At 35.6% G+C, this 57,671-nt stretch carries 47 protein-coding genes and 2 pseudogenes (2 of these 49 cut by a window edge); 34 read left to right on the forward strand and 15 right to left on the reverse strand.

Annotation, left to right across the window (positions count from 1 at the left end; genetic code table 11):
• The 6 genes from Y7E_RS0103340 to Y7E_RS0103370 form a co-directional block, all read left to right on the forward strand.
• Window positions 1-49, forward strand: the end of a protein-coding gene (locus tag Y7E_RS0103340; protein WP_017149897.1) for a helical membrane plugin domain-containing protein. 434 nt of this gene lie to the left of the window's left edge; only the last 49 of its 483 coding nucleotides appear in the window; its start codon lies off the left edge, out of view; the stop codon is at window positions 47-49.
• 202 nt (window positions 50-251) lie between these two features.
• Window positions 252-2,123, forward strand: a complete 1,872-nt coding sequence (locus Y7E_RS0103345) for a glycerophosphoryl diester phosphodiesterase membrane domain-containing protein (RefSeq protein WP_017149898.1) — start codon at window positions 252-254, stop codon at window positions 2,121-2,123.
• 564 nt (window positions 2,124-2,687) lie between these two features.
• Window positions 2,688-3,821, forward strand: a complete 1,134-nt coding sequence (gene ald, locus Y7E_RS0103355; protein ID WP_017149901.1) for an alanine dehydrogenase — start codon at window positions 2,688-2,690, stop codon at window positions 3,819-3,821.
• Between the two features lie 104 nt (window positions 3,822-3,925).
• Window positions 3,926-5,341 carry an amino acid permease gene (locus tag Y7E_RS0103360; RefSeq protein ID WP_017149902.1) on the forward strand — a complete coding sequence of 472 codons (1,416 nt, stop codon included), beginning with the start codon at window positions 3,926-3,928 and terminating at the stop codon, window positions 5,339-5,341.
• A gap of 402 nt (window positions 5,342-5,743) precedes the next feature.
• On the forward strand, window positions 5,744-6,121 hold the full coding sequence (locus Y7E_RS0103365; RefSeq protein ID WP_017149903.1) for an ArsR/SmtB family transcription factor: 378 nt from the start codon (window positions 5,744-5,746) through the stop codon (window positions 6,119-6,121).
• Window positions 6,122-6,148: 27 nt separating this feature from the next.
• On the forward strand, window positions 6,149-8,515 hold the full coding sequence (locus Y7E_RS0103370) for a heavy metal translocating P-type ATPase (protein WP_017149904.1): 2,367 nt from the start codon (window positions 6,149-6,151) through the stop codon (window positions 8,513-8,515).
• Window positions 8,516-8,544: 29 nt separating this feature from the next.
• On the opposite strand, the gene Y7E_RS0103375 is transcribed toward Y7E_RS0103370, so the two are convergent.
• A complete protein-coding gene (locus tag Y7E_RS0103375; RefSeq protein ID WP_017149905.1) occupies window positions 8,545-10,008 on the reverse strand; it encodes a nicotinate phosphoribosyltransferase in 1,464 nt (487 codons plus the stop codon).
• 309 nt (window positions 10,009-10,317) lie between these two features.
• Here Y7E_RS0103375 and Y7E_RS0103380 point away from each other — a divergent pair, with 309 nt between their 5' ends.
• Both Y7E_RS0103380 and Y7E_RS0103390 read left to right on the forward strand, forming a co-directional pair.
• Window positions 10,318-11,595 (forward strand): helix-turn-helix transcriptional regulator, encoded by a 1,278-nt coding sequence (locus Y7E_RS0103380; protein WP_017149906.1) that lies wholly within the window; start codon window positions 10,318-10,320, stop codon window positions 11,593-11,595.
• 327 nt (window positions 11,596-11,922) lie between these two features.
• The gene (locus Y7E_RS0103390; RefSeq protein ID WP_017149908.1) at window positions 11,923-13,623 is read left to right on the forward strand and encodes a M4 family metallopeptidase; all 1,701 of its coding nucleotides are present in this window, start codon (window positions 11,923-11,925) and stop codon (window positions 13,621-13,623) included.
• A 50-nt stretch (window positions 13,624-13,673) separates the two neighbouring features.
• Here the strand turns inward: Y7E_RS0103390 and Y7E_RS0103395 are convergent, their stop codons facing one another.
• Complete coding sequence (locus Y7E_RS0103395; RefSeq protein WP_017149909.1) at window positions 13,674-14,222, reverse strand: TVP38/TMEM64 family protein; 549 nt, start codon at window positions 14,220-14,222, stop codon at window positions 13,674-13,676.
• Between the two features lie 154 nt (window positions 14,223-14,376).
• On the opposite strand from Y7E_RS0103395, the gene Y7E_RS0103400 reads away from it, so the two are divergent.
• From Y7E_RS0103400 to Y7E_RS0103420, 5 genes are all read left to right on the forward strand, one after another.
• The gene (locus Y7E_RS0103400; protein WP_017149910.1) at window positions 14,377-14,679 is read left to right on the forward strand and encodes a metal-sensing transcriptional repressor; all 303 of its coding nucleotides are present in this window, start codon (window positions 14,377-14,379) and stop codon (window positions 14,677-14,679) included.
• Between the two features lie 16 nt (window positions 14,680-14,695).
• Window positions 14,696-17,086 (forward strand): heavy metal translocating P-type ATPase, encoded by a 2,391-nt coding sequence (locus Y7E_RS0103405; protein WP_017149911.1) that lies wholly within the window; start codon window positions 14,696-14,698, stop codon window positions 17,084-17,086.
• An 83-nt stretch (window positions 17,087-17,169) separates the two neighbouring features.
• Complete coding sequence (gene copZ, locus Y7E_RS0103410) at window positions 17,170-17,373, forward strand: copper chaperone CopZ (RefSeq protein WP_017149912.1); 204 nt, start codon at window positions 17,170-17,172, stop codon at window positions 17,371-17,373.
• Window positions 17,374-17,520: 147 nt separating this feature from the next.
• On the forward strand, window positions 17,521-18,039 hold the full coding sequence (locus Y7E_RS0103415) for an RNase A-like domain-containing lipoprotein (RefSeq protein WP_017149913.1): 519 nt from the start codon (window positions 17,521-17,523) through the stop codon (window positions 18,037-18,039).
• A gap of 66 nt (window positions 18,040-18,105) precedes the next feature.
• Entirely contained in the window at window positions 18,106-18,378 is a 273-nt protein-coding gene (locus tag Y7E_RS0103420; RefSeq protein WP_017149914.1) for a hypothetical protein, read from the forward strand.
• 4 nt (window positions 18,379-18,382) lie between these two features.
• Here the strand turns inward: Y7E_RS0103420 and Y7E_RS0103425 are convergent, their stop codons facing one another.
• The 3 genes from Y7E_RS0103425 to Y7E_RS0103435 all read right to left on the reverse strand — a co-directional run bounded on the left by Y7E_RS0103425 (window position 18,383) and on the right by Y7E_RS0103435 (window position 22,268).
• The gene (locus Y7E_RS0103425; RefSeq protein ID WP_017149915.1) at window positions 18,383-19,636 is read right to left on the reverse strand and encodes a VanW family protein; all 1,254 of its coding nucleotides are present in this window, start codon (window positions 19,634-19,636) and stop codon (window positions 18,383-18,385) included.
• 246 nt (window positions 19,637-19,882) lie between these two features.
• Window positions 19,883-20,896, reverse strand: a complete 1,014-nt coding sequence (locus Y7E_RS0103430; protein ID WP_017149916.1) for an LCP family glycopolymer transferase — start codon at window positions 20,894-20,896, stop codon at window positions 19,883-19,885.
• A 193-nt stretch (window positions 20,897-21,089) separates the two neighbouring features.
• Window positions 21,090-22,268: a NupC/NupG family nucleoside CNT transporter gene (locus Y7E_RS0103435; RefSeq protein WP_017149917.1), complete on the reverse strand. Its 1,179-nt coding sequence runs from the start codon at window positions 22,266-22,268 to the stop codon at window positions 21,090-21,092.
• Window positions 22,269-22,360: 92 nt separating this feature from the next.
• Between Y7E_RS0103435 and gloA2 the strand changes: the two genes are divergently transcribed.
• The 3 genes from gloA2 (at window position 22,361) to aspA (ending at window position 25,880) form a co-directional block, all read left to right on the forward strand.
• Window positions 22,361-22,747 (forward strand): SMU1112c/YaeR family gloxylase I-like metalloprotein, encoded by a 387-nt coding sequence (gene gloA2 / locus Y7E_RS0103440; RefSeq protein WP_017149918.1) that lies wholly within the window; start codon window positions 22,361-22,363, stop codon window positions 22,745-22,747.
• A gap of 182 nt (window positions 22,748-22,929) precedes the next feature.
• Entirely contained in the window at window positions 22,930-24,225 is a 1,296-nt protein-coding gene (locus Y7E_RS0103445) for a hemolysin family protein (RefSeq protein ID WP_374192029.1), read from the forward strand.
• 221 nt (window positions 24,226-24,446) lie between these two features.
• Window positions 24,447-25,880: an aspartate ammonia-lyase gene (gene aspA / locus Y7E_RS0103455; protein WP_017149921.1), complete on the forward strand. Its 1,434-nt coding sequence runs from the start codon at window positions 24,447-24,449 to the stop codon at window positions 25,878-25,880.
• A 115-nt stretch (window positions 25,881-25,995) separates the two neighbouring features.
• Here aspA and Y7E_RS0103465 read toward each other — a convergent pair whose 3' ends face one another.
• The gene (locus Y7E_RS0103465; RefSeq protein WP_017149922.1) at window positions 25,996-27,618 is read right to left on the reverse strand and encodes a lactate permease LctP family transporter; all 1,623 of its coding nucleotides are present in this window, start codon (window positions 27,616-27,618) and stop codon (window positions 25,996-25,998) included.
• Window positions 27,619-27,903: 285 nt separating this feature from the next.
• On the opposite strand from Y7E_RS0103465, the pseudogene Y7E_RS0103470 reads away from it, so the two are divergent.
• The 6 genes and pseudogenes from Y7E_RS0103470 to Y7E_RS0103495 form a co-directional block, all read left to right on the forward strand.
• A pseudogene (locus Y7E_RS0103470) lies at window positions 27,904-28,521 on the forward strand (IS200/IS605 family accessory protein TnpB-related protein); the annotation flags it as partial.
• A 630-nt stretch (window positions 28,522-29,151) separates the two neighbouring features.
• Complete coding sequence (locus tag Y7E_RS0103475; RefSeq protein WP_003195107.1) at window positions 29,152-29,439, forward strand: ArsR/SmtB family transcription factor; 288 nt, start codon at window positions 29,152-29,154, stop codon at window positions 29,437-29,439.
• Window positions 29,440-29,555: 116 nt separating this feature from the next.
• Window positions 29,556-29,735: an acid-soluble spore protein H gene (locus Y7E_RS0103480; RefSeq protein WP_017149925.1), complete on the forward strand. Its 180-nt coding sequence runs from the start codon at window positions 29,556-29,558 to the stop codon at window positions 29,733-29,735.
• A gap of 220 nt (window positions 29,736-29,955) precedes the next feature.
• The gene (locus Y7E_RS0103485; protein ID WP_017149926.1) at window positions 29,956-31,323 is read left to right on the forward strand and encodes an APC family permease; all 1,368 of its coding nucleotides are present in this window, start codon (window positions 29,956-29,958) and stop codon (window positions 31,321-31,323) included.
• 10 nt (window positions 31,324-31,333) lie between these two features.
• A complete protein-coding gene (locus tag Y7E_RS0103490; protein ID WP_017149927.1) occupies window positions 31,334-32,938 on the forward strand; it encodes an amidohydrolase in 1,605 nt (534 codons plus the stop codon).
• A gap of 19 nt (window positions 32,939-32,957) precedes the next feature.
• Complete coding sequence (locus tag Y7E_RS0103495) at window positions 32,958-33,824, forward strand: carbon-nitrogen hydrolase (protein ID WP_017149928.1); 867 nt, start codon at window positions 32,958-32,960, stop codon at window positions 33,822-33,824.
• A gap of 45 nt (window positions 33,825-33,869) precedes the next feature.
• On the opposite strand, the gene Y7E_RS0103500 is transcribed toward Y7E_RS0103495, so the two are convergent.
• Together Y7E_RS0103500 and Y7E_RS0103505 are read right to left on the reverse strand one after the other, a co-directional pair.
• Window positions 33,870-35,261: a peptide MFS transporter gene (locus Y7E_RS0103500; RefSeq protein ID WP_017149929.1), complete on the reverse strand. Its 1,392-nt coding sequence runs from the start codon at window positions 35,259-35,261 to the stop codon at window positions 33,870-33,872.
• A 379-nt stretch (window positions 35,262-35,640) separates the two neighbouring features.
• The gene (locus tag Y7E_RS0103505; protein ID WP_017149930.1) at window positions 35,641-36,606 is read right to left on the reverse strand and encodes an ABC transporter substrate-binding protein; all 966 of its coding nucleotides are present in this window, start codon (window positions 36,604-36,606) and stop codon (window positions 35,641-35,643) included.
• A gap of 173 nt (window positions 36,607-36,779) precedes the next feature.
• Here Y7E_RS0103505 and Y7E_RS0103510 point away from each other — a divergent pair, with 173 nt between their 5' ends.
• Genes Y7E_RS0103510 through Y7E_RS0103520 form a run of 3 tightly spaced genes read left to right on the forward strand, consistent with a single transcriptional unit; the run spans window position 36,780 to window position 39,721 of the window.
• The gene (locus tag Y7E_RS0103510) at window positions 36,780-37,784 is read left to right on the forward strand and encodes a FecCD family ABC transporter permease (RefSeq protein WP_017149931.1); all 1,005 of its coding nucleotides are present in this window, start codon (window positions 36,780-36,782) and stop codon (window positions 37,782-37,784) included.
• Window positions 37,781-38,839 (forward strand): FecCD family ABC transporter permease, encoded by a 1,059-nt coding sequence (locus Y7E_RS0103515; protein ID WP_017149932.1) that lies wholly within the window; start codon window positions 37,781-37,783, stop codon window positions 38,837-38,839. Before Y7E_RS0103510 ends, Y7E_RS0103515 begins: the two co-directional genes overlap by 4 nt.
• A gap of 54 nt (window positions 38,840-38,893) precedes the next feature.
• Complete coding sequence (locus Y7E_RS0103520; RefSeq protein WP_026049073.1) at window positions 38,894-39,721, forward strand: ABC transporter ATP-binding protein; 828 nt, start codon at window positions 38,894-38,896, stop codon at window positions 39,719-39,721.
• 332 nt (window positions 39,722-40,053) lie between these two features.
• Here Y7E_RS0103520 and Y7E_RS31345 read toward each other — a convergent pair.
• A pseudogene (locus tag Y7E_RS31345) lies at window positions 40,054-40,253 on the reverse strand (SAM-dependent methyltransferase); the annotation flags it as partial.
• A 213-nt stretch (window positions 40,254-40,466) separates the two neighbouring features.
• On the opposite strand from Y7E_RS31345, the gene Y7E_RS0103525 reads away from it, so the two are divergent.
• Window positions 40,467-41,657: a glycine C-acetyltransferase gene (locus Y7E_RS0103525; RefSeq protein ID WP_017149934.1), complete on the forward strand. Its 1,191-nt coding sequence runs from the start codon at window positions 40,467-40,469 to the stop codon at window positions 41,655-41,657.
• A gap of 35 nt (window positions 41,658-41,692) precedes the next feature.
• Window positions 41,693-42,667, forward strand: a complete 975-nt coding sequence (locus tag Y7E_RS0103530) for an L-threonine 3-dehydrogenase (protein ID WP_026049074.1) — start codon at window positions 41,693-41,695, stop codon at window positions 42,665-42,667.
• A gap of 71 nt (window positions 42,668-42,738) precedes the next feature.
• On the opposite strand, the gene Y7E_RS0103535 is transcribed toward Y7E_RS0103530, so the two are convergent.
• A complete protein-coding gene (locus Y7E_RS0103535; RefSeq protein WP_017149936.1) occupies window positions 42,739-43,008 on the reverse strand; it encodes a hypothetical protein in 270 nt (89 codons plus the stop codon).
• A 199-nt stretch (window positions 43,009-43,207) separates the two neighbouring features.
• Between Y7E_RS0103535 and Y7E_RS0103540 the strand changes: the two genes are divergently transcribed.
• Window positions 43,208-43,630 carry an NUDIX hydrolase gene (locus Y7E_RS0103540; RefSeq protein WP_017149937.1) on the forward strand — a complete coding sequence of 141 codons (423 nt, stop codon included), beginning with the start codon at window positions 43,208-43,210 and terminating at the stop codon, window positions 43,628-43,630.
• 89 nt (window positions 43,631-43,719) lie between these two features.
• Here the strand turns inward: Y7E_RS0103540 and Y7E_RS0103545 are convergent, their stop codons facing one another.
• The 3 genes from Y7E_RS0103545 to Y7E_RS0103555 all read right to left on the reverse strand — a co-directional run bounded on the left by Y7E_RS0103545 (window position 43,720) and on the right by Y7E_RS0103555 (window position 48,189).
• Window positions 43,720-45,600 carry a vWA domain-containing protein gene (locus tag Y7E_RS0103545; RefSeq protein WP_017149938.1) on the reverse strand — a complete coding sequence of 627 codons (1,881 nt, stop codon included), beginning with the start codon at window positions 45,598-45,600 and terminating at the stop codon, window positions 43,720-43,722.
• A 3-nt stretch (window positions 45,601-45,603) separates the two neighbouring features.
• On the reverse strand, window positions 45,604-46,497 hold the full coding sequence (locus Y7E_RS0103550) for an ATP-binding protein (protein WP_017149939.1): 894 nt from the start codon (window positions 46,495-46,497) through the stop codon (window positions 45,604-45,606).
• Between the two features lie 162 nt (window positions 46,498-46,659).
• Window positions 46,660-48,189 (reverse strand): cardiolipin synthase, encoded by a 1,530-nt coding sequence (locus tag Y7E_RS0103555; RefSeq protein ID WP_017149940.1) that lies wholly within the window; start codon window positions 48,187-48,189, stop codon window positions 46,660-46,662.
• Window positions 48,190-48,469: 280 nt separating this feature from the next.
• On the opposite strand from Y7E_RS0103555, the gene Y7E_RS0103560 reads away from it, so the two are divergent.
• Together Y7E_RS0103560 and Y7E_RS0103565 are read left to right on the forward strand one after the other, a co-directional pair.
• Entirely contained in the window at window positions 48,470-48,814 is a 345-nt protein-coding gene (locus tag Y7E_RS0103560; protein WP_017149941.1) for a hypothetical protein, read from the forward strand.
• Window positions 48,815-48,970: 156 nt separating this feature from the next.
• Entirely contained in the window at window positions 48,971-49,732 is a 762-nt protein-coding gene (locus tag Y7E_RS0103565) for a C39 family peptidase (protein ID WP_017149942.1), read from the forward strand.
• A gap of 17 nt (window positions 49,733-49,749) precedes the next feature.
• Here the strand turns inward: Y7E_RS0103565 and Y7E_RS0103570 are convergent, their stop codons facing one another.
• Complete coding sequence (locus Y7E_RS0103570) at window positions 49,750-50,637, reverse strand: LysR family transcriptional regulator (RefSeq protein ID WP_017149943.1); 888 nt, start codon at window positions 50,635-50,637, stop codon at window positions 49,750-49,752.
• Window positions 50,638-50,757: 120 nt separating this feature from the next.
• Between Y7E_RS0103570 and Y7E_RS0103575 the strand changes: the two genes are divergently transcribed.
• Window positions 50,758-51,960 (forward strand): MFS transporter, encoded by a 1,203-nt coding sequence (locus Y7E_RS0103575; protein ID WP_017149944.1) that lies wholly within the window; start codon window positions 50,758-50,760, stop codon window positions 51,958-51,960.
• Window positions 51,961-52,025: 65 nt separating this feature from the next.
• Here the strand turns inward: Y7E_RS0103575 and Y7E_RS0103580 are convergent, their stop codons facing one another.
• Window positions 52,026-53,450 carry an amino acid permease gene (locus Y7E_RS0103580; protein WP_017149945.1) on the reverse strand — a complete coding sequence of 475 codons (1,425 nt, stop codon included), beginning with the start codon at window positions 53,448-53,450 and terminating at the stop codon, window positions 52,026-52,028.
• A 625-nt stretch (window positions 53,451-54,075) separates the two neighbouring features.
• Between Y7E_RS0103580 and treR the strand changes: the two genes are divergently transcribed.
• The 3 genes from treR to treC form a co-directional block, all read left to right on the forward strand.
• On the forward strand, window positions 54,076-54,786 hold the full coding sequence (treR, locus tag Y7E_RS0103585) for a trehalose operon repressor (RefSeq protein WP_026049075.1): 711 nt from the start codon (window positions 54,076-54,078) through the stop codon (window positions 54,784-54,786).
• A gap of 146 nt (window positions 54,787-54,932) precedes the next feature.
• Entirely contained in the window at window positions 54,933-56,360 is a 1,428-nt protein-coding gene (treP, locus tag Y7E_RS0103590; RefSeq protein WP_017149947.1) for a PTS system trehalose-specific EIIBC component, read from the forward strand.
• 13 nt (window positions 56,361-56,373) lie between these two features.
• A protein-coding gene (gene treC / locus Y7E_RS0103595) for an alpha,alpha-phosphotrehalase (RefSeq protein ID WP_017149948.1) crosses the window boundary here: on the forward strand, window positions 56,374-57,671 show its 5' portion. Its footprint extends 364 nt past the window's final position; the window shows 1,298 of its 1,662 coding nt (coding positions 1-1,298); the start codon lies at window positions 56,374-56,376; its stop codon lies beyond the right edge, outside the window.

Consider the following 57,671-nt stretch of genomic DNA (forward strand, 5'->3'; position numbering starts at 1 on the left):
TGGCTTTAGCTTTTTAAAAGCATTTGGACAAGGATTAGAGAAAAAATAATGGAATTTTAATCAGTGGGGGTTTTACTACCCGTAAATAGTGTGGTAAAAATGAGAAAGAGTGATGGGGAGATACCCGTCACTCTTTTTGGGATGTATAAGAGTGTTCATGTTAAGTAGAATATATTATTATAAAAAAGGATGGATGTGAAATGGAAGTATGGAATCCATTTCAAATATAGTTTTAGAAGTTGGAGGAATTTATGCTACACCGTAAAAGACTATCTATAGCAGGAGTCATGAGACATTCCTTTCAGACAGTACAATTTGCTTTTTGGAATGTACTGGTGTTTCAGCTCGTTTATAAGTTAATAGCGGCTATTGTATTTATACCGCTATTCGGTATGATTTTTAATAAATTATTATACTGGGGTGGCTATGCAAATGCGACAAATGATGAATTGCTAGCTTTTTTGAAAACACCGTATGGCATCGCAGCTATTTTAATTTTATCGATATTGGCACTTTTTCTTATTTTTACGGAGTTCGCGGTGCTTATTATTATTTCGTATTTTGCACATAAAAGGCAAAAGGTGAGATTGCGTCCGATTTTGTATAAAACAGTAACGTACTTACCTTCTCTGTTTACATATTGCTTACCTGGATTTGTTTTGTATGCGGTTGTATTGTTACCGCTTTTAAGCATGGGGTATAGATCTGCATTAATCCCAGAAATTCAAATTCCAAATTTTATTACAGGGGAATTGTTTAAAACGACAATGGGACAAGTAGGTTACTATACTTTCTTCGCTGTAGTTGTATATTTGAATCTTCGGTGGATTTTCACTTTACCTATTATTGTTTTAGAAGAAAAACCATTTCGTACGGCTGCACGTAAAAGTGCAAATTTGGTAAAAGAAAATTTCTTTAAAGTGTTGCTTTTTTTAGTCGGCTTTTTTATATCAATAGGAATCGTGTTTATTTTATTTATGGGTGTGTACTTATTGTTTTTATGGGGTGTGTATGAATTTACGAATCCAAAAGGAACATTTGCCCTATTAGCAGAATCTACTCTATCTGTATTTTTGACGAGTACATTATATTTATTTAGTTTTATTGTGACTCCGTTTTATATTATGGCATTGACAAGACTATATTTACAAAAGGTTTCAGTCGAAGATGTTTTATTAGAAGAAGGCTTAGATTATTCCAAAACAAAAGCAGATAAATGTTTCTTTAAAAAGCATCGTTTGAAATTTATAGGTGTTTACATTGTTGGTGTGTTCACAGTTGGTATGGTGGTTGCGTTCATTGTAACGTTTATTTCGAATTCATATAAAGAGCCAGTTATTATGGCGCATCGTGGATATGTTTCCAAAGGAGTAGAGAATACGAAAGAGGCTGTACAAGGTGCGATTGATGCAAAAGCAGATTATGCTGAAATTGATGTGTTGCAAACAAAAGATGGTGAATTGGCAGTAATACATGATTTAAAATTAAAGCGTCTTGCTGATGCGAATGTACAAGTATCAGATTTGACGATGGATGAGCTTCAAAAACTGACTCTTAGTCAAGATGGATTCACGGGAAAAATTAGTACCCTTGATGAAATTATTAAGCTTGCGAAAAATAAGATAAAACTTAATATAGAAGTGAAGCTGCATGGAAATGAAAAAGGGTTTGTAAAGAAAGTATTAAAAACGATTAAGGACAATGACTTTGAAAAGCAATGTGTAATTCAAACATTACACTATCCGCTCATTAAAGAATTTAAGCGTGCAAATCCAGACATAAAGGTAGGATATATATTATATGCAAGCAGGGCAAATTTAAAATATGTTCAAGCCGATTTCTATGTGGCAGAAGAATATATGTTAAATAAACGCTTAGTAAAAGCAGCACGAAAGTTAGACAAACCAATTTATGTATGGACTGTAAATGATATGGAAAGCTTAAAGAAATATTATAAGCTCAATGTCGATGGGGTTATTACAGACTATCCTGAGGATGCACAAGAAACGATTAAGATGATGAAAGAGCAAGAAGAAAGTGAAACGGATATGTTTGATAAGATTACAGAGACAACGGAAGATTTATTTTCTAAATTATTTATAAGTTATCCAGCTGCCGGTTAAATATCGGTGGCTGTTTTTTTACTATATAAGTACAAATTGAAAAAACTGATATAAAATCTAATCTTTAGGTGGGAGAGAGCATCCGGCCATGCATAGAAGCGGTCAGATCCTTTTCCTGCCCTATGCCAAGTTAAAACAAAGAGAGAAAACGAGTGCAGGTCCCCTTTTGTTCTTTATAGCAGCGACTTATATGCCTGCAAATCAAAATGGATTTATATAAAAAGAATATAGTTCTAAAATATTATAGGGAATAGGAAGTGTATATGTATGCGTTTTGGGTGGATTTCCCACATTGTTATATTATTGTCAAATAATAAATGGTTAATGTGTAGTTTTCATGGTTATAATAAAAATAGAATGATAGATAATAAAAAAACACAACCACCCCTTATAAAATAAAGTTCTCTATATTTACACTATTCCAAATATATAAACTTTTTTAATTTGGTATGTTAGCGTTTTCATAACTTTGAAGTTATGCTAGAATAAGGACATAAGTTATTAATTATTATAAAAAGAAAAAAGAATTCCTTTTTTCTGTTAATTATAAGGGGGCATTTCATTATGCTTATTGGGGTACCAACAGAAATTAAAAACAACGAAAACCGTGTGGCAATGACACCAGCTGGTGTTGTACATTTAGTTCGTAACAACCACGAAGTATTTATTCAAAAGGGTGCAGGTTTAGGATCTGGCTTTACAGATGCTGAGTATGTTGAAGCAGGAGCAAAAATTGTTGATACAGCTGAAGAAGCTTGGAACATGGACATGGTAATGAAAGTTAAGGAACCAATTGAAAGCGAATACAAACACTTCAGCGAAGGTTTAATTCTATTCACATATTTACACTTAGCTCCAGAACCAGAATTAACAAAAGCATTAATTGAAAAGAAAGTTGTTTCTATCGCTTATGAAACAGTACAATTAGAAAACCGTTCTTTACCATTACTTGCACCTATGAGTGAAGTAGCTGGTCGTATGGCAGCACAAATCGGTGCGCAATTCCTTGAGAAAAACAAAGGCGGTAAAGGTATCTTATTAGCAGGCGTTCCAGGGGTAAAACGTGGTAAAGTAACAATTATCGGTGGTGGACAAGCTGGTACAAATGCTGCTAAAATTGCAGTTGGACTAGGTGCGGATGTAACAATCATCGACTTAAGTGCAGAACGTCTTCGTCAATTAGATGACATTTTCGGTAACCAAGTGAAAACTTTAATGTCTAACCCATACAATATTGCAGAAGCTGTAAAAGAATCTGATCTTGTAATCGGTGCGGTATTAATTCCAGGTGCAAAAGCGCCAAAACTTGTAACAGAAGAAATGATTAAATCAATGGAACCAGGTTCTGTTGTAGTTGATATCGCAATTGACCAAGGTGGTATTTTCGAAACAACTGACCGCATTACAACTCATGATAACCCAACTTATGAAAAACACGGCGTTGTTCATTATGCAGTTGCAAACATGCCTGGTGCGGTTCCACGTACATCAACTCTTGCATTAACAAACGTAACAGTACCATATGCAGTGCAAATTGCAAACAAAGGTTACAAACAAGCTTGCCTAGGCAATTCTGCATTATTAAAAGGTATTAACACATTAGACGGTTATGTAACATTCGAAGCAGTTGCAGAAGCTCACGGTGTAGAATACAAAGGTGCAAAAGAATTATTAGAAGCAGAAACTGTATCTTGCTAATTGAAGCATAATACAAAATAAAAATCGAACAATATTTAATACAACATGATAAGAGCTAAGAGAGAAGACCTCTTAGCTCTTCTTAGTAAAAGGGGGCATACATCGTGGCCAACCTATTTAAAAAGAAATCCGTTACGCAATTGTTAGGGGAAAGTAAAAGTAAGACTTTGTCTAAAACTTTAGGGGCATTCGACCTAACAATGCTAGGGATTGGTGCGATAATCGGTACAGGAGTTCTTGTATTAACTGGATTAGTAGCAGCAAGAGATGCTGGTCCAGCAGTTATTTTCTCATTTATGATTGCAGCAATTGTTTGTGGATTTGCGGCATTATGTTACGCAGAAGTTGCTTCGACACTTCCCGTCTCAGGTAGTGTATACACATATTCTTATGCAACAATTGGTGAGTTTGTAGCCCATTTAATGGGATGGACGTTACTATCGGTATACGTTGTAACAACGGCAGCAGTAGCTGGTGGATGGACAGGCTATTTCCATAAATTGGTGAGTGGATTTGGGTTAGAAATTCCAAAGGCACTGTTAACGATTCCATCACAAGGTGGTATTGTGAACTTGCCAGCAGTGATTATTACACTAGTGTTAACATTGCTATTATCGCGTGGTACGAAAGAGAGTAAACGTGTGAATAATGCAATGGTATTAATCAAAATTGGTATTGTTGTCCTATTCCTTGCGGTCGGTGTATTCTATGTGAAACCAGAAAACTGGATTCCATTTGCACCATATGGCTTAAGTGGAGTCTTTGCTGGAGGAGCAGCTGTATTCTTTGCTTTCTTAGGTTTCGATGCATTAGCAACTTCAGCAGAAGAAGTGAAAAATCCACAGCGTGATTTACCAATTGGTATTATTGCCTCATTAATCATTTGTACAATCATTTATGTTGCAGTTTGTCTTGTGATGACGGGTATGGTTTCCTATAAGGAATTAGATGTACCTGAAGCAATGGCTTATGTATTAGAAGTTGTTGGACAAGATAAAGTGGCTGGTGTAATTGCTGTCGGAGCCGTAATTGGTATTATGGCTGTAATTTTTGCTTATATTTACGCAACAACACGTGTATTCTTTGCAATGAGTCGTGACGGTTTATTGCCAGAATCTTTTGCGAAAATTAACAAGAAGACAGAAGCACCAACGTTCTCAACTTGGTTAACAGGAATTGGTAGTGCTTTAATTGCTGGATTTATCGATTTAAAAGAATTGTCAAATTTAGCGAATATTGGAGCGTTACTAACATTTGCGATGGTTGGTGTATCGGTTATCATCCTTCGTAAAACACATCCGAAATTACAGCGCGGATTTATGGTGCCACTTGTACCAATTTTACCGATCATTTCAATCGTATGTTGTCTATTCTTAATGGTAAACTTACCGTTAACAACATGGATGTACTTCGGTGCTTGGTTAGCAATTGGAGTAGTTGTATACTTTGTTTATTCGAAAAAACACAGTCATCTAAAAGAAGATGGAAGTTCGCAAGATAGCTTGGAAGAAGCTAATTAAGGGGATATAATGAATTGTAAGCCTTGTGCGCCTAGGGAGCGCACAAGGCTTTTTCTTTTGCGCAGAGGAGGAAAAATTAGCATTGTATAGAATTTGTATGTTGAAATATTTAAAGGGGTGAAACAATGGTCGTAAAAAATGAATTAAAAATCGTTGTTGATGCAGTGAGAACTGAATAAATTAAAAAGGGGTATATGAAAGGGTGAAAACCTTCGTATATCTCTTTTTTGTATGAAGAATATAGCGGATGTGGAGAATAAGTTATATGTTTTTTAAATGTGAATAAAATGTTCGGAAAATTTAGTGCGGATTTTATTGACACATATGAATGGGTGCTCATATAATAAAAGTATAAGATATATGAATGATTGTTCATATGTTCAAATAAAGAGGTGAGCTATAATGGCTGAAAATAAAGTAGAAGCATGCCAAGAAGCATGTTCTCAAACAATTATCCATGAAGAAGTTGTTGATCAAGTAAAACAAACAATTCCAGATGACGAAAGTTTAAGCAAAGTAGCAGAGTTATTTAAAGTATTAGGTGATCGTACGCGTACACGTATTTTACACGCACTATTTGAAGCGGAAATGTGTGTATGTGACTTAGCTTATTTACTCGGTATGACACAATCCTCTATTTCACATCAGCTTCGTGTATTAAAACAAGCAAAACTTGTGAAAAACCGTAAAGAGGGAAAGGTTGTTTATTATTCATTAGCTGACCATCACGTAATTCATATCTTTGAGCAAGCATTTGAACATGTAAATGAGGAAGAATAGAAAAGAAAAGCGCAAGGAGGGAGAACGATGGCAGAAGCACTAGTGAAACGGAAACTTGTGTTAGAAGGATTAGATTGTGCGAACTGTGCGATAAAAATTGAAAAAGGCGTTGGGGGATTAGAGGGTGTCTCCTCTTGTTCTGTGAACTTCGCAACAAAGACAATGACTTTAGAAACAGAGAAAAATCGAGAGAATAACGTTGTTACTGAAGCGAAACAACTTGTTACGAAATTAGAACCGCACATTCAAGTAAAGGATGAACAAAAAACAAAAGTTGCAAAAGAAGTATTTGTATTAGAAGGGCTAGATTGTGCAAATTGTGCAATGAAGATTGAAACAAAGGTAAAAGAGATGCCTACAATTTCAAATGCGACTGTTGATTTTGTATCGAAGAAATTAAAAATAGAAGTTGCAAATAAAAAAGAGCTTGAAATGACAGTACAAGATATGAAAAATATTGTTCATAAGTTAGAGCCAGATGTAAAAGTTGTTCGTGAAGAAAAAATAGGTCATGATCATGGGCATAGCCACGACCATGGCGAAGGAAATGTGAAGAAAATGCTGTGGCGCTTAGCGATTGGTGGGGTTTTAACAGGAATTGCTGTACTTGCAGGATTACCGCAAATGATGACAATTCCACTTTTCGTTATCGCATATTTACTAATTGGTGGAGATATTGTTTGGCGAGCTGTGAGAAACATAACACGCGGCCAAGTATTTGATGAAAACTTTTTAATGGCGATTGCCACACTTGGAGCATTTGCGATTGGGGAGTATCCAGAAGCTGTTGCGGTTATGCTCTTTTACCAAGTAGGTGAATTATTCCAAAGCATTGCTGTAAATCGTTCTCGAAAATCAATTACTTCATTAATGGATATTCGTCCTGATTATGCAAACGTTAAAGTTGGCAACGAAACAAAACAAATTTCACCGGAAGATGTGAAAATTGGAGACTATATCATTGTTAAACCAGGTGAGAAAGTACCGTTAGATGGGAAAGTAGTGGAAGGAACATCAATGGTAGATACTTCAGCATTAACTGGTGAATCTGTACCTCGTGAAGTAGAAGTTGGGAATGATGTATTAAGTGGTTTTGTGAACCAAAATGGTGTGTTAACAATTGAGGTAACAAAAGAATTTGGTGAATCAACTGTATCGAAAATTTTAGATTTAGTACAAAATGCAAGTAGCCGAAAAGCGCCAACAGAAAACTTTATTACAAAATTTGCGCGCTACTACACTCCAGTCGTCGTTATTACAGCAGCAGTATTAGCGTTTATTCCTCCTCTTATTTTAGAAGGTGCTACATTCTCAGATTGGATTTATCGTGCATTAGTGTTCCTTGTTATTTCTTGTCCATGTGCGTTAGTGGTATCTATTCCACTTGGATTCTTTGGTGGTATTGGTGGAGCATCTAAAAGCGGTATTTTAATCAAAGGAAGTAACTATTTAGAAGCGCTGAATGATGTGAAACATATCGTATTTGATAAAACAGGAACATTAACAAAAGGTGTATTCAAGGTAACGAAAATGGAGCCAAACGGTACAACTACAAAAGAAGAACTTCTTGAATATGCTGCGTTTGCAGAAGTTTATTCAAATCATCCAATCGCACAATCTATTCGAAGTTCATATGGAAAATCAATTGATGAAAATATAATTGAGGACTACAGTGAAATTTCTGGTCATGGTACAGTTGTAAAAGTGCAAGGTAAAGAAATTTTTGCAGGCAATGCAAAATTAATGAGAAAAGAAAATATTGCATTCGAACAGCCTCAAACAGTAGGCACTCTTGTTCACGTTGCTGTAGATGGTGCATATGCAGGTTATATCGTTATTTCTGATGAAGTGAAAGAGGATTCAAAACAAGCGATTCAAAAATTAAAAGAACTTGGTATTAAGAAAACAGTCATGTTAACAGGTGATGCAAAATTAGTTGGAGAAGCGGTTGGTAAAGAACTTGGTTTAGATGAAGTTCATGCTGAATTATTGCCACAGCAAAAAGTAGAAGAAATCGAAAAAATTGATGGGGCAAAACAAGCAAAAGAAAAAATTGCATTCGTTGGTGATGGAATTAATGATACACCAGTATTAGCAAGAGCTGATGTTGGGATTGCAATGGGTGGCTTAGGATCTGATGCAGCGATTGAAGCGGCGGATATTGTAATCATGACAGACGAACCTTCTAAAATCGCAACAGCTGTTAAAATTGCCAAACGTACACGCAATATTGTATGGCAAAATATTATCTTTGCACTTGGTGTAAAAGGACTTGTCCTACTCCTTGGTGCATTTGGGATTGCAACAATGTGGGAAGCGGTTTTCTCAGATGTTGGTGTTACACTACTTGCTGTATTGAATGCGATGCGTGTGCTTAGAGTGAAAGACTTATAAGATAAAAAGAGAAGCGAAGGCTTCTCTTTTTATTTTTGAATACGATTTGCAATTTGCTCTCGTACATTTTGAATATAATTCATTTTATGATCCCAGCACTCTTGGCTTAAATCGACTGGGTATTCTTCAGGATTAAGAGTCCGTTTATATTCTTCCCAAAATACATTTAAACTATCATATGCATACTGCTGGATATTTTTTATTTCAGGCAGTTTATATGTGCGTTTACCTTTTACAAAAATATTATGGTGTAGTTCTTTTGCTTCGAAATTTGTCACAAATTTACTGATGTACGTATGGACAGGATGAAACATTTTTAAACGTTCTTCCTGCTGTGGTACTTCAGCTTCTAGCGCAATATAATCCCCTTCGGAGTGTCCGTTGACGCGATTAATAATGCGATATACACGTTTTAATCCTGGTGTTGTAATCTTTTCAGGATTAGAAGAAATTTTGATTGTATCGTTTAGCGTCCCATTTTCATCTTCAATCGCAACTAACTTATAAACAGCCCCTAATGCAGGTTGTTCAAAGGAAGTGATGAGTTTTGTGCCAACGCCCCATACATCAATTTTTGCTCCTTGGGATTTTAAGTGCATAATTGTATATTCATCCAAATCGCTAGAAGCGATAATTTTTGTATTTGTAAATCCAGCTGTATCAAGTAGTTTTCGTGCTTCTTTTGATAAATAAGCCATATCGCCGCTATCAAGACGAATACCATAAAAATCAATACGGTCGCCGAATTCTTTAGCAACTCGAATCGCATTTGGTACACCGGATTTTAACGTATCATATGTATCAACGAGAAAAACGCATTTTTGATGCGTTTCAGCGTACTTTTTAAATGCAACATACTCATCACGGTAAGCTTGGACAAAGGAATGAGCATGTGTGCCAGCGACAGGAATACCAAAGCGTTTTCCAGCACGGACGTTGCTAGTAGAAGAAAATCCACCAATAAAGGCTGCGCGTGTACCCCAAAGGGCAGCATCAAATTCATGAGCGCGGCGTGTACCAAATTCTAATAGTTCGTCATTGTTCGCTGCATGTTTCATGCGAGCTGCTTTTGTAGCGATTAATGTTTGGTAATTCACAATGTTTAACAAGGCGGTTTCAATAATTTGAGCTTCACCAAGCGGTGCGTCAACGCGTAATAGTGGTTCGTTATTAAAAACGACTTCTCCTTCTTGCATACTGCGAATTGTTCCAGTAAACTTCATATTTTGTAAATAATGCAGAAACTCTTCTTCAAATTGTAGTTCTTTTAAATAAGTGATATCACTTTCGGTAAAACGAAAATTCTCTATGTATTCAATAATTTTTTCAAGACCAGCAAAAATGGCATAACCATTTTCAAATGGAAGCTTTCGGAAATATAAATCAAAAACAGAGCGGCGATTATGAATCCCGTCTTTCCAATACGTATAAGCCATGTTAATTTGATATAAATCTGTATGTAAGGCGTAACTATCGTCTTTATAATGATTCATTGCGAAAACACCTCCGTAATTTTGTTATAGTATAACAATTTTTACTAGTTTATGCCAAAGAAGATTATCTTAGTAAGAAGAGGATTTTCTTTTGTTTACTATATTGGAAAGATCAATACCGATAGTTGATAGCTATTGATTGAGAAAAACTAGTTCAGAAGCCTTTTCTAACATAAAAATTAATTATTAAGATGGAAATAAAACCATTTTTTGTGAAATTCTTTAGAAAATTTACATTTATTAATTTATATTTTTCTGATTTTTATGTATTATTAGAGTAGTGAGGGTAAATGAGAATGGAGGAGGACAATGCAACAAACATTAGAGAAAATTGGAAAACAAGTTTTTTATAAACGACTACAGCAAAAAATGACACAAGAAGAATTATGTCAGGGCATTTGTTCCGTCTCATATTTAAGTAAAATCGAAAATGGAAAGATAGAAGCATCAGAGGAAATTTTGCAGCTGCTCTGTGCGAGGTTAGAGATTGCTGTGTCGGATTTACGAGATGTGGAAGCGGAAGTGAAAGAGAAATTAGATGAGTGGTTAAATGCATTGGTTCATTTGGATAAGCAACAGGTAGAACGTATATATAATGAGCTGCAAGCTGAAATGAAGCATGTTTTAGACTTTGAAATCATAAATTATTATAAACTTCTTTATACGCGGTATTTAATTATGAAACGGGATTTTCCAGCTCTTAAAGAGGAGTTAGATAAGCTAAAGAAGATGTATAAGAAGTATTCTCCGTTTCAGAAGTTGTTGTATATGTATAGTAAAGCGTTATCATATTGTTTACAGTATAAGTTTAAAGATGGTTTAGATTACTTGCTTAAAACTGAGGCGATGGCAAAAGAGTTGAGCTATTATGAAACGGGAATTCATTATAATATAGCGCTCGCATACAGTCACTTAGAAATCCCGCACCTTGCACTTCATTTTGCAAATGTTGCACTAGAAGGATTTCGAAATGAGTATAAATTCCGTTATGTAATTAATTGTCAAATTATTATTGCGTTAAGTTATTCAGAGAAGGGGCAGTATGAAGAAGCTTTAAAGATGTATAAAAGTATACTAAGAGAATCAGATTCTTTTGCTGAAAAAGATTCAATTCTAGCTATTGCGTTAAGTAATATTGGAAATATTTATTATAAAAAAAATCAATATGCAGAAGCAAAAGAATATTACTCAAAAAGTTTACAATATCAAAAACAAGAGAATTTAAATTATATTGATACGTTATATGAGATGGCGTTGCAATGTATTAATCTTGGACAATTAGATGAGGCTAAAGAGTGGATTGATAAAGGGATTGTAGCTGCTAGACAGGAGGAGAGATTTAATACGAAATTGTATTTACTTCTCATGCTCAGATATAGGTATTTTGAAGAAACAAAAGCATATAAAGTATTTCTAGAAACAGAAGCAATTCCATTTTTTAAAATTGCAGGAAATAAAAAAGAATTAAAGAAAGCTTATATGGAACTTGCTGAATACTTTGAAGAGTTGTCAGATCTAAAGGAAAGTAATCGGTATTATAAACTTGTTATTGAAGTACTAGAAGATTATAAGGAGGAATACGAATGAGAAAAGTATTGACTGGATTGTTAGTATTGGGGTTAGTGTTTACTGCGATAGGTGGAGCAGGTGGTGCTCAGCAATATACAAGTAAACCTGATATTTATTGATATTTATAGCGCAAAAAATAAATTAGCTTAAAGAGTAAATATAGAACAAATATTGAGAAAGGCCCTTTCCGAAACGGAAAGGGCCTTTCTCAATATTTGTTCTCCAAAATTCTCCAAAACTTGAGAAAAGAATTAATTGAATTTTTAGTATATAAATAGTGGAAATCTAATGCTAATATAAAACTACTCTTTTTCAAAAAAATTTTTTATTAGGGGGAAGGTTATTATGAAAAAGAAGAGTTTAGCATTTGTATTAGCGGCAGGAATGGCAGTTACAACATTTGGAGGGACAAGCTCTGCATTTGCAGATTCAAAGAATGTGCTCTCTACGAAAAAGTATAACGAGGCAGTGCAGTCACCTGAGTTTATCTCTGGAGATTTAACTGGAGCAACTGGAAAGAAAGCAGAATCTGTTGTATTTGATTATTTAAATGCAGCAAAAGGAGAGTATAAGTTAGGGGAAAAGAGTGCAGAGGATTCTTTCAAAGTGAAACAAGTGAAAAAAGATTCTGTAACTGATGCAACAGTGGTACGTATGCAACAAATGTACGAAGGTACACCAGTATGGGGGTCTACTCAACTAGCCCATGTTAGTAAAGATGGTTCATTGAAAGTGTTATCTGGAACAGTTGTACCTGATTTAGATAAAAAGGAAAAATTAAAAAATAAAAATAAGATTGAAGGTAAAAAAGCAATTGAAATTGCACAGCAAGATTTAGGAATAACGCCAAAATATGAGGTAGAGCCATCAGCGGATTTATATGTATACCAAAATGGCGAAGACACAACTTACGCATATGTTGTGAAATTAAACTTCTTAGAGCCAAAACCAGGAAACTATTATTATTTCATTGAAGCTGATAGTGGCAAGGTGTTAAATAAATTCAACACGATTGATCATGTGACAGGTGAAGATAAAGTACCGCTTAATCAAGAAGCTGTAAAGCAAGAAGGAAAGGCAGTTGTAAAACCTGTAACGGGAACAAATAAAGTTGGAACAGGTAAGGGTGTACTAGGAGATACGAAATCTATTAATACAACGTTATCTGGATCATCTTATTACTTACAAGACAATACGCGAGGAGCAACAATTTTCACATATGATGCGAAAAATCGTTCTACATTACCAGGAACTTTATGGGTAGATACAGATAATGTTTTCAACGCATCTTATGATGCAGCAGCAGTAGATGCTCATTATTATGCAGGTAAAACATATGATTATTATAAAAACACGTTTAACCGGAATTCTATTAATGATGCAGGAGCGCCGTTAAAATCTACAGTCCACTATGGAAGTAATTATAATAACGCATTCTGGAATGGCTCGCAAATGGTATATGGAGATGGAGATGGTTATACATTTACTTCATTATCAGGTGGAATCGATGTAATTGGGCATGAATTAACACATGCGGTTACAGAATATAGTTCAAATCTTATTTATCAAAATGAGTCAGGTGCATTAAATGAAGCGATTTCTGATGTTTTTGGTACTTTAGTAGAGTACTATGATAATCGTAATCCGGATTGGGAAGTTGGAGAGGATATTTATACACCTGGTCAATCGGGAGATGCTCTTCGCTCTATGAGTGATCCAACGAAATATGGTGACCCAGATCATTATTCTAAGCGTTACACAGGTTCAGGTGATAATGGTGGTGTTCATACGAACAGCGGTATTATTAACAAAGCAGCATACTTATTAGCAAATGGTGGCACGCATTATGGCGTAACAGTGAATGGTATTGGTAAGGATAAAGTAGGTGCAATCTATTATCGTGCAAATACACAATACTTCACTGAATCTACTACATTTAGTCAAGCTCGTGCTGGCTTAGTACAAGCTGCGGCAGATTTATATGGCGCAAACTCTGCTGAAGTTACAGCAGTGAAGCAATCCTATGATGCAGTTGGTGTGAAATAGGATTTCAATCCCCTTTAGAGAAAATAAAAAAGGAGCAATTTGCTCCTTTTTTATTTCTTCTTCCACTTCTTCCATATATACAATACCCCAATACAACCAGCAATCGTTATAATCCACTTTGCTTCACTTGTTCCATTCATAACATGATATGCAGAATATACTTCGATAAGCATTGCCGGTATTTTTCCTATTGTACTTGCAATACTGAAAGAGAATAACGACATTTTGCCTAAAGCCGCAAATAAGGTAATGATGCTTGATGGAATAAATGGAACAAGTCGAAATGATAGAACGAGTAAAAATGCCTCTTTACCTCGTACATAAAGAAGACGTTCTACTTTTGGGTAGTTGTTTATTTTATTGTGAGCAAATTTTTGGAAACCTAGTCGATAGAAATAAAATGAAACAATTGCACCTAATGCTTCACCTGTAATCGATATGATCGTTCCGTCTGTTAAGCCGAAAAGCTGTATATTGATCGCGGTTAAAAATATGCTTGGAATAAAACCAGCTAAGCTAATGATGATATTAAATAGAATGCTCAGCGGAATTGCAGTTGTGTAATGCTCTGTAAGTAAATCGCGAATCATTTCTTGCATGCAGTTATGTCCTTTAGCTTTTTTTAGCATTACACCATATTTAGGGAATATAGGCAAGAGTGGATTTATATAAAAAATATAAATTTTTGGCAGTAAAAACTTGTAATTTTATACCCCTTACAGGTATAATGTATACAAAGAAGGGGGTATATTTATGGATCATTGCTCAAATCAAGAAAAAATGGTTCCGCGAACGGATGAAGAAATTGAGAAAGTTGTAAAACGTTTGAAAAGAATCGAAGGACAGGTCCGTGGTATACAAAAGATGATTGAAGAGAATCGCTATTGTGTTGATGTGCTTATTCAAATTTCTGCGGTGCAAGCAGCATTAAATAAAGTTGGTTTTTCATTGTTGGAGCGTCATACAAATCATTGTGTAGCGAAAGCGATTCAAGAAGGGAATGGAGATGCATCTATTCAAGAATTGATGCAAGTCATCAAGCAGTTCTCAAAATAGAAGGGAGATGAACTGTATGAGTAAAACAAAACAAATAACAGTTGGTATTGATGGAATGACATGTTCAGCTTGTTCTGCGCGGATAGAAAAGGTGTTAAATAAACTAGATGGTGTGGAAGCAAATGTGAATTTAGCGATGGAACAAGCGACTGTTCAATATGATGAAGATGAACAAACTATAGAGACGATCACAAATCGTATTGAGAAATTAGGATATGAAGTTCGAACAAAAAAAATAAATTTAGATATTGAAGGAATGACATGCGCTGCATGTTCAAATCGGATTGAAAAAGTAATAGGTAAAATAGAAGGAATAGAAAGTATTAATGTTAATCTGGCGATGAATACTGCGACAATCGTATATAAAGATGGGCTTATTACAATAGAAGCCATTTTAGAAAAAATAACGAAATTAGGCTATAAAGGTAAACTGCAAGAAGAATCTGGTCCTAATAAAAAAGAAGAACAATTAAAAGGAAAACGAAGACAGCTGTTCCTTTCTATGTTGTTATCATTGCCACTTCTTTATACAATGGTAGCGCATATGCCTTTTGAGACAGGAATACCGATGCCGCACTTTTTAATGAATCCATGGGTACAATTATTATTTGCAACACCGGTGCAATTCTATATAGGTTCTCAGTTTTATGTTGGGGCATATCGTTCATTACGAAACAAGAGCGCAAATATGGATGTGCTTGTTGTACTTGGTACATCAGCAGCGTATTTTTATAGCTTATATGAAGGTTTGAAAACACTACAAAATCCATCATATTCACCGCAGCTTTATTTTGAAACGAGTGCAGTGCTCATCACACTAATTCTTGTTGGGAAATATTTTGAAGCGGTTGCGAAAGGAAGAACAACGGAAGCGATTTCAAAATTACTGAGTCTACAAGCAAAAGAGGCATTAGTCATTCGCGATGGACGTGAAATGTTAATTCCAATCGAAAGTGTTGCTATTGGTGATACCATTGTTGTAAAACCAGGTGGAAAGATACCTGTAGATGGTATTGTTTTATCGGGTACTTCGTCAGTTGATGAGGCGATGATTACAGGTGAATCTATCCCAGTTGAAAAGCAATCTGGAGATGCTTTAATCGGAGCAACGATTAATAAAAATGGTACATTAACAATGCGTGCTGAAAAAATTGGAAAAGATACAGCGCTCGCTAGTATTATTAAAATTGTAGAAGAAGCTCAAGGATCAAAAGCGCCAATTCAGCGTATGGCAGATACAATTTCTGGAATATTTGTTCCGATTGTTGTAGCAGTTGCTGCAATCGCGTTTTTCGTTTGGTATTTTGCAATTACTCCGCAAAATTTACCGCAATCTCTTGAAGTTGCTATAGCGGTATTAGTAATCGCTTGTCCTTGTGCACTTGGTCTTGCAACGCCAACTTCTATTATGGTTGGAACTGGAAAAGGGGCAGAGAAAGGAATTCTTTTTAAAGGCGGAGAGTATTTAGAAGCAACGCATAAAATTAACGCTGTTTTATTAGATAAAACAGGCACTGTTACAAAAGGAAAACCAGAAGTGACAGATGTAATGAACTTGCAAGATGATATGTTAACACTTGCTGCTTCTGCAGAAAATGTTTCGGAACACCCATTAGCATCCGCTATTGTAGAATATGGAAAACAAAAAGAAATTACATTATTACCTGTAGAAGACTTTCGTGCAGTACCTGGACATGGGATTGAGGCCATGATAGAAGGTAAGTCAGTTATTATTGGAACACGAAAATTAATGAGTGAACATGGTGTTAATATAGCTGAGTATGAAGAAGTGATGACTAAGCAAGAAGCTGATGGAAAGACTGTTATGCTGGTAGCAATTTCAAATCAATTTGCAGGAATGATTTCTGTTGCAGATACGATAAAAGAAAGTTCAAAAGAAGCCATCCATACGATGCAATCTGCTGGAATTGATGTTTATATGGTAACAGGAGACAATAAACGAACTGCTGAAGCAATTGCAAAACAGGTTGGCATCAGCCGTGTATATGCAGAAGTATTGCCGGAGAAAAAAGCAAATATTGTAGAACAATTAAAGCAAAAAGGGAAGCGAGTAGCAATGGTTGGTGATGGTATTAATGATGCTCCAGCATTAGCGAAAGCGGATATAGGGATGGCGATTGGAACAGGTGCAGATGTAGCAATTGAAGCAGCAGATGTTACCCTAGTTGGTGGGGATTTAGGTCATATTCCACAAGCAATTGATTTAAGTCAAAAAACAATGAAAAACATTCGTCAAAATTTATTTTGGGCATTATTCTATAATGCGATTGGTATACCGATCGCAGCAATTGGTTTATTAGAGCCGTGGGTCGCTGGAGCAGCGATGGCATTTAGTTCTGTGTCTGTTGTAACAAATGCTCTTCGTTTGAAGCGTGTTAAAATATAAGTTGAGGATAGGTTTTTATGAGGGGTACAGCTTATGATAAGTTGTACTCCCGTCAAATAATTATAATTTGGGAGGAATTAGAAATGACTGTAACATTAAATGTACAAGGAATGACTTGTAATCATTGTAAAATGGCGGTGACAAATGCACTACAAGAATTAGCGGGTGTAAAGAATGTAGAGGTTGAATTACAAGCGGGTACAGTAGCAGTTGAATATGATGAAGCGAAAGTAAATGTAGAACAATTAAAAGATGTCATTGAGGAGCAAGGTTACGATATTGTATAGGATATAACTTTCAGTCGTAAGGATTTACGGCTTCTATACTAAAGAAATAAGAAAAAGCGTGTAGAATTTTAGTATTCTACACGCTTTTTTCTATCCAAAATTGACTTTTAATGAAGTTCCGATAATAATCATGAAAGAGGTGATATGATGAAACAATTAAGTAGTATTTTCCTTAGCATGTTACTTGCAATGGTTCTAATTTTAAGTGGATGTGCAGGAAAAGAACAGAAAAAAGCGGATCCGAAAGAGAATAATTCAGCATCAATAGAGAAAATTAATGATAATATTTTAGATGAAATGGAAGGACCACCGAAAAATGGTCATACGATAGAACGTCATGTCGGGAAGACAGAAGATCAGCTAAAGAAACGATTACGTACAGATAAAGTATCGGCTGCAAGTACATACTACGATAAAGAAACAGCAACAAAAGCTGTTAAAGATAGTTTAAAGCAACATGAGCAGGAAATTGAGAAGTGGTTAAAGAATTCCAAAGAAAATCGTCTCGTGTTAAATACGAAGCATTCATTTCCTGTTGGGAAAACAGTATTAAAGAAAGATATGAGTGTAAAAGATAAGCTGATGAATACAGTTACAGTTTTAGCGAGAGATAAATCAGGATCATTAGGATTTAAGATTATTACTTCTTATCCATCAGATAAGTGAAACTTTAATCAGTAGGGGGATTGTTACCTGCAAATAGCGGGATAAATAGGAAAGGAGAGAAATAGCATGTATCCAACGCTACAATATTTTCTAAAATCATACTGTACGTTAAGTGTGTATGAAGAAGAAATAGTAGATGTAATGACGGATTTTTTAGAGCAAGAGGAACAGGAAACAATTGAAAAGTTAAAAAGCGAGTTATTATATATAAAGCAGACAGAAGCATGGGAAGATGGTTGTTTATTAGCAGCCAAACAAGGAAATCGTATATGGTCATTAGAAGAGACGAGAGAACATATAGAGACATTTGTACATTTATTGCAAAACAAAAAGGCGTGAAGCATCACGCCTTTTTGTATACACTTTTTGAAATTTGGCCATTTGAGATGACCTGACCGTTTTGTGTTACTTTTTTATATGTGACAGCCGTAATTTTATTTCCAGTAGTACTAATTACTTTTGATGAAACTTCTACGTTCTTGCCAGTAGGTGTACCGAAAATACGTGTAGTTATGCTACTGCCATTAGAAAATGCTTGAATATAAATATGCTTGCCGGTATTATTTTTGAATTTTAAATCTGGTCCATAATCTGCTACAGCAGCATCTTGACCAAGTGGTAAGTAGTGAACAGGCATAGAATGGTTACTACGAGCAACAACTCCTAAATCAGCGCGTAATGCTGCCCCATATAGAGTACTACTAACTTGGCAAACGCCACCTCCAGCACTTTGTACAACTTTTCCTTGTAAAAAAACAGCAGCGGATTTATAACCATGGGCTGCATCTGTAATACCAACACGTCCGTTAAAACTAAATGTTTCGTCAGGCGCTACAATTGCGCCACTTAAAGTATTCGCAGATTTGTTTACATTAAAGGATTGACTGCCGTTTCGACCAGTCATAGGAGTAGAGTATTCAGCGATAACCTCTGTAATTCCCATGTTTTGAATATCTTCTGTAGAGCGTTCTGGCTTTATGGAGGCAATTGGGAGCTGAATGTCTTGTGTACCAGTAGTAATTGCTTGTGTTGTTAGTTCTTTTAATTTCTCTTTATCAACTTTTTCGCCATTTTGACTTGAACTAATATTTACTGTTGTTCCAGTAACACTTAATTCAGCATTTACAGGTTCCTTTAAAGTTTCGTTGTATTTTTCTTTCATAAAAGCTTCATAAGCTGTTGTATTCAGGTATGGCGTTAATTTATATTCACGTTTAAGCTCGCCGTTTTCAGCTTGTTTGCGTATTTTATAGCGATCCATAATGTTTCCTTTTTGTTCTTTAAAGATTTTTTCGACAATGTCTTTTTCTTTATATTCAATCCCTAGGTCTTTCCACGTATAAGTTTGTGTATTACCCTGGAATGCATAGTTAAGAGATTTTTTATTGGATTCATCAATTTTTTTTTGAATAATTTCTTGGACATCTTTTTTACTTTTACCATCAAGAGAAGTGCCTTCAAATGTAGTATGTGGCAATACATTTGTATCGAGCTGTTTATTTAATTTAGAAACGTATTGATAACCAACAATCCCACCTGCACATAGTAATATTCCACCAGTGACAGCAGAACTAATAAGTAATTTACGTAGCTTCATTTACTTCCCCCCAAAAAGTTAATATATAAGGTTATATGTATTCGTTTTTTATGTATGAATGATAAAAATAGTATTATGTATGTACTAGTATACTATTATTTCCCTTACAGGTGTAATATTTTTATAAAAAACGTTACAATCCTGTAACATTTGTCTCTTTTTGTCATTATTTGCGTAAGAAAATGGAAGTATTTTGTTGAAAATTATAATAAAAAGGCTGCTGGAAAAGTCCTAGCAGCCTTTTTATTATAATTTTTTATGTTCAGTTTTATTCGTAACACCGAGATGTTCTTTTAATGTTTTGGATACGTCCTGTACACTCTTTTCATCAGGAATGTAGTAGTAGATGCCACCGATATATTTGTCGCTACCTTTTACTTGGAGTTTATCCATCTTTAAGTCGGATCCCATTGTGTTCTTAGTAATTGTCATCATGTCATCAAATGTTAAGTTTGTTTTTAAATCATGCTCAACAGCATCTAATAAACCACCAATTTTATTAATGGAATTTATAGATAGTGCTTTTTGAGCAATTGCTTCTAAAACAAGCTGTTGACGCTGACCGCGCATATAATCGCTATCGATATGACGAGTCCTTGCTAAAGCAAGTGCTTCTTCACCATTTAGATGCTGACGCCCCTTTTTAAGATGGATTGCGCCTGCTTCATCTTTACTATTTTGCTCTGTAAATTCAACAGGAACGTCTACAGTAATGCCACCAAGAGAATCGACAATTTTTATAAAGGATTTAAAGTTAAATTTCACATAGTAGTCAACAGGAACATTTAAAAAGTTCTCAACTGTATCAATTGTACTATCTACGCCTCCAAATACGTGAGCGTGCGTGATTTTATCTTGTTTATCGCGTGATTTAATATACACACGTGAGTCACGTGGTATGCTAACAAGCTTTACTGATTTATCATTTTTATTGATTGTAGCAAGCAACAATGCATCTGTACGCGTTGCTTTACCATAAGATTTTTCGCGAAGATCACTTTCATCAACCCCCATAATAAGGACAGAAACATTATCGGTCATTGGCTTAACGGCTTTTTCTCGTTTATCAGATTTATCGCCTCTATCTAGTTTAGAATAGGCATTATTTATAATTGATTTTGCTTTACTGTATATGTGGAAAGAATAGCTTCCACCACCAATCGTTACAATGAGTAGCGGAATGAGAACAAACCATAGTAGGCGTCTTTTCTTAAATCGCCTCTTGGAGGTTCTATCAGTGTTTTCTAAATCTGAGTTCATTATTTAGTTCTCCTTTAGATCATTCAATTTGTATATTCTTTTATAATGTGTAAATGAGACACATAAAAGATATTGTACGCTAAATAGATATTGTTGTACATGTATAAAAAATAGATGTCTCGATTATTTATGAGACATCTATTCGTATTGTATACAAAAAGATTGAATAAGAAAAGGATTAAATTTTACCTCTTTATAGCATAATGCTTACAATAATTGCAGATAAAATGCTGACGAGTGTTGCACCGTATAACAGTTTTAAACCGAAGCGAGCAACGACATTACCTTGTTCTTCATTTAACCCTTTAACGGCACCGGAAATAATTCCGATAGAAGAGAAGTTAGCAAAGGATACAAGAAAAACGGAAATAATGCCCACTGTACGAGGAGAGAGGGTATTTGCAAGTTTGCTGAGATCCATCATGGCAACGAATTCATTCGTTACAAGCTTTGTAGCCATAATGCTTCCTGCTGTGACAATTTCTTTACTTGGCACACCGATAAGGAAAGCGATAGGAGAGAAAACATAACCAAGTAACTGTTGAAATGTAATTCCAAAAATAAGATGGAATAAATCATTAATACAGCTAATTAAGGCAACAAATCCAATTAACATGGCACCGACCACAATAGCAACGCGAAATCCATCTAGAATGTATTCTCCAAGCATCTCAAAAAAGGTCTGTTTTTCGCCTTTAATTTCTAAAATGTCTTCTTCTTCTTTCACTTCATATGGATTAATAATAAGTACAATAATAAAACCACTGAATAAATTTAAGACAAGAGCGGTTACTACATATTTTGGCTCAATCATTGTCATATAAGCACCGACGATTGACATCGATACGGTCGACATGGCGGAGGCGCATAGTGTATAGAGACGATGTTTTGGAATTTGCGCAAGCTGTTTTTTTACGGTAATGAATACTTCTGATTGGCCTACAATGGCAGAAGCAACAGCATTATAAGATTCCAGTTTTCCAAGTCCATTGATTTTACTGAGGAAAAACCCAATCCAACGAATACAAAATGGTAATATCTTGAAATGTTGTAAAATACCAATTAAGACAGAAATGAAGACAATTGGCAAGAGTACATTTAAGAAGAATGGCATTTCCCCTTTATTGGCAATACCACCAAATACGAAATTTACCCCAGACGCAGCATAATCCAATAATTTTGTAAATAAATTTGAAATCATAGTTACAAGCACAAGACCAATTGCGGTATTTAATAGTAAATAGGTTAAAATTATCTGTATAATAAGCATGATGAGAATGGGTTTGAATTTAATATGCTTTTTATTATTACTTGCAATGTAGGCAAGAAAGAAAACAAAAACAAGACCGAGAAAAAAAGTAACAAATCGCATAATTAGCCCCCTAAAAGAGATATTCTATTACATAGGTTTTTCATTTCAAAGAAGAATATGCACGTTTAGTAAAGAGAGGAATGAAGTAGGGAATGTATATATTTAGAATTCATCATATTGCAATTATTTGTTCTGATTATAAAATATCCAGAGATTTTTATACAAGAATTTTAGGTTTTAAAGTATTAAATGAAGTGTACAGAGAAGAGAGGGATTCCTATAAATTAGATTTATGTGTAGGAGGACAGTATCAAATTGAGTTATTTTCGTTTCCAAATCCTCCAGATCGGCCAAGTTTCCCTGAAGCAGCTGGCCTTAGACATTTAGCATTTGCAGTTACAGATATACAGGAGGCAGTTAGGCATCTAAATCAATGCGGAGTAGAGACAGAATCAATACGTGTTGATGAAATAACGGGAAAACAGTTTGTATTTTTCCAAGATCCCGATTGTTTACCGTTAGAGTTATATGAAGGTTAAAAATTGGGGAATTTTATATAGGTTTGCTTTTTGACAAATGAAGAGAATAAGAACAAAGTGAAACTTCCATTAGTCTTTTTCTAAATCAGTTTTTGTATTTTGGAAAAAACTTCTTTTGAAAAGGAGGTGTAACTTTAGCTAAGAAAAGCTAAAGGTGTTCTTTGGAATTTGTTAAATTAATGATGGTGGCTCTTCTTATTGCGTTAACAGGTTTTTTTGTGGCAGTTGAATTTGCAATTATAAAAGTGCGTAGCAGTCGTATTGATCAGCTTGTAGGGGAAGGAAAAAGAGAGGCATTGGCAGCTAGGAAAGTAATTTCAAATTTAGACGAATACTTATCAGCATGTCAGCTTGGAATTACAATTACAGCTCTAGGACTAGGTTGGCTAGGTGAGCCAACTATAAAACATGTATTAGAGCCGTTATTTTTAAGGCTAGCACTTTCACCAGCGGTTGCAAGTACGGTCTCTTTTATTATTGCATTTGCCGTTATTACATTTTTGCATGTTGTAATTGGGGAATTGGCACCAAAAACACTTGCCATTCAAAAAGCGGAGCAAGTAAGTTTGTTACTATCTCGGCCGCTCATTTATTTTTACCGTATTATGTATCCATTTATTTGGGCTCTAAATGGATCGGCTCGCCTCGTGACTGGTATATTTGGATTACACCCCGCTTCTGAGCATGAAGTTGCACATTCAGAAGAGGAATTAAGACTTATTTTATCGGAGAGTTATGAAAGTGGAGAAATTAATCAGGCGGAATTTAAATATGTAAATAATATTTTTGAATTTGATAATCGGTTAGCAAAAGAAATTATGGTCCCGCGTACTGAAATAGTCGGTTTATATGAAGATGAACCGTTCGAGACACATATTAAAGTGATTGGACAAGAAAAGTATACAAGGTATCCTGTATTTGGAGAGGATAAAGATGAGATTATTGGGATGGTTAATGTAAAAGACTTATTTATTCGCTATATGGATGGTGGACGAAATGAAGAATGCTCTATCAAACCATATACAAGACCTGTCATTGAAGTATTAGAAAATATTCCAATTCATGATTTGTTACTGCAAATGCAAAAAAGACGAATTCCTCTTGCTGTTTTATATGATGAATATGGAGGAACAGCAGGGATTGTGACACTTGAAGATATTTTGGAGGAAATTGTTGGTGAAATCCGGGATGAATATGATGAAGATGAACATCCGCCTATCGAACATGTAAGCGAAACATATAAAATTGTAGATGGAAAAGTACTCATTAGTGAAGTAAATGATTTGCTTGGTGTGCATCTATTTGCTGACGATGTAGATACAATTGGTGGCTGGATCATGATGCAAAAACAGACAATTACTGAAGGCGATGTCATTGAGACAAATGGCTGGATTTTTAAAGTTCTTGAAAAAGATATGCATCAAATTAAGCGAGTAGAAATAAAGAAATTTGAGGCGGAAGATACAGCAATTGCTTGATCTTTATAAATCAGTGGGAAGGGGGAATTCCCACTGATTTAATTTTCAATGTAGAAGTATGATTGAGGAATTAATTTTGCAGAAAAACAGTATTATTTGCGCTTTCAAAAAAGGTGCTATAGTGAAGGAAGATATGGGAATATATATCTGACAAAAATCATATTTTCATAGAAAATGTTTTTAGGTCATCGATTAGAATGAAAAGTACAGGTGATGAAAAAATGATAGCAACCAAAGATATACGTATTGAAAAAGATTTTCTAGGGGAAAAGGCAGTACCAAATACAGCTTACTACGGTGTTCAAACATTACGAGCTGTAGAAAATTTTCCGATTACAGGATATCGTATTCATACGTCATTAATTACAGCAATGGCAATGGTCAAAAAAGCTGCAGCACTTGCCAATATGGAGACAGGTTATTTGCAAGCAAGTATTGGGGAAGAAATTGTAAAATCGGCTCAGGAAATTATTGATGGAAAGTTTCATGAGCAGTTTATTGTTGATCCAATTCAAGGCGGGGCAGGAACGTCTATTAATATGAATACAAATGAGGTTATTGCAAACCGTGCCCTTGAGAGAATGGGTTATGAAAAAGGAAGCTATGCAACGATTAGTCCAAATACACATGTGAACATGGCGCAATCAACAAATGATGCGTTTCCGACAGGAATTCATATTGCGGTGCTTATGATGTTAGAAAAACTTCTTATTACAATGGATGCACTTCATGGTGCATTTATTGATAAAGCAAAAGAATTTGATCATGTGATAAAAATGGGGCGTACGCATTTGCAGGATGCAGTTCCAATTCGACTTGGTCAAGAATTTGAAGCGTACAGCCGTGTGCTTGGGCGCGATATAAAACGCATTAGGCAGTCTCGTCAACATTTGTATGAAGTGAATATGGGTGCAACAGCTGTTGGAACAGGATTAAATGCAAATCCGACTTATATCGAGCAGGTTGTGAAGTATTTACGCAGTATTAGTGGATTTCCACTGGTTGGCGCGGAACATTTAGTGGATGCAACGCAAAATACAGATGCGTATACAGAAGTATCAGCAGCACTAAAAGTATGTATGATGAATATGTCTAAAATTGCAAATGACTTGCGTATTATGGCATCTGGTCCACGTGTCGGATTAGCTGAAATTCAATTACCAGCTCGTCAACCAGGATCATCTATTATGCCAGGAAAAGTAAATCCAGTTATGGCAGAAGTGATTAACCAAGTTGCCTTCCAAGTTATTGGAAATGACCATACTATATGTTTAGCATCAGAAGCAGGACAATTAGAACTAAATGTAATGGAGCCGGTGTTAGTATTTAATTTAATTCAATCCATTAGTATTATGAATAATGCATTCCGTGTATTTCGTGAGTATTGTATTAAGGATATTACTGCAAATGAAGCGTTGTTAAAACAATATGTTGAGAAAAGCGTTGGGATTATTACGGCAGTGAATCCTCATATTGGATATGAGACAGCATCTCGAATTGCTCGTGAAGCAATTGCGACAGGCAAATCTGTTCGTGAGCTTTGCTTAGAGCATGGTGTGTTAACAGAAGAAGAGCTCGATATTATTTTGGATCCATATGAAATGACGCATCCTGAAATAGCTGGAGCATCGTTATTAAAAAATAAACAATCCTGATACATGTATATCAGGATTGTTTTCCTTTTATTCGTAATGAATAAAAGGAAAACTTTCATTGAAAAAGAGAAAAAAGCTGAAAACGATTCCTTGCAGAAGGGATCGTTTTCAGCTTTTAAAAGATATTAAATATAGAAGTTAATTGAAGTAGGCTAATTATTGCTAAGAAAATTAAGCTATATTTCATTGCTGTTTTAAATAGAGCAGATTCTTTACCAACTAGTCCAACGGCTGCACAAGCAACTGCTACTGATTGTGGTGAAACCATTTTTGCCATTGTACCACCGACTACGTTTAATGCAACCAGTGTAGATGGAACGATATCTAATTGAGCTGCAGTTACTGCTTGAAGCGGTGCGAATAAAGAACCACTTGATACTACTGAACCAGTTAAGAATACGCCGATCCAACCTAGGATTGGAGATAAGATTGGGAAAGCATCACCAGTAGATGATAAAGCTAGTCCAAGAGTAGAAGACATACCAGAATAGTTTGTTACATATGCTAATGCAATTACACTACAAATTGTATAAATTGGCGCTTTCAATTCTTTTAATGTTTCAATAGTTAGTTCTTTAACTAATTGCCCTTTTGCACGATATACAAGTAAAGATACGATAATTGCTAGCACAATCGCAGTAGTTGTAGATGAAAATACATCTAGCTTGAAGAGCGCTGCAAATGGTGTGTCCGCATTTACAATAGGTGTTGTTTTAATTACTTGATTGTGTAAACCAGGAATTTGGATGTTCCACACTAAGCTTCCTAATGCACCGTCTGGAGCAAATAAGCCTTTGATCACTTTTAAATTGAAAATTGTTACAAATGCAGTTAGAAAAGCAAATGGTGACCAAGCATATAGAATTTGTTTCATTGTGTAACCATGCTTTTCCACTTGTTGATCTGTAGCTTGAGCTGAAGATTTTGGTTGCCATACACGTAAGAATAAAGCTAATGCTACCATGCTGACAACAGCTGCGAAAATATCAGTCAATTCAGCACCAAGGAAATATGTTACAACAAATTGTGTAATGGCAAATGAACCACCACTTACAAGGATACCTTGCCAAGTTTCTTTAATCCCTTTAAAACCGTCTACCATTGCAACAAGTAAGAATGGTAATGCAAAGCTAATGAAAGGTAATAACGTTACAGTTTGCCGCCCAACAATTAATGCATCCATCTGTGTTAATTGAGCAGGTACTGTAACTGGAATACCCATTGCTCCCATTGCTCCACCAGCAATATTTGCAACTAAGCAAATACCTGCTGCTTTTAATGGATTAAAGCCCATACCTACAAGTAATGCTGCTGTAATTGCAACCGGTACGCCAAAACCAGCTGCACCTTCTAAGAAAGCACCGAAAGAATAAGCGATTAACAAGACTTGAAGACGACGGTCGCTTGTAATACTAGAAATACTATCACGAATAACATTAAATTGTTCAGTTTTTACTGTTAATTTATAAAGAAAAATTGCTGCAATAACGATTGTACAAATTGGATAAAACCCGGCTGCTACTCCAAATGCAGCGGATGATACTGCCATAGTTGCAGGCATCTTGTAAACAAATATGGAAAGAATGATTGCTAAAATTACGCTATAAAGCCCTGATAAATATCCTTTAACTTTAAATACTGTTAAACAAAGAACGAAGAATAAAATTGGAAGAGCGGCAACAAGTGCTGATAACCAAATGTTGTTTAACGGATCATAAATTTGTGTCCAAGTACTCATAATAATGACAACTCCTATCTATAATATGTGAAGATATTCACATTAATTTGTGAAACAATTCACAATCAACTTACATTGCTAAGTATATTCCTGTTCAACACTATTGTCAACGTAGAAAAGTATAATTATTCTATAATAGTGCTAACTGTAAAAAATCCGCTACATTTTGTTCATAAACTAGACAAAAAATAAAAACCCGTATGCTGCAAAGTATACGGGTTTTTATAAGTTATCCATGTATTCCTTCATATTTTCATATGTCATAGGCCCTACATGTTTAAAATGAATTACACTTTGGATGGAAATTATAAAGGGAGTGGTTCCTTCCGTTTTTCAGTTATAGGTAAATCTGCTGGACAAATCACAAAGATAATCGAAGCGGAAGTGATTCGCTTAGTTAATTTAGCAGAGCGGTATAACAAGCCGATTGTAATCGAGAAGTTAGATACCGCACAATCGAAGGCAGGTGATCGGTACGGAAATAAGCGAGTGAATCGAATGAAGAGTCTGTTCGTTTATCAGAAGATGACAAATGCGAGTCTGGGTCGTGCGGATAAAAGGGGCGTGGCTGTCTTTCAAGTCAATCCAGCTTACACTTCTATCTCAGGGAAGATGAAATATATGCGGAAACTTGGGGTTTCAATCCATCAATCAGCGGCCTTTACAATTGGTCGTCGTGGATTAGGATACAAAGAGAAAGTGCCTCAGGTGCTTCAGTCTTATATTCCAAAGAAAGATGCACATCACTGGAGCCATTGGCATCAATTAAACAATCGATTGGATATTCGTACGTATCATTTCTATCAGTTATATCATGTAAATCAGCCGAAAGAGGCATTACAAATCGAGCGATTAGACTTATTTGAGAGCGAAAAGAAAAAACTGGAAAAACTGTTTGCATAATGAAAAAAGATTCCCTTGTCCCAGTCTCTTACGCTTGTCACCAGAGCAGATAACAGGTCTAGGAACTGGATGCATGGCATGGTGTTCTTCGCCTCGATATAGGAAGAAAGTAGCTGTACCTTTTCTGCTTTCCTCGGGAGATAGAAAGAGGTCGTCTTGCCTAAGGACACTACCGAATTTCTATATCGTTGTATCCTCTTTGTTGAACGAGAGGAAGTGTTTTTGTTAGGGCGGAAACAGTATAATCCCCCATCTCAAGCTCATATAGAGGTAGGTGGGGGTAGTTCAATGGTCAAATAACTTAAAAAGATTACATTTGCATATCATTTCAGAACAGTATTTTACAATATCATTACAAGAAGTAGTGTAAGTAAAAAAATATAACAAAAAGGTTGAGAAAACAGCATTTAGAAGCAAAGTATTCCCATCTGTATGTTTTGCTTTTTCACTAAGCCGTGTAGTATAATATTCAAAATCAACAGGGATTTTTGCCCTTAATTGTATGTTGATAAAAGGAGGAAATAATTTTTTTATTTTAGGTTGATAAAGTTGTGTCGTAACAGGAAATATAAAAACAAATATATAAATAAATAAAAAAGAAAATAAAAACGAAAAAATGAGGGGAACTTTATGAATCAAAATCAATTTGATTGTCGTATTTCAGAAGAGGATGTACAAATGCTACGAGCGTTAGCTCACCCACTCCGCCTTCGCCTTGTAATGGAGCTTATGGGACGCGGAACTTGTAACGTAACGCAATTGCAAGAAGTATTAGAAATTCCGCAATCTACTGTTTCACAGCATTTAACGAAATTAAAGCAGAATAAAGTTGTTCGTTTTGAAAGACGTGGCTTAGAAGTATATTATCAAGTGCATAATGAGAAGGTAAGTGAAGTTGTAAAGACATTATTTTCGTAAAATTTGAATATTATGGAAAAAGACGTATAGAAATATACGTCTTTTTTTATGGAATATATTCCATAAAGATATGAAAAGATAAAAAGGAGTGTAATAAGTAGAAGGAGAGATACTGAATGGATGTAAAGCGTGTGAAACAAATTTTGTCATCTTCGAGTAGAATCGAGGTAACTTATCATGGTGTGCCAGTATGGATTGAAAGTTGTGATGAGGGAAGTGGAATCGCAAATGTACATGATGTGAAAACACCACATGAAACAGTGCAAGTAGAAGTTACAGCGTTAGAAGAGCAATAAAAAGCGAAAGTTAGCTTTCAGGAGCTAACTTTCGCTTTTTATTTATAGAAATAGAAGGAAATATGCAATAATTCATAGTTTATGCATATTGGTATATTTTTGTGGATACCAACTTTTGGTTTTTTCATCGAAAAGCTTGAAAAAAACAGTTTTTTCTATGTAACGACAAATTGGAACATGATTTGCATAGAGTAAGTAACAATAAGAAGGAGGTTGAAAAGTGAAGAATGAAATGAAGCTAAAGCGTTCGTTGAATTTTTTTCAGTTAGTATTACTAGGTTTAGCTTACATGGCGCCATTAACCGTATTTACTACGTTTGGAGTTGTAGAATCTTTATCAAAAGGTGTAATACCAACGGCGTATATACTTGCGCTATGTGCCATGTTGTTTACGGCATATAGTTACGGACAAATGACAAAGGCCTATCCGATTTCTGGATCTGCTTACACGTATACGCAAAAATCTTTGAGCCCAGGGCTGGGTTTTATGGTTGGTTGGATAATTTTAATGGATTATTTGTTTATTCCCATGATTAACTTCCTCATAATAGCACTTTATTTATCCGAATATTTCCCGTCTATTCCTTCTAGTATATGGATTGTTGCCATGATTGTAATTGTTACTGTAATCAATATTGTAGGGACAAAATTAACGATTACAATGAATATGATTTTTTTAGGATTCCAGTATTTCGTATTGCTTTTGTTCTGCATCTTATGTGTAACCTCCCTCCTCAATGGGAATGGAGAAGGAACTATACTTTCATTAAAACCATTCATAAATTCTGACTCATCAATTTTAGCTGCATTTTCTGGCGCAGCAGTTCTTTGTTTATCTTTCTTAGGCTTTGATGCATTAACAACCTTCGCGGAAGAAACGATCAATCCAACAAAAACTATCCCAAAAGCAATATTCTTTGTAATTGCTTGTTCTGGTAGTTGTTATATTCTTGTTTCTTATTTGGCACACTTAATTCATCCGGATTATTCATCTTTTAAAAGTCTAGATACAGCAGCTGCTGAAATTGCTAGAATGATAGGCGGAAATTTATTTAATGCTATATTTCTTGCAGGAATGATAGTAACTTCTTTTACTTCAGCTTTGACTTCTCATGCTAGTGTTTCACGTATTTTATATGCAATGGGAAGGGATTCGGTATTGCCAAAAACATTCTTTTCCTATATACATCCACGCTTTCAAACACCTATCAAAAATATTATTTTAGTGAGTATTTTTGCTCTAGCTGCACTATTTACTGATCTTGTTACAATCACTTCTTTCATTAATTTTGGTGCACTAATTGCCTTTACATTTGTAAACATCTCAGTTATTGCTCATTACTTTGTTAAAGGACGTCAGAGATCTTTAAAATCTACAATTTTATATTTTGTGATTCCGTTAATTGGTGCGAGTATAACGATCAAGTTATGGAGCGATTTGGATAAGATGTCTATGGTACTAGGAGGAATATGGGCTCTTGTTGGGATTGTTTACTTACTCTATATTACGAAATTATTCCGTGTTCAACCACCACAAATGAATTTTGATGAATCACAGAAAGAAGATGGACAAGAATTATCGATTTAGGAGGAGAATGATGACGAAAAAAGCAGATGTTATTTTAAGTAGTAATGCTGTGTTTACAGGAACGAAAGAAACCTTTATCTCAGCTTCTGTTGTGGTTAAAAATAATAAAATTATTGCTCTTGTTCAAAAAGATAAAATTCAAGATTATGTTGATTCTCACACAATGATATATGATTTTGGAAATCAGCTTATTATGCCTGGATTTCATGACTTTCATATTCACCTTATGCTAGGGAGCTTAGTGAATGAGGGGGTACAACTTATTCATGCACGCTCAGCTAAAGAAGTTGCAAGGCTTGTAAAGAAACACGCTGATACAAATAGAAATGCACCTTGTGTGGTTGGAAGTAGTTGGGAGCAGAATTTGTGGGAAGCTCAGGAAGAACCCCATCGAAATATATTAGACGAATTCATTGCAGACAGGCCGGTGTTTTTATATCATGCTGAATTTCATTGTGCGTGGCTAAACAGTAAGGCCTTAGAAATGGCGGGGATTCATAGAGGAACGAAAAATCCACCCTATGGAGAAATTGTGAAAGATCAGAATGGCGAGCCAACAGGAATCTTAAAGGAAAATGCAGTAGGATTAGCGACAAATGTATTACAGTTTAATCCTGAGCGGAATAGAGTATTGCTTCAGAGTTTTTTAATGGAAGCTGCAAAATATGGTGTAACCTCTGTACATGATTTATTGAGAATACCTGAAATGGGTGTAGAAGAAGCGGAGCTATATGATGAATTCGAGAAGGAAGGTAAGTTAACAACAAGGGTCCATTTTGTGGCTCCTCTGAATGGAGATTTAAAATTAGCAAAACGTTTAAGTGAAAGGTATCGCTCTAATATGGTTCAATTTTGTGGGTTTAAACAATTTATAGATGGTGTTACAACAAGCTATACAGCGTACTTACTAGAACCATACTGTACTCACACGACAAATGGTTATACAACTTATCCTCCAGAAATAATAAAAAAATGGACAGTCGACGCGGATAAAGAAGGGTTTCGTGTAAGGTTTCATGCGATTGGGGATGGGGCAGTACGTTTAGCGCTAGACGCTTTTGAAGAGGCACAAATACAAAATGGTAAAAGGGATGCAAGGCATGCAATTGAGCATGTTGAAATGATTCACCCAAGCGATATTGAGAGGTTTCAAAAGTTAGGTGTACTGGCGTCTATTCAGCCTGAACATATTAATCTTACTAGTAGAGAAGTATATAAGAAGTTAATTGGATCAGAAAGAATGGAGCACAATTATTTAATTAAAACGTTAATGGATTCAGGTGCAACGCTTGCATTTGGAAGTGATTATCCTGTAGTTACATTAAATCCGTTACCGGAAATTTATAGGGCAGTAACAAGGTTAGATGATGAAGGCGTAGAGTGGAATTTACAGGAAAGAGTTTCTTTACGGGCATATACATATGCTCCTGCATATGCTTCATTTCGTGAAGATGAACTAGGAACAATAGAAGTAGGAAAGTTAGCTGATATAGTCGTATTGGATCGTAACTTGTTTGATGTACCTGTGACAGAAATTAAAGAAGCGGCAGTTACTTTCACAATGGTAGATGGGAATGTTGTATTCCAAGCTGAAAAGCAAAGTGTCAAAAATTAATAGCAGGAGGGAAAAGAGAATGAGCACGATTACAATAGGGTTAGTTCAATTAGCATGTAGTGAGAATATCAAAATAAATATAGAAAAAACGATTGAAAAAGTAAGAGAAGCAGCGAATAAGGGTGCTAAGATTATTTGTTTACAAGAGCTTTATCATGCCGAGTACTTTGCTCAAAATGTCTCTGTTTATAATTATGAATTAGCTATTTCTTTTAAGCATGGTGCATTACAAATGATGCAACAATTAGCGAAAGAATTGTGTGTAGTCTTAATCGTTCCTTTTTATGAATGGGCAGCAAAGGGGATTTATTTTAACAGTGCAGCAGTTTTTGATGCTGATGGTAAGTATTTGGGAACAACACGTAAAAATCATATTCCGGATGGTCCAAATTATCATGAAAAATATTATTTCACACCAGGGAATACTGGCTATCCAGTATATGATACGACATATGGGAGGATAGGAGTTGGTATATGTTGGGATGAGTGGTTTCCTGAAGTAGCGAGAATTTTGACATTAAAAGGTGCAGAAATATTATTTTATCCTTCAGCGATCGGTTCAGAGCCCGATTATCCAGAGCTTGCTACAAAGCAAGCTTGGACAAAAGCTATTTCAGCTCATGGTATTCATAATGGTGTGTTTGTGGCCGCTGTAAACCGTGTAGGACAAGAAAAGGATATGACATTTTATGGAGGTAGCTTTATTAGTAATCCAATGGGAGAAATTATCTGTTCTTTAGAAGAAGAAGAGGGAGTGTTAATTCAAACAATTGATACGAAGGAAATTGAAAATGTTCGTAACCTTCTTCAATTTTTAAGAGATCGCCGTACTGATACGTATTTGCCATTGTTAGAAAAAGAAGCGCTAAAATCAGTGGAATTATAAAATAAAAAGAGACTCTTATAGCAGAGTCTCTTTTTATTGATTTTCTTATTCCATCATACGTGCAATTTTTTTAGAGAACATAAGAAGTACTAAGCCAAGTACAATTACAATAATACCGATGCTTGCAAACACTTCTAAATATCCTAAAGATTGTGTGAAAGCAGCTAATGCACCAGCAAGGTAGTTTGCCATACCAGAACCTGCTAACCATACTCCCATTAATAGAGATGCTAATTTTACAGGAGCTATCGCACTTACCATTGATAGACCGATTGGTGATAAGAATAATTCACCAATTGTATGGAACATATATGTGAAGACGATGAATAATAAGTTTGCTTTAGTAGCAATATTGGCTTCGTCGCTTCCAGTTTTCAGAACAGCTAAAGTTAAAACAAGGTAACCTATACCTAGTAAAATCATACCAAGCGCCATTTTTGTCGGAACTTTTAAATCTCCACGTTTTGACTTAGAAAGTTTCATCCATAACAGAGATACAAATGGAGCTAATAGTACGATAAATGCCGGGTTAACAGATTGGAACCAAGATGTTGGAACTTCCCATCCGAAGATTGTACGATCAACAAATGTGTTTGTATATAGTGTTAAAGAGCTACCAGCTTGTTCAAAACCTGCCCAGAAGAAAACAACGAAGCAAGTTAAAATAACGATTGCCCAAGTACGGTTCTTTTCTTGTTTTGTTAAAGGTTTTTTCTCAATTACTGGTGCATTTTTATCTTTTGATTTTTTACCTACAATTGTTGTTCCTGCTTTACCAAGGTAACGAGGAGCTAATAGGTTAAAGAAAATTTGTCCAATAATCATACCGATACAAGCTGCAAGGAACCCGTATTTATAACCCATAACCATAACGCCATCAACGCTTGTTTTAAAGAAATCTTCTGCTAGGAAACCACAAATAAGTGGTGCAAAGAAAGCCCCTACGTTGATACCCATATAAAAGATTGTGAAGGCACTGTCACGGCGTGAATCATTTTCGCCATATAGTTCACCTAGCAATGTTGAAATATTTGGTTTGAAGAATCCATTACCAATAACTAATAATCCTAATCCTAAAAAGAGACCAGTTTTTGTATTCATTGAAAAGAGTACAAAGTTACCAAGTGCCATAATAATACCACCAAGGGTAATTGCATGACGTCTTGTAATAAAGTGGTCAGTTAACCATCCACCAATAATCGGTGTGAAATATACTAAAGCTGTGAAAATTCCGTATAATTGCACTGCAAAAGCTTTATCGAATCCAAGGCCTCCGCTTACAACAGTTGTTGTTAAATAAAGAACTAAAAGACCACGCATTCCGTAATAACTAAATCTTTCCCACATTTCTGTTAAGAACAACAAGTATAATCCAGGTGGATGTTTTTTTGGTGATTGTTGCTCTCCAGCTTTGTCTAATTTTAAAGCTGCATCCATATTGCTTCCCCCTAATCCTGTATAACGGATATTTATGTAATCATTTTAATTTACAAAATATTTAGAAGTCAATAGAATTATATGGAAATAGAAAGAAAATTTCTTAAATAATCTATTGAATCTTAACCGTTACTGTATTTTTCCCTGAAAATTAGATAATAAGCGTTTTCAAATGTAGTATTTGAATTTCAAAAGAAGATAAAATAATGATAAATCAGAAAATTTAGATTAAAATAACTATTCTGATATAAAGAAAATATATTTTATTTACTTTTATAATATAACATATTGGGAATAAAAATACAAAACGAAATAATGTGACACTTCCGTGAAAACGAAATAAAACAGCTCCCAAAAGGGGAGCTGTTTTAGAAAAATATTATTTTGCAAAGCGTTTTTCAATGTCATCTAGCATTAAGTTTGCAGCCATTACACCGCCAGCTGTATTCCAAATTACATCGTCAACTTTGTATACTTTACCATTCTTGGAAGCATTTAAGTTTTTGAATAGAGGATCATTGATATATTCTTTCTCTAATTCAGAACCTTTTTTCTCATTTCCTTGATTGTAAGTGAAGTAGAAGATGATATCGCCATCCATTGCAGGAATGCGTTCTTTAGACACGTTGCGTTCTGCAAAGTCATTTTTGTTTTGATCACCAGGACGTTTGAAACCAAGTTCTTTTAAAATAACACCAGAGAATGTATCTCCGTGATAAATACGAACATCGCCAGGCATAAAGCGCACCATAGAAATTTCTTGATTTACTTTATCTCCAAGTTTGCCTTTTAAGTCTTTGATACGTTTGTCGTAATCAGCTAATACCTTTTGACCTTCTTTTTCTTTATTTACTGCTTTTGCATAAAGTTTAAAGTTATCTTTCCATTCACCGCGTAATGTTTCTGAGAAAACAGTAGGAGCAATGCCATTTAATTGCTCGTATATTTTTTCGTGACGCAGTTTGTTACCAATGATTAAGTCAGGTTTTAAAGAAGCAATTGCTTCTACATTGGGTTGAAGCTCAGTACCGACAGTTTTTACATCTTTCAGTTTATCCTTCGTATGTGGATACCATGGGTTACCGGTAGGTGATTCAGCAGCACCGACTGGTGTTACACCAAGGGTAAGTAAAGCTTCTGTTCCTTCATTTGTTAAAATAACAACACGCTTTGGATTAGCAGGAACTTCCGTTTTACCCATTGCATGTTCTACAGAAATCATTTCTTTCTTTTCTTCTTTTTTAGGCTCCGCTTTGTTATCAGATTTCCCACATGCCCCTAATAGAAGTGAAAATGATAACACGAATACAAATAATACAAATGATTTTTGTTTGATGAAATTCATTATGTATCCCCCTTAAAAATTGAGAATAATTTTCATTATCGAATTGATATTACGACCTTGCAACTATATTGTCAATAGTAATAATTGACAATAATAATTGTTATCATTGACAATGTAAATTAAGTTGCAATACACTAACAATGTATCATTATACATTGAAGGAGAAACGCTGCATGTTATTAAAAACAAATCGAGCAAAATGCGTTGGATTATTTGTTGGAATCATTGCAGTTATTACTTGTATTTGGGGAAGTATTATTTTGGGATATACAAATACAAGTGGGAAATTAGCACTTGATGCTTTTTTTCATTTTAATGGTTCGAATGAACATATTATTATTCAAAACGTACGGTTACCGCGTGCGCTTATTGCCGCTAGTGTCGGTGCAAGTTTAGCCATCGCTGGTTGCTTAATGCAAACTTTAACTAAGAATCCACTTGCTGCTCCGGATTTTATCGGATTAAACTCAGGTGCTGCCTTTTTCATTGTTGTAGCAATTGTTGTTTTTTCGATAACATCTTTATCAGCGTTTACGTGGATTGCTTTTTTAGGTACAGCAGTTGCTGCGGCACTCGTATTTGCATCTAGTTCTTTAGGAAAAGAAGGGACAACTCCACTTAAGTTAACATTAGCAGGGGTAGCGATAAGTGCCTTATTTTCTTCTTTAACGCAAGGATTACTTGTATTAAATGAGAAAGCGTTAGAAGAAGTATTATTTTGGCTTGCTGGTTCTGTACAAGGTAGAAAGTTAGAAATATTGCAATCTGTATTCCCTTATTTATTAATAGGGTGGATAGCATCTCTTATGATGGCAGGAAAAGTAAATACATTAATGATGGGAGAAGATGTTGCGAAAGGGTTGGGGCAACGAACTGTTTGGATGAAATCATTGGTACTACTCATTATTGTTTTACTGTCTGGCGGCTCAGTTGCTGTTGCAGGTCCAATTGGTTTTATTGGAATTATTACTCCTCATTTTGCAAGAGCTCTTGTCGGTGTAGATCATCGTTGGAGAGTTCCATATAGTGGGTTGTTAGGTGCCATTTTGTTATTACTTGCAGATATTGCTGCAAGATATGTCATTATGCCACAAGAAGTTCCAGTAGGGGTTATGACAGCATTTATTGGTGCACCATTCTTTATTTATATTGCACGTAAGAGAGGGCTTAGCAAATGAAGAAGTATATTCCGTTTCGTATAGGAAAAGACGGCCTCTCGTTTTTAATGTATAAACGAGCTTGTCTCGTCTTGTTAGGTTTATTAATTGTTTTAATCGGATTATTTTTTGCAAGTGCAGGTATGGGGGAGATGAAAGTGTCTCCATATGATGTATGGCAAGCAATTACCGGAAACGGTGATGCAATGTCTAATATGGTTGTAAATAAGTTTCGTATGCCACGTATTTTAATTGCAATTCTTGTAGGAATAGCTCTTGCTGTAGCTGGATGTATTTTACAAGGACTCGTTAGAAACCCGCTTGCTTCTCCTGATATCATTGGGATTACGGGTGGTGCAAGTGTAGCAGTTGTACTATTTCTTGCTTTATTTAGTGATAAAAATAATGCATTAACAGTAAGCATTCATTATATGCCGCTAGCGGCCTTTATTGGGGCAACTATCGTTGCAATTTTTGTATATTTATTTGCATGGAGAAATGATGGATTATCGGCGATTAGTCTTGTTTTAATTGGTGTTGGATTTTGGGCACTAACGAAGGCTGCGACAACATTGTTTATGCTGTTAGCACCAATCTATCAAGCGAGCCAAGCAAATGTGTGGATTACTGGTACTGTTTACGGATCTTCTTGGCAAAATGTAGGAGTGTTAGCACCTTGGGTTCTAATTTTAACAGTGATTGCGTTTGTCGCTGCAAGGCATTTAAATGCACAAGAACTTGGTGATGATATTGCTACCGGACTTGGTATTCGCTTAACGAAATCTAGATTTTTCCTATTGCTCCTTAGTACAGCGTTAATTGGAGGAGCGGTTGCTTTTGCAGGTGGAATTGGCTTTGTTGGTTTAATGGCACCGCATATTTCAAGAAGATTAGTTGGTTCTTTATATGGGGCATTACTTCCAGTGGCTGCTATTGTTGGTGCAATTTTAGTACTTGCTGCCGATTTAATTGGCCGTACAGTCTTTGCTCCGCTTGAAGTTCCAGCAGGTGTATTTACATCAGCAATCGGTGCTCCGTATTTTATTTATTTACTTTATAAAAGTCGAAATTCATAAAGGTAAAGCGTACATAGATGGTTTTCTATCTATTAAAAAACGGAGTAAAGGGAGATGAACATGCAAAAAGCATTAGAGACAAAATCGTTAACATTGTCTTATGGTGAAACAATTATTATTGATGAATTAAATTTAGAGATCCCAAAAGGGAAAATTACGATTTTTATCGGTTCTAACGGCTGCGGAAAATCAACTTTATTACGTTCCCTTGCTCGTTTATTAAAACCGACATCGGGTGATATTTTATTAGATGATAAAGCGATTCAAAATATGCAAACAAAGCAAATTGCCCGTCAAATGGCAATTTTACCACAAGGACCTCAAGCTCCGGAAGGACTGACTGTACTACAACTTGTGAAACAAGGACGTTATCCATACCAAACATGGCTGAAACAATGGTCAGAAAAAGATGAAGAAATGGTACAAAAAGCGCTTGCGGCAACGGGTATGACGGAATTTGCTGAGCGTGATGTTCATGCTCTTTCAGGTGGACAACGTCAGCGTGCTTGGATTGCAATGACACTAGCGCAAGATACAGATATTATACTGTTAGATGAGCCAACAACATACTTGGATATGACACATCAAATTGAAGTACTAGATTTATTATTTGAATTAAATGAAACAGAGCAAAGAACAATCGTTATGGTGCTACATGATTTAAACTTAGCCTGTCGCTATGCAGATAATATTGTAGCTATTCAAGATAAACAGATCTATGCACAAGGGAAACCGGAAGAAATTGTTGATTGTAAATTAGTTCGTGATGTCTTCCGTATGGATTGCCAAATTACAACAGATCCGTTATTTGGAACGCCGCTTTGTATTCCGCAGGGAAGAGGAAGATGTTTAATTCCACAGGCAGCGCAGGTAGTGAAATGACAAAAGCGATGAAATTTCATCGCTTTTTTGTTTATCCCGCTATTCTAGGGCAGTAATACTCCCACCTCAAAATTCGGCGAAAGCATTGTCCAGCTCTAGCGGCTAGAATCTCCGGTCGTTTCGCCCCCTCGGACGAGGCAAAAAGCGCCTCTCTGTCGGGTGCTCCAACGTCCTGCGATTCTGAGCGAGCCGCTTCCGCTTTTCTAAAGAAGTTAGGTGGGAGTATTACTGCCCGTAAAAGCCCGATTGGTGAGGGCTGATAATCAGTGGAGGATGGAGAAAATCCCCACTGATTAAACTTTCACTTTATTTTTTGCAAGAAAATAGAAGACAGAGAGGCATCCTTTTTGTAATAATTCCACACCAAATTTGGCATTACCGCATCCTAAGTCAAGAATGTTCTTCCCTTTAATATCCTCGATGAGCTGCAATAAAGCTGGTTTTTCGATTATATCATTTGGCGATATCTACGATTCATGTACTGTTCAAAAAAAGAGTCGTCATTATATACTTCAGATTCTGTAAATGCCACTTTCTCAGCTCCTAAAAATATTTTTTTATTCTATCAAACATTCAAAGCAAATAATAGATTTCTTTTGCTTAATCATATATAATCTAAAAATGTAAGCGTTTTCTTCGAACTATTTTTCTATAACAAATTTCGAAAACGTGTTAAGCTAGTAGAGGGATTATTGGAATTATTAAGACAATAATTCGCTTACATGAACGATGGGGAGGCTTCACGATGTCTAGTAAAACACTTGCAAACTTTTTGGAAGAAAATTTAGAAGATTTAAAAGCAAAGGGACTTTATAACGTAATTGATCCGCTAGAAAGTCCAAATGGACCAATCATTACAATTGGCGGGAAAGAATATATTAACTTATCTTCAAATAACTATCTTGGTTTAGCAACAGACGATCGCCTGCAAGAAGCAGCAATTGGTGCAATTCATAAGTATGGCGTTGGTGCGGGAGCGGTTCGTACAATTAACGGTACTCTTGATTTGCATATCAAATTAGAAGAAACAATTGCCAAGTTTAAACATACAGAAGCAGCGATTGCATATCAATCAGGATTTAACTGTAATATGGCAGCGATTTCAGCTGTTATGGATAAAAATGATGCAATTCTCTCTGATGAATTAAACCATGCGTCTATTATTGACGGCAGTCGTTTATCAAAAGCAAAAATTATTGTTTATAAACATTCTGATATGGATGACTTACGCAAAAAAGCAACTGAGGCCAAGGAATCAGGTCTTTACAATAAATTGATGGTTATTACAGATGGCGTGTTCTCAATGGATGGTGATGTTGCGAAACTACCAGAAATTGTTGAGATTGCAGAAGAGCTAGATTTAATGACATATGTAGATGATGCACATGGTTCAGGTGTACTTGGAAAAGGTGCAGGTACTGTAAAACATTTCGGACTTTCTGATAAAGTAGATTTCCAAATTGGTACATTATCAAAAGCGATTGGGGTAGTCGGTGGATATGTAGCAGGAAAGCAAAACTTAATTGATTGGCTAAAAGTTCGTTCACGTCCATTCCTATTCTCAACAGCTTTAACACCAGCAGATGCTGCAGCTTGTATGAGATCGATTGAAATTTTAATGGAAAGCACGGAATTACATGATCGCTTATGGGAAAATGGTCGCTATTTAAAACAAGGTTTAAAAGAGCTTGGATTTAACATTGGAGAAAGTGAGACACCAATTACACCTTGTATTATTGGCGATGAAGTATTAACACAAGAATTTAGTAAACGTCTAAATGAAGAAGGTGTATACGCAAAATCAATTGTGTTCCCAACTGTAGCAAAAGGAACAGGTCGTGTTCGTAATATGCCAACAGCAGCACATACGAAAGAAATGCTCGATGAAGCGATTCGTACGTATGAAAAAGTGGGCAAAGAAATGGGAATCATTTAACATATTTACATCTTTTGAAAGCTTGCAAATGAGGAGTGGGGAAAATGAAAAAAATTCTAGTAACCGGTTCTTTAGGGCAAATTGGTTCTGAACTTGTAATGAAACTTCGTGATGTATACGGTGCATCAAACGTTATTGCAACAGATATTCGTGAAACAGATAGTGATGTAGTAAAGTCTGGTCCATTTGAAACGTTAGATGTAACAGATGGTCAGAAACTGCATGATATTGCGAAACGTAATGAAGTGGATACAATTATTCATTTAGCAGCTTTACTTTCAGCAACCGCAGAAAAAAATCCGTTATTTGCGTGGAACTTAAATATGGGTGGGCTTGTAAATGCATTAGAAGCAGCACGTGAACTTGACTGTAAATTTTTCACACCAAGTTCTATCGGTGCATTTGGTCCAACAACGCCAAAAGACAATACACCGCAAGATACGATTCAGCGACCTACTACAATGTATGGGGTAAACAAAGTAGCAGGAGAATTGTTATGTGATTACTATTATCAAAAATTTGGCGTTGATACACGTGGTGTACGTTTCCCAGGTTTAATTTCTTATGTAGCTCCTCCAGGAGGCGGTACAACGGACTATGCAGTTGAAATTTACTATGAAGCAATTAAAAAAGGTACTTACACCTCTTACATTGCAGAAGGTACGTACATGGATATGATGTATATGCCAGATGCACTGCAAGCAATTGTTTCATTAATGGAAGCAGATCCAAGTAAGTTAATACATCGTAATGCTTTTAATATTACCGCAATGAGTTTCGAGCCAGAGCAAATTGCAGCAGCGATTCGTAAGCACATTCCTACGTTTACAATGGATTACGCTGTGGACCCTGCTCGTCAAACAATTGCAAACAGCTGGCCAAACTCAATCGATGCAACAGCAGCAAAAGAAGAGTGGGGTTTTAAAGTAGATTATGATTTAGATAAAATGACAGTTGATATGCTGGCAAAGTTAAAAAAAAAGTTAACAGCTGAGTTAGTGCTTAGCTAATGAAAAAGAGCTGCTTCTTTGAAGCGGCTCTTTTTGTCAAACTTAGTTTAGAAAAGAAATCTGTTTTCTCGTTATATAGATTTTACCTTATTCGGATTAAGACCTTTTTGTTCATTGCTAGCCTTAGGATATTGCTGATTTGTTTCTTCATATTGTTTTTCATATTCGTAGCTAAATGCTTTATGTGTTTTTTGATCGTTCTCCCAAGGAGTCGATTTTCCTAACTCTCTGTTAGTGGAAGAACCGTAAGGACCTTCAGGAAACTCTTCGGGAATGATATATTCATGCCTAGCTTCAGCGGCTGTAACATCCGTATATTGTTCATCTTTTTTTGAAGACAAATGAAACACCCTTTCAAATATATTTGATAGTAAACTTTTTCTTTAATATACCCAAAAAGATTTCTATGAATTTTTCATTTTTTTTCTTCTTGATAGGATTATTTATATATCTTCATAATAAGTAGTATAAGCGAGTAGAATTGTATCGAAAATTGAACCAAAATTAGATACGTAAAAATACAAATAGGAGGAAATATCTATGAAAAGAGTCGATGTTGTTTATTCATTAATCTATAATCAGGAAAAGAATCAAATATTAATGGTACATAACGTTGAACAAGATGATTGGTCATTACCAGGTGGCGCAGTGGAAAAAGGGGAAACATTAGAAGCTGCAGCTGTAAGGGAGGTAAAAGAAGAAACAGGACTAATAGTAGGAATACAGGGGATTGCTGCAATAAATGAAAAGTTTTTTACTGAGATAGGTAACCATGCATTATTGATTACTTTTCATGCCAATGTGATAAATGGCGATATTGCTGTGCAAGATGCAGATGAAATTTCAGAAATAGAATGGGTGGATATGAAAACGGCAAACGAGCGCTTTCCATATTATGATGGAGGGCTTGAATCTTTATTACAAGCATCCATTCCATATAAATTTCAAAAAGAAACAAAATAGTAAATGAAATTTTATCGACATAAATTCAACGATATCGACTGCTTGATAAATAACGACTAAAAAACAGGGGCTGGACAAGCCCCTGTTTACTATTCAATCGTCTTCAATAATAACTTCTTCAATAACGGCTTAATTTTTAAGCGTAAATCTTCAGCATGATTCGCAACTAAGAAGTGATGGTTATAAATATTTTTCATCAATTGATATGTCGCTTCTTTTGCTTCGCCTTCTTCGATAAAGATCCCGATAACTTCCATACCGCTTTTACGAGCAAGTTTAACAGCTTCGTGTGTATCTAAAATACCGTCTTGTTGATAGTCTAAAGCGGATGGTTCACCATCTGTAAAGACAAGTAAGAATTTGTGCTTCTCTGGCCTTTTTGCAAGCTTTTCAGAAACGATGCGAATAATGTAACCGTCGCGATTATCTTCTTCTTCACGAAGTTGCATAATTTCTGGACCTACGTTTGGAAGCGTTGAATTTTTGTACGTTACAACTTCATGAATGACGTTTGGTTTATCTTCTGGTGTCGCACTAGAAGCATCTTCCCAAAATCCACTAATCGCATGTGGGATTTTTAATGACTTTAATGCTTCATGGAACAGAACAACACTCTTTTTCGTTTCTTCCATTTTGTTATACATAGAACCAGAACAGTCAACTAATAACTGAAAGGCTACATCAAGCTCTTGTGATTCTTGACCTTTTTTATAAAACATACGCGGTTGTTTTTCTGTATAAATACGGAGGAACTTTTTACGGAGTCTTCCGTAATATTTATCACTATTTGCGTTTGTTTTGTTTTCAATCGTTTTTTCAATGATTTTCTTTAATTCTTTTACGTCTTTATTAATGACGGACTTGATGGCTTGATAGTCTTTTTTATCTTCAGGGGTTGGCTTACGAGCTTCTTTGAATGTATGTGAAGCACCAACGTTATATTTACCATATACACCCTCATTTTGACTAGAAGCATGGGAAGCTCTCGCATCTTCAGTATCAGCTCCATCAAAGTTTGACTGTGTACTTTTTTGCGAAGTACCTTGTACTGAACCGAGTGCTTGATCACCATCTTCAGACTCGCGAGCCGTATCACCCATCATATTTGTTTTTGTTCCGCTTTCTAATTCAAAGCGTAAAAAGTTCTCGTTTTCGTTATTTTTATTTTCACGATGCCATGTCGAGAAGCTTTCATTAATTTTATTTTTATTCTCATCATCTACGATTTGAGTATCATCATTTGCTAATTCTTCGACACGACCGTTTTTTTCATCTGCAATGACAGATAAATAGAGCGGCGCATGCCCGAAGTAGTTGTTAATCATATCATTTTCAAGAAGTCCTTCTAAGCGATAACGAATTTTTTCAACAATATACATTGTATCTTCTGTATTACGAGCTTGGAATGTATCATGTAAAATGGACTCAATTTGCTCGAAATATTCGTTGTTAAAAATTTCGTATTTATCGCTTGTTAAGGAAAGGTAGCATAGACAAAATAGACGATCACCGTGATAGTTACGAACGCGGTTGATTTCATTTTGTGAACTAAAGTAATTACGGTACATTTCTTTACGTCTTTTAAAAATATGCTTCGTACCAGGGCGTAAATTTTTTACAATTTCCTCTACGCGTAAATCTTCTAACAGAACAAATAATTGTGTTAAAAACTTTTTAAGAGGAGATTCTTGTAATTCAATTGCATAAGAACGAATTAATGCCATGTCCGAGTAATGTTTATTGCCAAGTGCTTTTAAAAACACCTCGCTTTTTAATCCGATTACTGTATCCTCTTCTTTTCGGTCGTCCCAAAAGTGACTGATGACAACTTTCTTTTCGATTTCGTCGTAATATGCTTTATAGCCATACTCTAAGTAAGCATCAGCTTCTTTTAGAAGAGCATACATTAAATTTTCCATTTGAAGAAACAGCGACGCATCAATTTTTTTGTCACTAAAAATTTGTCTCATGAATTATCCCTCAAAGAAATAGCTTTCTGCTAATTCACGGACAGTCATTTGTTCTGTTTCATCATTTAATTTTGCGATAATGCTTCGCTCAATTGCACGCATAACAGGAATGTATACGCCTAAATCACATGCGTCAATAATACCGCGAATACTCGCTGCTTCTTCACTTACGCGGCCATCACGAGCAAGTGGCATTAGGTCACTTGCAAATGCGACAAATTTTTCGATCGTTGCAACGTCTTTTAATTTTGATTCAGATAATAATAGTTGTTTTAATGTATCACCTTGAATATAAGGAACTTCGATAATAACGAAGCGGTTCTTTAATGCTTCATTTAGTTCACTCGTTCCAACGTAACCTTCGTTAATAGCGGCAATTACACGGTACTCTTCATCACCATATACAACTTGTTGTGTAAATGGGTTTGTGATCATTTTACGGTAATCTAATGCACCGTGAAGAAGAGGGAGCGTTTCAGGTTTTGCCATATTGATTTCATCGATATATAGGAAATGACCATTTTTCATTGCTTTCATAAGAGGACCGTCAACGAAGGAAACTTCAGATGCTCCATCTTTTGTTTTTAAAGTATTGTATCCTAAAATACCTTCCACATCTAAATCAACTGAACAGTTAATACTGTGCATTGGCTTTTGAAACAAGGAAGAAAGCGTTTCTGCAAGGACGGTTTTTCCGCTTCCCGTTGGTCCTTTTAGTAAGATGTTCTTTCCAAGGAGAAGTGCTGTAATCGCATCTTCAATAATGCTATTATCTGATGCTTTATACATTTTTGTTCCGATTAAATGTGTATTTTCACCAGCTGCTTGCTTATTTTTGTCGTGAATCGTTGCTAATTGCTGTTTTAAATCAGCATGTATATGAAATTGTTCTAACATGTATTTCCCACCTAACATTATTTTCGTAAAGTAAACAATACATCTTATGATAACTTGTTTTAATATGGTATGCAAAGAAAAGAAGAGGAAGACAGAGGTGAGAAAAGTACGTTATTATAAAAGAAAAAGTAATCAAATTTGTTTTGATTACTTTTTAGAAATTTACAGTAAAGGTGAAATGAGTCGCATAAGCGATTCGAGTATTCGCTTTCCGATATTTCGTTTTTTGAATGAATCCCATCTAATTTCTATGGAATCTTTAAAATCTTGCTCGAAATCATGCTTTATATCTAACACTGTTTTAGATTCATATAGCATTGCGATGAGCTCATAATTAAGTTCAAAGCTACGAATATCCATATTTGCTGTACCAATTGTAGCAATTTTATCATCAACAAGTACAATTTTGGCGTGCATAAATCCATCTTTATAGTGGTAAATGGATGCCCCTGCTTTTAAGAGTGGGGTAAAGTAGGATTGAGATGCTTGGTCACTAATAATACTGTCACTTTTTCCTGGATACAGAATGCGTACATCAATTCCAGCAGTTGCACTTAAACGTAGTAATGTTAATGTTTCTTGATCTGGAATGAAGTACGGCGTTGCAATCCAAATTGACTTTTTTGCAGATCCCATAACCGCTAACAGAGCGTTACGAATATTTGTATCATCCGAGCTTGGACCGCTTGCGACGATTTGGACGCCGCCTTGTGTTTGAGGGACTCCTTTCCCTGGAAAATATCCCCTGTTCATAAATGGATCCCAAGAGTAAGTATTTAAACCACTAGAGGCATAGAGCCAATCTTCTAGAAAAATAGCCTGTAGTTTATATAATGCTTTTCCTTCTATTTTTAAATGACTATCGCGCCAAATAGGAAACTTTTTCGAATGGCCAAGATATTCATCACCAACGTTAAGTCCACCTGTAAAACCAATGACGCCATCTACAATAACAATCTTACGATGATTACGATAATTTACTGTTTCAAGTAGCCACGGTGAAAGAATGGAATCAAATTCCATAATTTCAATTCCAGCTTCTTTCATAGGTCGTAAGAAGCGATTTCGTAGTGTATTACTTCCAAGTCCATCGTACAGAAAACGTACGATGACACCGGATTTTGCTTTTTTTATTAATGCATCTCGAATTTTCGTACCGATGTCATCTGAACGATAAATATAGTATTGAATATGAATGTGATGCTGTGCGTTTTCGATAGCTTGTATGATTTCAGTAAATGTTTCTTCTCCATTTGTTAATAGCTTTGTTGTTGTTTCATCTGCGACAGGGCCACCGCCGAATTTTTGTACAATCGTTGTTAAATAGGTGGACCGCTCACTTAATGAGGAAGGAAGTGCTACATCTAAACGCTTGCCTTCTAAAATCTGACGGAAGACATTTCGCTGTTCCTCTGCACGATGTAAATGCTTCTCTCGTCTCCAGCGACTTCTTCCAAAAAGTAAGTACAATAGTACACCTATAACTGGAAGGAGGGCTAATACTAAAAGCCACGCCAATGTACTTTGGGGTGAACGATTTTCAATAAAAATAACGAAGGAAATCCCTATAACAGTGATGGGCCATAGTGTACCGAAAATAGTGTATAACGATATGAGGGACCTATTTAAGAGCATGAGAACAATTGCTGTAATTGTAAAAACAAGTAGTAATTGAACAATACGATTTTTCATATGTATGAACTTCACCTATTCTTTCTTATATATATCCCTCAACAATAAAATAAAACTTTTTTCAATGAGATTTTTTCATGTCTACTAAGAATCAGTCTTGCGTACTTACTGCCCAGTAAGGAGGGACAAAATGTAAGATATATTTACTAAAAGCCTTATTATAATATCCTTATTATAAGACATTTTGTTTTCTTCTGCATAAATATAGATAAAATACCCATGCTCTCCACATTTGTCCTGCATAGGATAGGGATAAATAAGTAATAAAGGAGATGGGAAAATGAACAATATGCGGAATCATGGTGGCCACCACGGACACAACCACCACGGACACAACCACCACGGACACAATCACCACGGACACAATCACCATGGACACAATCACCATGGACACCATCACGGATACAATCATGGCAGTGGTTGGGGCTGGGGAGGAGGCTCATTTTTCCCAGTTGGAAGTTTTGTAGGTGGGATGTTAGGAGGACTAACAGCTGGAGCATTGTCGAGCGGTGGAGGCTATTATCCAGTGCCGTATCCAGTAGCATACCCAGAACCATACCCAGTGACATATCCAACAACATACCCAGCACCATATCCAACTCAAAATCTATATGGTAGTTATTAATAAGTAACAAAAAGCAGACCTTGAATGTTCCGGTCTGTTTTTTAGTAGCCAAAGAACTATATATGATTCGGGAAAAAATAACAACGAGATTTTATCTGTAATAGTACAAAATAGGAAGGAATCATTTTAATATGAAATGGAGTTAGAGTCATATATATGCAAAAATATGTGCAGTTGTATAAGGTCCTTTTTGTTTTTACGATATTACTTGGGGGGTGTTCTCCTGCTACTAAGAAGCCCTTGCAACCAGTAAAAACAGATCAGAAATCGAATCAATATAAGCTTCAGCAAGTAAAACAAGAAACGCAAAAACCTTTACCTGAGAAAATTGTACTATCACATGTTCCATTTATCAGGCAGCTTCCTGAATTAAAAAGAGGTTGTGAAGTAACGAGCTTGGCGATGTTACTTCAGTCAGCAAATATTCAAGTAGATAAAATGAAGCTAGCAAAGGAAATACACAAAGTTCCATTTTGGATTGGAAAGAAGCATGGGCATCCAAATGAGGGGTTTGTTGGAAATATTTATACGTACTCTTCTCCTGGATATGGTGCGTATCATAAGCCGATTTACAAATTGGCACAGCAATATTTAGGGGAGCGAGCAATTGATTTGACTGGACGAGATATGGAGAGCATCTATACACAGATTCGTTCAGGGATACCTGTGTTAGTAGTTACAAATTCTACTTTTCGAATTCTTTCCGATAATCAGTTTCGTAATTGGGAAACGCCGCAAGGAATGGTTCGTATTACATACTACGAGCATAGTGTTCTCGTGACTGGATATGATAAAGACAAAGTGTATATTCATAATCCTCTTGGAAAAGAGCCACATATAGCTGTTACGAAAAATGAATTTCAAGCAGCTTGGGAGCAAATGGGTAAGCAAGCGATTAGCTATAAAAAAGGTGCTTGAGTAATCAAGCTCTTTTTTTAATGATTATATTCTTGAAAATGTTGAATAATAAATTCTTTAAAAGTTTTCGCAGCAGGAGATAGGTAATGATTGCGAGCAGTAGCTAATGCAATCGTTCGTTCACATGGATAATCAGTAATTTCTAGAAAATGTAGATGGGATTGATCAAATTCTTTTACTTTAGGCAATATAGCGATGCCTAACCCAGCGGCGACAAATCCTAAAATCGTTGCAATTTCTTCCCCCATAAAAGTAATTTTTGGATGGACCTGAAGCGTTTGGCACATTTGATCAAATATATAGCGAAGGCCATACCCATCCTTAAAACAAATAAACTCTTCATTTGCTAATTCTTGAAATGATATATGTTTTCGATGAGCCAATGGGTGAGTTTTTGAGACAGTGAGATACAATGGTTCTATTTTTAACGTTGTCCATTCAACTTGTTCATGTAAGATTGGTGGTGAAGTTAGGCACATGTCTGCCAATCCTTCTTTTACTTTTTCTAAGAGATGAATATTTGCTCCTTGATACATTTGAAATGTAACGTTTGGATAGAGTTTCTTATAGTCAGCAATTATCTCAGGTATTGGCCGAGTGCCTAATGTATGTAAAAAAGCAATTGAGATTTCTCCGCTATCAGGAGAAATTTTCTCTTGAATTTCTGCTGCGCCAGTATGTAATGCGCTTTGTGCTTGCTTGGCTCGTTTTAGAAACATTTTTCCATACCTTGTTAAGCAGACTATTTTGCCCTCTCTTATAAATAATGGAACACCAAGTTCTTCTTCCAATTTTAAGATTGAACGGCTAAGGGCTGGCTGCGAAATTAACTGTTCTTTTGCAGCTTTGGTGAAATGTTTGTGCTTTGCTACAGCGATAAAATTTTCAATTTGATGCCATTCCATATATTTATCTCCCTATCATGCGTTTTTGTTATCGATATGATGCAAATTATAAATTAGACACATAGATAAAGGAAGCGTAGCATAAAGAGTATAGTTTTAACAGACAAAGGGGAGATTGCAATGAGTTATATCCAAAAAGGAACAAAGACATATACAAATGCTAGCATAGCATTGTTTCTTGGCGGATTTGTTACATTTGCTACGCTGTATGCAACGCAACCACTATTACCGATACTGGCAAAAGAGTTTCAAGTTTCTGCAACAGCAGCGAGTATAACATTATCTATTACAACAGGGACGATGGCGATTATGATGCTTGTTGCAGCATCAATGTCAGACATAATTGGTCGGAAACGGATTATGATCTTATCGATGTTCTTTACCTCTATGATTGGAGTACTGACAGCATTTAGTCCTAATTTTATTACGCTTGTTTTATTAAGAGGATTACTTGGAGTTTGTATAGCTGGTCTTCCTTCCATTGCGATGACTTATATTGGGGAAGAATTTGAACCAAGTGGATTAGGAAGAGTTATGGGGCTCTATATTTGTGGCAATGGAATAGGAGGAATGACTGGTCGTATTTTTATTGGAATTGTAACGGATCTATCATCATGGAGGATTGCATTAGGACTGCTTGGTGTTATTACAGTCATTTGTAGTATCCTATTTTGGCGTACATTACCAAATTCTATGAATTCTAAGAAACAAACGGTTAACTTTCAATCTATGTGGAATGCTTATACAATACATTTTAAAAACAAACAATTAGTAGCGACTATTTTACTTGGGTTTACATTAATGGGGAGTTTTGTCACACTGTACAATTATATTGGGTTTTTATTAGAGGAACCTCCTTATTCGTTAAGCCAAACATTAATTGGATTTTTATTTATTGTCTATATTATGGGAACATTTAGTTCTGTATTTATGGGGAAACAAGCAGATCAGCATGGAAGAACTTTTACCCTTACGATTTCTATTACCATTATGATGGTAGGAGCTATGATAACACTTGTTCCCAATCTTATTATAAAAATAATTGGATTATCTATTTTTACATTTGGCTTTTTTGGAAGTCATTCCATTGCCAGTGCATCAATTGAAAAATATGCAGAAACTAATAAGGCTCAAGCTGCTGCATTATATTTATTATTCTACTATTTAGGTTCAAGTTTTGTTGGTTCATTTAGCGGTTACTTTTGGGAACACCTCCATTGGATAGGTGTCATTTCTTTAATTATTATGTTATTAATGGGCGGACTTTCTCTTGTTTTATTAGTCCAAAAAGAGTTTCATGTGGAACAACATAAAAGTAATTAATAGAAAAAAGAAGCTGCGAGCGAACCATCTATCGTATTTTGATGGTGCTGGCAGCTTCTTTTGTATTAGCTTATTTTTTTATTTGGTTGTTCTGAAACGGAAGTAGATGAATTTCTCATCAGAATAGGATAGAGAACAAGTCCTAATACAAATAATCCAATGCCTAAGAAAAATGTTTTTAAATCAGCTGTTCCAGTTTTAATTACCCAAATAGAGTATAGGAGTGCAAGTAAGGTAATAATTCCATCTTTTACTCGAGAGCCTGGTGTTATATCGTATGTTTCTCCTGTTACAACAAGCTTTAATTGGTATAGGGTAGAAACAAGATATGGAATTAAATAAGCTAACGTCGCAACAACAATTGCGAAATTATACGCTTCTGAGACAGTTCCAGATATTGTTGAAAATAAGAAAATTTGTGTCATAACATTAGTAACAAACAACGATTTTGAAGGACTTCCTTTTTGATTGGTCTTTCCAAAGAATTTCGGGAAAAGTCCGTTCTTTGCTGCTTGATAAGGTACTTCTGAACTAACAACAATCCATCCTACAGTAGATCCGAACAATGATACAAGTGCAAGGAGTGCCATAATGTAAGCACCTTTATTACCAATTGCTAGGTTTAATGCATCCACCAATGGTTTTTGAGATTCTTTTAAAGCATCTTGCGGAAGAGCACCCATTGTGAGTAGAGTAATTGCCATGTAAATAATAAGTGCAATAATTAATCCGAAAATCGTTGCTTTTTTTACATCACGCTGTGATTTTGCGCGATTAGACAACATAACTGCTGATTCAATTCCTATAAATGCCCAAAGAGTTGCAATGGCAGCAGCATTTATCTGTCCTCCTAATGGAATCGATTTTCCAGCTTCATTCATAAATGTTTGACCATCACCAAAATTAGAAGCGTTAAAAATAAATAATGTAATGACGATGAACATTGTAAATCCGATAATCTTTGCGATTGTTGCAAGTAGGTTCATGTTACCTGCACGATCAATATTTTGAGAAAGAATATATTGAATGCCCCATAGCATAATGCTACATACAGCAAATGTTAATCCTTTTCCAAGTTCTAATGAAAATCCGTTTAGTGAAAAAAGAACTTGCTTACTTTGTAAAACTGGGAAGAATGTAGACAAATATCCTGCAAATGAAATAATAACAGAAGCAGTTGCAGCCCAGTTCGCAGCCCAGTATCCCCATGCCATACTATATCCAGCAACTTTACCTGCTTTTTGAGAGGTAAACATTGCTTGTGCATAACTTTGTGGACCAGCTTTTAACTCCGGTTTACGCACTGCAAGATTCCCGAATACAAGTGCAATCATAAATACACCAAGTCCTGTAATACTCCATGCAAGTGTCGATCCCATTGGGCCTGATACTTGCGCTAAATTTGCTGGAAGCATAAATACGCCGCCGCCAACCATATTTCCAACAACAAACGCTGTTAAAATCCATAAACCCCATTTTTTCGTTTCCATAATTGTATAACTCCTTTGTAGTAGTTTTCTTCATGCATCATTTTTTTACTAGCGTTTTTTAAAAATAAAAAAGAGCCATGTAGATAAAAAATACCTACATGGCTCTTTGCCTAACGTAGGTACAACGGGAATAACCCTTGTACCTACGCGTAATTTTTTCCGCTAGGTTTCAAGGGTTTACGTATGATGATGATGTTTTTGTGCAAATGTAACTACAGTTGTATTCGTAAGCATAGTTCTTTGCTCCCTTTCTCCTCTGATTTTGAAGTTAGTATACTACATGTTTTTTAGAATGAAAAGAGAAATATGAAAAAAATTATAAAAATTCGTATTGGTGACTAAATATTTATGTGTATTTTAAAAAGGGGATAAAGTCCTTTCTTTTTAGGTGGGAGAGAGCATCCGGCCATGCATAGAAGCGGTCAGATCCTTTTTCAGCCCCATGCTATATAAAAACATAAGGAGACAACAAGTGGAGGTCTGCCTTTGTTTCCATAGCCGTGATTTATATGTTGGAAAATCAAAATGGTTTTATATTCCTCCCTTCTTTAGGTGAGAGATTGGCATGATTTTCTGTCATGCTATAATACAAGTAGAAAAAGAAGGTGACAAGGGGTTATTCAAAATGATGAGTAAGTATGAACAGATTTATACGGAGATAAGTGATTCAATTGATAATCGTAAGTTAAAAGAGGGGTGTAAAATTCCATCTGAAACAGAATTGATGAAGCAGTATGAAGCGAGCCGTGGGACGGTAAGAAAAGCTGTAGATTTATTGCAGGAACGTGGATACGTGCAAAAAATTCACGGTAAAGGTGTTTTTGTTTTAAAACGAAAAAACATTGAATTTAATTTTGGAGGTATTGTGAGTTTTCAAGAGGAAAACGAACGATTAGGGCGCCACTGTATAACAAATGTCGTAGAGATGGAGCAATTGTCAGCAACGAAAGAAATAGCCAAACTATTAAATGTGAAGGCGAAAACGAAGGTAGATCATATTAAACGTGTTCGAAATATTGATGGGGAAAATGTAATTCTAGATGTAAATTATTTTGTATCTGAACATATTCCTGGATTAACAAAAGAAATCGCTGAGAAATCGATTTATAAATACATTGAGAAAGAATTAGGATTACATATTAGTTATTCACAGCGTGTTATTGAAGTACAACCATGTACAGAGGATGATCGGAAGTATTTAGATTTGAACGGAACAGAGTATGTTGTTGTTGTGAAAAATTTTACTCATTTATATGATGGTAGTCAATTTGAATATACAGAATCACGTCACCGTTTGGATATTTTTCATTTTTCTGACGTGGCGCGGAGAAAATAAAGAGATGAAACAGTGCATTGTTTCATCTCTTTTTTATATTTTGAGAGAAAAATTCACAAACTCGTATATACGAGTGTTGACTAACTTATATATACGAGTTAATATGTAATTGTAAACGGTATCAAAAAAGAAAAGAGGGATGGAATATGGGGAAGGATTATCGTAAGACGGCAGAAGAAGTGCTGCAATATATTGGTGGGAAAGAAAATATTGAACAAGCAGCACATTGTGTAACAAGACTACGCATCGCTTTGAAGGATGAAAGTAAAATAGATAGCGATAAACTGCAAGCGGTTTCCTTAGTAAAAGGAGCGTTTCATAACGCTGGCGTATTTCAAATTGTTATTGGTCCAGGAGATGTGGATCGTGTATATGCAGAATTGATAACGCTTGCAGGTATGAAAGAATCGACAGTAGCGGATGTAAAGGACTCAGGGAATCAGAAATTAAATCCAATGCAAAAGTTTGTCAAAATATTTTCCGATGTATTTATGCCGATTTTACCAGCAATTGTTACAGCCGGTTTATTGATGGGGATTAATAATTTATTAGGAGCAAAGGACTTATTTTTTGAAGGAAAAAATCTATTAGAAGTATATCCAAACTTAGGCGGACTTTGGGATTTAATTAATATGATGGCCAATACAGCATTCGTATTCTTACCAGCACTTGTTGGTTGGTCAGCAACGAAGCGTTTTGGCGGCAGTCCGATACTTGGTATCGTGATGGGGTTGATGCTTGTCCATCCTGATTTATTAAATGCATGGAATTACGGGAAAGCAGCAGCAGGTCTAGATGGACAGAAAATTGAGTACTTCGATATTTTAGGATTATTCCAAATTGAAAAAGTAGGCTATCAAGGACAGATTTTACCGATTTTAGTAGCGGCATTTGTATTAAGTAAAGTTGAGATTTTCCTGAAGAAACGTGTACCAAATGCAATTCAATTACTAGTTGTACCAATTACCACAATTGTTGTAACTGGTGTATTGGCGTTAGGAGTTATTGGTCCAGTTACACGTCATATTGGTGATTTATTAACAGCTGGTCTAGTTGGTGTATACGAGACAGTTCCTGCACTTGGAGCATTATTATTTGGCGCGTTATATGCACCACTCGTAATTACAGGTATGCATCATATGTTTATTGCGATTGATTTACAGTTAATCGCACAAAATGGCGGTACATTCATTTGGCCAATGATTGCACTTTCTAATCTCGCACAAGGTAGCGCAGCTCTGGCAATGTTTTGGATTTCAAAAAATCAAAATGATAAAAGTATGGCGTCAACATCAGCGATTTCAGCATACTTCGGTATTACCGAGCCAGCGATGTTCGGTGTGAATTTAAGAAATAAATTTCCGTTTTATGCAGCTATTACGGGATCGGCAGTTGCAGCAGTATTTATCACGTTAAACGGTGTGTTAGCTCCAGCGATTGGAATTGGCGGGTTGCCAGCATTTATTTCTATCATTCCGAAATCGATTCCAATGTTTGTGATTGGGATGATAATCGCAGTAGTAGTACCATTTGTTTTAACATGGTTATTTGCAAGACGAGTAAAACAGAAGTAGGAGGCAATTTAGCATGAAAGATTGGCATAAAAGTGTTGTCTATCAAATTTATCCGAAAAGCTTTAATAGCTATTACAATACAGAAACTGGCGATATAAAAGGTGTCACAGAGAAACTAGACTATTTACAAGAACTTGGTGTTGGTTATATTTGGCTTACGCCAATTTATCGTTCACCGCAAAATGATAATGGCTATGATGTCAGCGATTATTATTCTATAGATCCGTCTTATGGAACGATGGAGGAATTTGAAGAGTTACTAGCAGAAGCGAAGAAACGTAAAATTGATATTATGCTTGATATTGTTGTGAACCATAGTTCGACGGAGCATAAGTGGTTTCAGGAAGCGCGCCATGATAAAAATAGCCCGTATCGCGATTTTTATATATGGCGTGATGAAAAAAATAATTGGCAGTCTAAATTTGGCGGCTCCGCTTGGGAATATGATGAGAAAACAAAACAATATTATTTGCATCTATTTGATAAAACCCAAGCTGATTTAAATTGGGAAAATGAAAAACTTCGAGAAGAAGTATACGAAATGATGCGCTTTTGGCTTGAAAAAGGGGTTAAAGGATTTAGGCTTGATGTAATTAACTTAATTTCTAAAGATCAGCGTTTTTTAGATGATGAAGGAATACTGGCTACTAGTGATGGACGTAAATACTATACAGATGGACCTCGTGTTCATAACTATTTACAAGAAATGAATCATGAAGTATTTGAAGGACATGATGTAATTACCGTTGGAGAAATGTCATCTACAACAATTGATAATTGTATTAAGTATTCGAATCCAGAGCGGAAGGAATTAAGTATGACATTTAGCTTTCATCATTTAAAAGTAGATTATCCAAATGGTGACAAGTGGACAAAAGCTGATTTTGATTTTGTGAAACTAAAAGAAATCATGTCGGAATGGCAAATTGAGATGCAAGAAGGCGGAGGATGGAATGCTCTGTTCTGGTGTAACCACGATCAACCGCGCATTGTATCTCGTTTTGGTGATGATAAGCGGTACCGAAATGAATCGGCAAAAATGCTAGCAACGTCGATGCATATGTTGCAAGGGACACCTTATATTTATCAAGGTGAAGAAATTGGAATGACGAATCCGGGCTTTAATCATATCGATTTGTATCGTGATGTAGAATCTTTAAATATTTATAAAATGAAACGAGAAGAAGGGATGTCTGACGAAGAAATCATTGGTATCCTGAAGCAAAAATCTCGTGATAATTCGCGCACTCCTATGCAGTGGAATGGAGAAGCGAATGCTGGCTTTACAGCAAGTATACCTTGGATTTCTGT

The organism is Bacillus bingmayongensis, assembly GCF_000299035.1.
Classification (GTDB): domain Bacteria; phylum Bacillota; class Bacilli; order Bacillales; family Bacillaceae_G; genus Bacillus_A; species Bacillus_A bingmayongensis.

Excerpts from the sequence above, each read along its gene's own strand:
- Y7E_RS0103345 (WP_017149898.1), top strand. The coding sequence starts at position 252 with ATGCTACACCGTAAAAGACTATCTATAGCAGGAGTCATGAGACATTCC.
- ald (WP_017149901.1), top strand. The coding sequence starts at position 2,688 with ATGCTTATTGGGGTACCAACAGAAATTAAAAACAACGAAAACCGTGTG.
- Y7E_RS0103365 (WP_017149903.1), top strand. The coding sequence starts at position 5,744 with ATGGCTGAAAATAAAGTAGAAGCATGCCAAGAAGCATGTTCTCAAACA.
- Y7E_RS0103370 (WP_017149904.1), top strand. The coding sequence starts at position 6,149 with ATGGCAGAAGCACTAGTGAAACGGAAACTTGTGTTAGAAGGATTAGAT.
- Y7E_RS0103375 (WP_017149905.1), bottom strand. The coding sequence starts at position 10,008 with ATGAATCATTATAAAGACGATAGTTACGCCTTACATACAGATTTATAT.
- Y7E_RS0103380 (WP_017149906.1), top strand. The coding sequence starts at position 10,318 with ATGCAACAAACATTAGAGAAAATTGGAAAACAAGTTTTTTATAAACGA.
- Y7E_RS0103390 (WP_017149908.1), top strand. The coding sequence starts at position 11,923 with ATGAAAAAGAAGAGTTTAGCATTTGTATTAGCGGCAGGAATGGCAGTT.
- Y7E_RS0103395 (WP_017149909.1), bottom strand. The coding sequence starts at position 14,222 with ATGCAAGAAATGATTCGCGATTTACTTACAGAGCATTACACAACTGCA.
- Y7E_RS0103400 (WP_017149910.1), top strand. The coding sequence starts at position 14,377 with ATGGATCATTGCTCAAATCAAGAAAAAATGGTTCCGCGAACGGATGAA.
- Y7E_RS0103405 (WP_017149911.1), top strand. The coding sequence starts at position 14,696 with ATGAGTAAAACAAAACAAATAACAGTTGGTATTGATGGAATGACATGT.
- copZ (WP_017149912.1), top strand. The coding sequence starts at position 17,170 with ATGACTGTAACATTAAATGTACAAGGAATGACTTGTAATCATTGTAAA.
- Y7E_RS0103415 (WP_017149913.1), top strand. The coding sequence starts at position 17,521 with ATGAAACAATTAAGTAGTATTTTCCTTAGCATGTTACTTGCAATGGTT.
- Y7E_RS0103420 (WP_017149914.1), top strand. The coding sequence starts at position 18,106 with ATGTATCCAACGCTACAATATTTTCTAAAATCATACTGTACGTTAAGT.
- Y7E_RS0103425 (WP_017149915.1), bottom strand. The coding sequence starts at position 19,636 with ATGAAGCTACGTAAATTACTTATTAGTTCTGCTGTCACTGGTGGAATA.
- Y7E_RS0103430 (WP_017149916.1), bottom strand. The coding sequence starts at position 20,896 with ATGAACTCAGATTTAGAAAACACTGATAGAACCTCCAAGAGGCGATTT.
- Y7E_RS0103435 (WP_017149917.1), bottom strand. The coding sequence starts at position 22,268 with ATGCGATTTGTTACTTTTTTTCTCGGTCTTGTTTTTGTTTTCTTTCTT.
- gloA2 (WP_017149918.1), top strand. The coding sequence starts at position 22,361 with ATGTATATATTTAGAATTCATCATATTGCAATTATTTGTTCTGATTAT.
- Y7E_RS0103445 (WP_374192029.1), top strand. The coding sequence starts at position 22,930 with ATGGTGGCTCTTCTTATTGCGTTAACAGGTTTTTTTGTGGCAGTTGAA.
- aspA (WP_017149921.1), top strand. The coding sequence starts at position 24,447 with ATGATAGCAACCAAAGATATACGTATTGAAAAAGATTTTCTAGGGGAA.
- Y7E_RS0103465 (WP_017149922.1), bottom strand. The coding sequence starts at position 27,618 with ATGAGTACTTGGACACAAATTTATGATCCGTTAAACAACATTTGGTTA.
- Y7E_RS0103475 (WP_003195107.1), top strand. The coding sequence starts at position 29,152 with ATGAATCAAAATCAATTTGATTGTCGTATTTCAGAAGAGGATGTACAA.
- Y7E_RS0103480 (WP_017149925.1), top strand. The coding sequence starts at position 29,556 with ATGGATGTAAAGCGTGTGAAACAAATTTTGTCATCTTCGAGTAGAATC.
- Y7E_RS0103490 (WP_017149927.1), top strand. The coding sequence starts at position 31,334 with ATGACGAAAAAAGCAGATGTTATTTTAAGTAGTAATGCTGTGTTTACA.
- Y7E_RS0103495 (WP_017149928.1), top strand. The coding sequence starts at position 32,958 with ATGAGCACGATTACAATAGGGTTAGTTCAATTAGCATGTAGTGAGAAT.
- Y7E_RS0103500 (WP_017149929.1), bottom strand. The coding sequence starts at position 35,261 with ATGGATGCAGCTTTAAAATTAGACAAAGCTGGAGAGCAACAATCACCA.
- Y7E_RS0103505 (WP_017149930.1), bottom strand. The coding sequence starts at position 36,606 with ATGAATTTCATCAAACAAAAATCATTTGTATTATTTGTATTCGTGTTA.
- Y7E_RS0103510 (WP_017149931.1), top strand. The coding sequence starts at position 36,780 with ATGTTATTAAAAACAAATCGAGCAAAATGCGTTGGATTATTTGTTGGA.
- Y7E_RS0103515 (WP_017149932.1), top strand. The coding sequence starts at position 37,781 with ATGAAGAAGTATATTCCGTTTCGTATAGGAAAAGACGGCCTCTCGTTT.
- Y7E_RS0103520 (WP_026049073.1), top strand. The coding sequence starts at position 38,894 with ATGAACATGCAAAAAGCATTAGAGACAAAATCGTTAACATTGTCTTAT.
- Y7E_RS0103525 (WP_017149934.1), top strand. The coding sequence starts at position 40,467 with ATGTCTAGTAAAACACTTGCAAACTTTTTGGAAGAAAATTTAGAAGAT.
- Y7E_RS0103540 (WP_017149937.1), top strand. The coding sequence starts at position 43,208 with ATGAAAAGAGTCGATGTTGTTTATTCATTAATCTATAATCAGGAAAAG.
- Y7E_RS0103545 (WP_017149938.1), bottom strand. The coding sequence starts at position 45,600 with ATGAGACAAATTTTTAGTGACAAAAAAATTGATGCGTCGCTGTTTCTT.
- Y7E_RS0103550 (WP_017149939.1), bottom strand. The coding sequence starts at position 46,497 with ATGTTAGAACAATTTCATATACATGCTGATTTAAAACAGCAATTAGCA.
- Y7E_RS0103555 (WP_017149940.1), bottom strand. The coding sequence starts at position 48,189 with ATGAAAAATCGTATTGTTCAATTACTACTTGTTTTTACAATTACAGCA.
- Y7E_RS0103560 (WP_017149941.1), top strand. The coding sequence starts at position 48,470 with ATGAACAATATGCGGAATCATGGTGGCCACCACGGACACAACCACCAC.
- Y7E_RS0103565 (WP_017149942.1), top strand. The coding sequence starts at position 48,971 with ATGCAAAAATATGTGCAGTTGTATAAGGTCCTTTTTGTTTTTACGATA.
- Y7E_RS0103570 (WP_017149943.1), bottom strand. The coding sequence starts at position 50,637 with ATGGAATGGCATCAAATTGAAAATTTTATCGCTGTAGCAAAGCACAAA.
- Y7E_RS0103575 (WP_017149944.1), top strand. The coding sequence starts at position 50,758 with ATGAGTTATATCCAAAAAGGAACAAAGACATATACAAATGCTAGCATA.
- Y7E_RS0103580 (WP_017149945.1), bottom strand. The coding sequence starts at position 53,450 with ATGGAAACGAAAAAATGGGGTTTATGGATTTTAACAGCGTTTGTTGTT.
- treR (WP_026049075.1), top strand. The coding sequence starts at position 54,076 with ATGATGAGTAAGTATGAACAGATTTATACGGAGATAAGTGATTCAATT.
- treP (WP_017149947.1), top strand. The coding sequence starts at position 54,933 with ATGGGGAAGGATTATCGTAAGACGGCAGAAGAAGTGCTGCAATATATT.